This is a genomic window from Nocardia carnea, assembly GCF_029868325.1.
Taxonomy (GTDB): Bacteria; Actinomycetota; Actinomycetes; order Mycobacteriales; family Mycobacteriaceae; genus Nocardia; species Nocardia carnea_C.
Genome location: NZ_JARWNW010000096.1, coordinates 54,787 through 106,831, shown reverse-complemented (window position 1 = coordinate 106,831; position 52,045 = coordinate 54,787). Strand labels below are relative to the sequence as shown.

Genomic DNA, 52,045 nt, shown 5'->3' with positions numbered 1-52,045 from the left:
CCCCCCCGGGGGGGCTGGGGGGGGCCGCCCCCCGCGGGCGTGGTGATCTGCGCAACGCGGCTTCGCGGGGACAGTGGGGTGGAGGGGCGGAGCACGGGCCTGAGCACGGGTTCGCCGAGATGCACGGCGGATCGCGGTGCGGGTCGAGGTGTCGGCATGTTTATGCGCAGGGCCCGAACCGTCGCAGAGATACCGCTTAGTCTGGATGGCATGACCAACCCGAACGATCCCTGGGCAAGGCGGCCGGACGACGATCCGACCCAGCGCCTGGGTCAGCCGGGAGAATCGGCGACCGAGAAAATGCCCATGGCCGACGGCCCGGGCTTCGTGGAGCCGACCACGGCCTACCCGGGTACCGATCCCTACGGCGGTTGGGGTCAGGGGCCCAACCCGACCCGGGAAATGCCGACCTATGACAGCTACGCCTACGGCAACCCGCAATGGGGCGCTGGTGGCCCGGGCCCGCAGGATCCGTACGGGCAGCCCGGTGGCCCCCTACCCGGGCAGGAACCGCCGCGGCCGCCGTCGAACAAAACCGGTATCTGGCTGGGCGTCGGACTGGCCGCGATCGTGCTGATCGGCTTGGCCGGTGTCGGTGCCGGGATGCTGTTCAGCGGTGACGATTCACAATCCACCGCCGGCGGCGACACGACAACCAGCCGGACGCTCGGCAGGCAGGTTCCGCCGCTGCCCGAGGAATCGTTCCCCGAGCTACCGCCGCTGCCGGGCGACCCGGGTGTGCCCGATTCGGGGGATCCGAACGACCCGGACGCCGGCGGCACCACCATGGGCACGATCAGCTCCAACAGTGGTGGCACACTGACCCTGAGCACTCTCACCGGCACCGAGGTCACGGTGCATACGACCGAGGCCACCCAGGTGATATCGCTGGCGGGCGCCACGGTCGATGCGCTGCCCGCCGGGGATCTGGTGATCGTGCAGGGGCAGCAGAGCCCGGACGGATCCATTCAGGCCGAGGTGATCATCAGCACCGCCCTCGACGGGGGCGGCCGATGAGAAAACCGCGGCGCGCAGTGTGGGTGCCCGGCATTACGCCGGGCGGGTGGATAGGCTAGGCGACGATGACGGCAATGTGGTTCGGGCTGGCGGCAATCACCCTCGCGGGTGCGATCGTGCTGCTCTATTTCGACCGGCGCCAGCGGCAGCGGACCGGTCACGCGCGGCAGGTGTGGGCGAAAGCCCAGGGATACACCTATGTGTCGGTGGAACCGGCGCTCGCCTCGACCTGGCGGCGCGGTGCGCTGGCCAAGCTCGGGTACCTGACGGCGGTCGATGTGGTGACCGGTATCCGCAAGGGCGAGAAATTCGTGCTGCTGGATCTGGAGGACTCGGCGACACTGGTCGCGGTGCGCCGGCAGATCGGCTCGGATATCGACGTCGATATGCGGGTGAAGACGATGAATCCGCCCAAGGACGCCGATCTGGAACTGCTCGGTGCCATCGGTGACCGGGTGGTGTTCGCGACCAACCCGGAGATCGCCCGGCACGCGGTGGATCAGCGGATGGTCGCGTTCATCGAATCGCTGTCCGATACGGTGCAGATGCTGTGGAGCGAGGGCAATTGGACCCTCGGCATGCTCCCCGTCGGCACCTCCCCGAAGGACTGGGAGACCGGTATCGACGCCGTCCTGCGGCTGTCCGGTCTGCTGCACGTGCTACCGCCGGTCAACGAGAACCGCAACGACGAGCAGGATCCCCGCCCCGCACATCCCCGGGCCCGCATCCGTTCGGCGGAGTACGACGACGATGCTCCGGGCGGCCCGGACGACGAGTACGACGATTACGACGAGTACCCCGACGACGACTACGGTCACCCGGGGCCCAACGTCCGCTACCGCCGCGACACTCCGGAAGAAGCCGGCGACCAGGACGACCGGGGCATTCCCGGTGACGAGGTACCGCCGCGCCGGCCGAGCCTGGCCGTGGTGCCGGACGCCCGGCCCGCGAATCGCCCCCCGCGCCCCGAACCGGCCGGTGCGCGGTCCGGCGGAGCCGAGGAACCGGATCGGCCCGCCCCCGGCCGCCGTGATTCCGTCGCCGACGACGAGCACGCCCCCCGGTTGCCAGGCGGGCCCTTCCACCCTGGTTTCCGGCCGTACCAGGGTCCGGTGCCGCAGTAGCTCCGCGATGACTCGCGACCTGCGGTAACCGCCGTGGCGGCGCCCCCGTATCCTGCTCGGAAGGCGCCGAGCAGGCGCCGCGACCGTACTCGCCGCGACTCGCCTCCACGGGCGGAAGGACACCGATGATCGACCAGGCAACGACCGACCGGGATGTCTTGGCCGGGCTGGTGCGCGATTTAGCCGTCGTGCACGGCAAGGTGACATTGTCCTCCGGAAAAGAGGCCGACTACTACGTCGACCTGCGGCGGGCGACCCTGCACCACCGCGCCGGTCCGCTGATCGGCAAACTGCTGCGGGAACTGGTCGCGGACTGGGAATTCGACGCGATCGGCGGGCTCACCATGGGCGCCGATCCGGTCGCGCTCGCGGTGATGCACGCACCGGGCCGGCCCATCGACGCGTTCGTGGTGCGCAAGGCCGCGAAAACCCACGGGATGCAACGGCAGGTCGAGGGCCCGGATGTGGTCGGCAAACGGGTACTGGTCGTGGAGGACACCACGACCACCGGGAATTCCCCGCTGACCGCCGTGCGCGCGTTGCGCGAGGTGGGTGCGACGGTGGTCGGGGTGGCCACCGTGGTCGACCGAGAAACCGGCGCGGATCGCGTGATCGCCGACGAAGGGCTGCCCTATCGCTCCATACTCGGTCTGAAGGATCTGGCACTGGGCTGAACCGACGGGCTGTTCGACGTCGTATCCGGCTCCGTTAGCCTGGGAATCCGTCAGAACAGTGAGTGAAGGGTCGTGAGCGTCGTGGTGAGCATTGCGGGCAAAAAGGGGCACGACAACGTCGCGATGCTCGGAATCGGTGCCTACCGGCCGCAGCGCGTGGTCAGCAACGACGAGGTGTGCCAGGTACTGGACTCCTCGGATGAGTGGATTTTCGAGCGCAGCGGTATCCGCAACCGGCGCTGGATCAGCGGCGACGAATCGCTGCGGTCGATCTCGGTGGCCGCCGGTGGACGGGCGCTGCGCAACAGCGGAGTAGACCCCTCGCGGATCGGCGCGCTGATCCTGGCCACGTCCAGCTGGCCGATGCTGACCCCGCACGGCGCCCCGATCGTCGCCAGTGATCTGGGGATGAACGGTATTCCCGCCTTCGATCTCACCTCCGGCTGCGGTGGCTTCGGCTACGGGCTGGGTGTGGCCGCGGATATGATCCGCGCCGGTTCCGCCGAATACGTCCTGCTCATCGGCGCCGAGACGATGACCATCGGGATCGACCCCACCGACCGGGGGACGGCGTTCATCTTCGGCGACGGCGCGGGCGCGGTGGTGATCGGGCCGAGCGAGGAGAACGGGATCTCGCCGACGGTCTGGGGCAGCGACGGCGAGAACGCCGATGCCATCAAACAGGACGTCAACTTCATCGATTACATGCAGCGGGCGCAGGACCTGCAGGGCACCGATCCCGAAGTGGAGCCGGTCGGCCGGATGGCGTTGCGGATGGAGGGGCCCCGCGTTTTCCGCTGGGCGGCCGTTACCCTGCCGCGTGCGTTGTCCACGGCGCTGGATATGGCCGGGGTGTCGAAGGAAGATATCGAGGTCTTCATCCCGCATCAGGCCAATGCCCGGATCAACGAGCTGATGAAGAAGAATCTCGGCTTGGCCGACGATATTCCGATGGCGGGCGATATCGAGAACACCGGAAACACGTCCGCGGCCTCGATTCCGCTGGCCATGGAGGAGATGCTCGCGACCGGTAAAGCCAAGGGCGGGCAGCTCGCGCTGCTGCTCGGTTTCGGCGCGGGGCTCAGCTATGCGGGCCAGGTCGTCACCCTGCCGCCTGCGCCCGCCGAGGCGAGCCTGTAGTGATGCGGCCCTTCCGCGCGGGGTATCTGGTCGCGACAGCGGTCACCGTGGCGGGTGCGCTGACCGGGCGGCAATCGTTGCAGTGGGCGGCGAAACCGTTGATGATGCCGTTACTGGCGGCCGATATCGCCACCAGCACAGCGGATATCGCGCCGCCGGAACGCACCCTGCTGCTGGGGTCGCTCGGCGCCGCGACCGTCGGTGATGTGCTGCTCATCGAACCCGATGACGATCGCCGGTTGATCGCCGGTGCCTCGTCGTTCGCCGTGATGCAGAGTGGGTACGCGACGCTGTGGTGGCGCCGGGGCGCGCGTCCGCGGCCGAATACCGTCATTCCACGCGTACTGGCCTGGGCGGGGGCCGCGGGGATGTTGCGTGCCAAGGCTCCTGTGCTCGCCGCGCCGTTGAGCGCCTACGGTCTGACTCTGGGCAGCGCGGCGGTACTCGCTTCCGATGCGGCGCTGGCGCCGGGGTCGAAAAATATTGCCGGGCTCAATATTCCCGATGCCGATCCGCGCAGCCGGCTCGGCCTGGGCGCCCTGCTGTTCACGGTTTCCGACGGTCTCATCGTGGTGCGGCGGCTGTTCGCCCGCGGACAGCGATCGCGCCGGGTTATCGAGGGGATCATCCTGGCAACCTACGGCGGCGCCCAGTTCCTGCTCGCCGATCCCGAGGCGCACACTCGACGCTGATCCGGGGGCGCATGCTCGGTGCTGATCCGGGGGCGCACGGCTCGGTGGTGTTCTGGGGGCGCAGGTTCGATGGTGTTCCGGGGGCACACACTCCGTACTGAGCTGGAGGCGCACTCGCAGTAGTGGTCTCGAGGCGCGCTCGCGAGATGGAGGTCGAGGGGCAGCTGCGATACCGAGCCTCCGCCTGCGGTTTTCCGGTCGTGCGGTGTCGACCGGTGCGGTTACTATCCACGCATGAGTTACCCCACCCCGCCGCCCGGGTACGGATATCCCGGATACGGTCCGCCGCCGCCGGACCATCCGCAGACCACCACCGTGCTGGTCCTCGGGATCGTCAGTCTGTTCTGCGCGATCTGCGGTCCGTTCGCATGGGTGATGGGTAAGAAGGCGCTCAACGAGATCGACGCCTCCGGCGGCACCGTCGGTGGCCGCAGCAATGTGATGATCGGTTATGTCCTCGGCATCGTCACATCGGTGGTGCTGATCCTCTATCTGCTCGTGGTCGTCTTCTTCATCGTGCTGGCGATCATCGGGGCGGCTTCGGCCTGATATCCGCCGAGAGGTTCACCGAAGGCCGGGCCGGTGATCGTCACCAGGCGGTGGTGAGGTCGGCGTGCTGGCGGATCCAGGTGTGCATGGCGATACCCGCCGCAACACCCGCGTTGATACTGCGGGTGGACCCGAACTGGGCGATGGATACGGTGAGCACCGCGGCATCGCGGGCGCCGTCGCTCACCCCGGGGCCCTCCTGACCGAACAGCAGCATGCATCGCCGCGGCAGGCGCACGGTTTCCAGCGGCACCGAGCCCGGCACATTGTCCACGGCCACCACACTCAGGTCCTCGGAGGTGGTGAATTCCAGCAGCGCTTCGATATCGGGGTGGTGGACGATGTGCTGGTAGCGGTCGGTGACCATGGCGCCGCGCCGGTTCCAGCGGCGGCGGCCGACGATATGTACCGCGCCGGCGGCGAAGGCGTTGGCGGTGCGCACCACGGTGCCGATATTGGCGTCGTGCCCGAAATTCTCGATGGCGATATGGAAGGGGTGGCGGCGCCGGTCGATATCGGCGACGATCGCCTCCCGGGTCCAGTATCGGTACGCGTCGACCACATTGCGTCGATCGCCTTCCGCGAGCAGCACCGGATCGAGCCGGTCGTCCTCCGGCGGCGGGCCGGTGTGTTCCTCGGCCCACGGGCCGGCGCCGTGCGGGTGCTCGCCCCATTCCGTGGGGCCGGGTTCGTTTTCGAGGGGTCCGGCTGCCGTATCGTCGTCGCGCCGTGCGTCCGGATCCGGGGCCGGTGCGACCGCCGCGGTGGCCTCGGTCGGGCGATGGTCGGGGTCCGGGCCGGCCGCCGGCGCTGCTTTCGTCACGGCACGATCGTAGTTCGGTGCGCGGGGCGGGCCGCTGTTCGGCCTGGTCCGATCGAAATTGCCTGTGCGGACTCGGTTTACTGCCGGGCCGCGTTCCGCCCGCCGGGGCACGCGCGGAAGCCGGCGGCTTTGTTAACCGGTCTTGACATAGCGTGCGGACATTGCTCCATGCTCTGTCCGGCGGCAATTCACCGCGGATCCGACGCAAACGCCGGTGAATCGAACGGTTCCGCCTCGACTCGGTAACAATTGAGCGGCGAGAATTCCGTTTTTCCTGGCAATATGGGTGCATGACCTCGCCCAGCGACGATCTCGACGTTCCCCGGCGCGCGTCCGGGCAACAGCGCAGGCCGCAGGGCAACCCCGCATCACTCTGGTCCGACCGGGCCGATATGGCCGAGGCCGCCATCGTGTCGCGGCATATCGAACCGGTGTGGTTGCTGCCCGGTACCGCCCTCGGTGTGGTGGGCTGGCCCTCCACCCGGCGGGAACGTTTCTTCCTGACCTGGCACTACTGGTGGCAGGCCCATCTCATCGACTGCGCGGTCGACGCGGCCAACCGGGCGCCGACCATCGAACGGCGCAAACGGATCGGTGCTCTGGTCCGCTCGCACCGAATGCGCAATATCACCGGCTGGACCAATCGCTACTACGACGATATGGCCTGGCTCGCCATCGCCCTGGAACGCGCGGCCCGGGTGCAGGACAACGACGAAGCGCGCAGCGGCCTGGGGCCGCTGGAACAGAAATTGTTCGGTGCCTGGGACCCGGCGGTGGGCGGCGGTATCCCGTGGCGGGCCGGGGACGATTTCTTCAATACCCCCGCAAACGGCCCGGCCGGTATCGCGCTGTCCCGGCTGGGCCGCTACGAGCGGGCCGCCGAAATGGCCGACTGGATCGATAGCACGCTGCGCGATCCGGAGACCGGCCTGATCTTCGACGGTATCCATCTCCCGTCCGGCACGCTCGAGAAAACGATCTACACCTACTGTCAGGGCGTCGTGCTCGGGTTGGAGACCGAGCTCGCGGTACATACCGGTGATCCGGTCCACCTCGACCGCGTGCACCGGCTCCTCGACGCCGTCGAGGTCAACCTCACCACCGACGGGGTGATCCGGGGTGGTTCCGGCGGTGACGGCGGGTTGTTCAACGGCATCCTCGTGCGCTATCTCGCCCTGGTCGCGCTGATGCTGCCCGGTTCCGAACACGAACAACTCGCCGATCGGCGCATTGCCGCCCGGATCGTCGAGCAGTCCGCGGCGGCGGCCTGGGCGAACCGGCTCGATGTGGAGGGCGAACCGCTGTTCGGGCACGACTGGACCCGGTCGGCTCAGTTGCCGGGCGGTACCGCGGGCGCCGGCGGCGTCAACTCGAACGGCGCGGTGACTTCCTCGCGGGTCCCCGAGCGTGACCTATCGGTACAGCTCTCGGGTTGGATGCTCATGGAGGCTGCTCATCTGGTCACCGCGGCGGGGCTGTAGCTCCCACCGGTGGGCACCGGTGCCGTACGAGCGCGGCTTCGGGCTGCATTCCCCGCCGCCCAGGGTGGGCAGGGGCGTGGTGTCGGCGGTGGCCGAATCGACTTCGAAATCCTCGACGGGCTGCGCCATTTCGTGACGGTACTGCCGGATGCCGATTATCGTGCCCACGACCAGGAACACCAGCAGCGAACCGGTCACGATGGGCATGAGCCAGGAGAACTGCAGAATGAAATTGCCGGCGTAGTAACCCATCAACAGCAGGACGGGTGCCCAGATGATCGCGCCGATGGTACTGGCGATGGTGTAGCGGCGATGGTCCATACCCGCGGCGCCCGCCACCATCGGGCACAGCGTGCGCACCCACGGGATCCAGCGGGCGACGAGCACCGCGAAGAATCCGTGCCGGTGCAGCAGGTCCGTCACTCTGGTCAGGTTCTCGGTATTGATATAGCGCCCGTTCTTACGGGCGACGAGTTTGTGCCCGGTCCGGCGTCCGACGACATAACCGACCTGGTTACCGGCGATCGCGGCGAGCATCGCGCCCACCGAGAGCAGCCATACCTGGCTTTCCCCGCTCGCATGTGAGGCCATCACTATTCCGGCGGTCAGCAGCATCGAATCACCGGGCAGGAAGAGCCCGAGAATGAACGCGCATTCCAGGAAGACGAAGGTCAGCACTACCGTCCAGACCAGCGCCGGACCGGCGGAAAGCAAAGGATCGAAACTGCCCATCGCGTAGGGCTCGGCCGAGACGGACACCACTTACCGGACGGGGGTCTCGTTCGTGCCGGCCGTCGCGTGGTTCGGCACAACCGGCAGGGGCATGGTGCTGGTGACCGGGCTCGCCGGGGCCACGGCCGGAAGTTCGGCGGTGGAGACCAGGGCGTGGTCGGCGACCGTCGCGACCTCGGCCTTGCGGTTGCGCAGCTTCTTGGCCACCGCGCTGATACCCGGCAGGATCGATACGAACACGATGAGCAGGAAGATGCCCTCGACGTGATCGCGGATGAAGGCCACATTGCCGAGGAAATAACCGAGTACGGTCACTCCGCCGCCCCAGGCGACGGCGCCGACGATATCGAAGGCGACATAGCGCCGGTAGCTCATCTTCGACACCCCGGCGAGTACGGGCATGAAGGTCCGCACGATCGGGACGAATCGGGCGAGGATGATCGTTTTGGGGCCGTGTTTCTCGAAGAATTCGTGCGTTTCGGTCACATAGCTCTTCTTGAAGAAGCGGGTGTCCTCTTTGTTGAACAGCGCCGGGCCGATCGCGCGGCCGATCCAGTAACCACATTGATCGCCGGCGAAGGCGATGACCGTGACCGCGGGAAGCAGGACCCAGAGCGACACCGGAGGGTTCTCCTGCGCCGCCAGCAGACCGCCGGTGAACAGCAGCGAATCGCCGGGCAGCAGCGGGAACAGCAGGCCCGTTTCGATGAAGACGATTACCAGGATCGCCGGTAGCACCGCGTTCTTCAGCCAGGTTTCGGTCAACAGGTGCATCGGGTCGAGCAGTTCGGTCAGAGCCAGATTGCTCGTCACCGCGTCGGTAGCTGCCAGCGCAATCACCCGGCCCACAGTACCGGTTGGCGCCGGGCCCGCAGGGTGCAGCGGCGCAAACAATCCCCTTATACCGGATGGAATCCGTCTGGCTTAGGGTATGTGCAGAAACAGACAATCCCGTCTGCCGCACTACACGGAGGTCTTCACAGTGCCGATCGCGACTCCGGAGGTCTACGCCGAAATGCTCGGTCAGGCCAAGGCGAACTCGTTTGCCTTCCCGGCCATCAACTGCACATCGTCGGAGACGATCAACGCGGCGATCAAGGGTTTCGCCGAGGCGGGCAGTGACGGGATCATCCAATTCTCCACCGGTGGCGCGGAATTCGGTTCCGGCCAGGGGGTGAAGGATATGGTCACCGGTGCTGTCGCGCTGGCCGAGTTCGCGCATGTGGTCGCCGAGAAGTACGGCGTCACCATCGCGCTGCACACCGATCACTGCCCCAAGGACAAGCTGGACGGTTTCGTCCGCCCGCTGCTGGCCATCTCTCAGGAGCGGGTGAACGCGGGTAAGAATCCGCTGTTCCAGTCGCATATGTGGGACGGTTCGGCGGTGCCGATCGACGAGAATCTGTCGATTGCCCAGGAGCTGCTGTCCGCCGCGACCGCCGCCAAGATCATCCTCGAGGTCGAGATCGGCGTCGTCGGCGGTGAAGAGGACGGTGTCGAGGCCGAGATCAACGAGAAGCTCTACACCTCGCCCGCCGATTTCGAGAAGACCATCGACGCGCTCGGCGCCGGTGACAAGGGCAAATACCTGCTCGCCGCCACCTTCGGCAACGTGCACGGCGTCTACAAACCCGGCAACGTGGTGCTCAAGCCCGAGGTGCTGGCCGAGGGGCAGAAGGTCGCCGCCGCCAAACTGGGCCTGGGCGCTGACGCGCAGCCCTTCGATTTCGTCTTCCACGGCGGTTCCGGCTCGCTGAAATCGGAGATCGACGATTCGCTGCGCTACGGCGTGGTGAAGATGAACGTCGACACCGATACCCAGTACGCCTTCACCCGCCCCGTCGCCGCGCATATGTTCAGCAACTACGACGGTGTGCTGAAGATCGACGGCGAGGTCGGCAACAAGAAGACCTACGATCCGCGTAGCTACCTGAAGAAGGCCGAGCTCTCGATGGCGGCCCGAGTGGTGCAGGCCTGCGAGGATCTGCACTCCGCGGGACGCTCGATCAGTGCCTGATCGCGCCGTCGCGCTCACTGCGAGATGACGCTTGATCTCTGCGTGCTGGGGCCCGTCCGATTATCGGTCGGCGGTGAGCCGGTGGCCATCGGCGGGCCCAAACCGCGAGCGCTGCTGGCCGCGCTCGCGGTGAACCGGCGTCGAGCCGTGGCCTCGGCAACCCTGGCCGATATGGTCTGGAACGAGGCTCCGCCCGACGCCTACGCCGCGAGCCTGCAGGTATTCGTCTCCAATATCCGCAAGGCATTGCGGAATTCGGGGGTGGACCCGGCCGCGGTATTGCGTACGGAATCGGCCGGGTACCGGCTCGAGATCGCCGACGACGCCTGCGATCTCGGCCGGTTCGAGGCGGCCAGAGATGCGGGTACCCGCGCCGCGGGCGCCGGCGATCACGCGTCGGCGTCGCGGTTGTTCACCACTGCACTGCGGGAGTGGAACGGCCGCGCTCTCTCGGATCTGGCCGGCCTGGCCTTCGCGGACAGTTTCGCCACCGCGCTGGAAGAGGAACGGCTGCTGGCGGTGTCGGCGCGTTTCGACGCGGAGATCGCCTGCGGCCGCGCCGCCGCGGTGATCGGTGAACTGGTCGCGCTGACCAATGAGCATCCGCTGCGCGAACCGCTGTGGGGGCAGCTCATCACCGCGCTCTACCTCTCCGAACGGCATGCCGACGCGCTCGAGGCCTGCCGGCGGGTGCGTTCGGTTCTGGCCGAGGAACTCGGGATCGACCCCGGGCCCGCCCTGGTCGAACTGGAGCGCCGGGTGCTGCGGCAGGAGCCGCTGAACACCGTGGAGTTCAAAACCGCCGAGCGGATGGCCGCGGCGATGACCGATACCGTCACCGAGGTGCCGCGCTCGGTGCGCAGCGGGCAGCTGCGGTTGCCCGACGGACGGCTGGTGCTGGTCGCACACGGCGGTTTCAAGATCGGCCGGATGACCGATAACGATCTGATCCTCGATGATCCCAAGGCCAGCCGCTATCACGCCCAGATCAAACTGGGCCGGGCCGGGCTGCTGATCGAAGACCTGGATTCGGCGAACGGGGTCTACGTCAACGACGAACCGATAGATACCGCGCTGCTCGCCGACGGCGACGCGATCCGCATCGGAACAACCGTCCTCGCCTTCCAAGCCGCACGCTGACACCCCGGTCACCGAGTCCACCACCACCACCACCGAGTGAGCCCGTCCGGCGCGCCTTCCCCCCTGCGGCCGACAATCGCGACTACTCCCACCTCTCCGGACGGTTCACCTTGCCTGGGGTGCGGCCCGCCCGGTTCTGGAGCGACGGAGCGGGGGAGCGAAGCGGAGGAGCGGAGGAGTGAAGAACCGGGCCCGATAGGGCCCCACCCCTCGAGACGCGGAGCGTCTCCAAAATTACAGCCCGCCCCTCCACGGATGGTCGCGCCCGATAAGCCCACCTGGAATCCGGAACCCTGGCGGCCGCCGCTGGGCCACGACGAGACCGTCGGCGCCGCCCGCAACCTCGGCGGGCCCGAACGCTGAGTCAGTCCGAGCGCCGGCGCCTAACCCAGCACGTCGTGGCGGACGATGGTCTGCTCGCGACCCGGTCCCACGCCGATGCACGAGATGCGTGCCCCGGAGAGTTCCTCGAGCCGGTGCACGTAGGCCTGCGCGTTGGCGGGGAGTTCGTCGAAGGTGCGGGCCTGGGAGATGTCCTCCCACCAGCCCGGCATTTCCTCGTAGATCGGTTTGGCGTGGTGGAAACCGGTCTGGGTGGTCGGCATCTGCTCGACCCGCTCCCCGTCCACCTCGTAGGCCACACAGATCGGGACCGTTTCCAGGCTGGACAGCACGTCGAGCTTGGTGAGGAAGTAGTCGGTGATGCCGTTGACCCGGGTGGCGTAGCGGGCGATCACCGCGTCGAACCAGCCACAGCGCCGGGCCCGGCCGGTGGTCACGCCCACCTCGCCGCCGGTTTTGGCCAGGTAGGCGCCCGATTCGTCGAACAGTTCGGTCGGGAACGGGCCGGAACCCACCCGGGTGGTGTAGCACTTGAGGATGCCCAGCACCGTGCCGATCTGGTTGGGGCCGATTCCCGCGCCTACCGCGGCCCCGCCGGCGGTCGGGTTGGAGGAGGTGACGTAGGGGTAGGTGCCGTGGTCGACGTCGAGCAGCGTGCCCTGCGAGCCCTCCAGCAGCACCGTCTCGCCCCGTTCGAGCGCGAGGTTGAGTTCCAGGCGGGTATCGCTGATCCGGTGCGCGAATTTCTCCGACTGCGCCAGCACCTCGTCCACCACCTGCTGTGGTTCGAGCGCGCGGCGGTTGTAGATCTTCACCAGCACCTGGTTCTTGAACTCGAGTGCCGCCTCCACCTTCTGGGTGAGGATCTTCTCGTCGAGCACATCGGCCACGCGGACCCCGACTCGCGCGACCTTGTCCTGGTAGCAGGGGCCGATCCCGCGTCCGGTGGTGCCGATCTTGTTGTTGCCGAGGAACCTCTCGGTGACCTTATCGATGGCCACGTGGTACGGCATGATCAGATGCGCGTCGGCGGAGAGCAGCAGGCCGGAGGTGTCGACATCGCGCTCCTCCAACCCCGCGAGTTCGTCCAGCAGCACACCGGGGTCGACCACGACACCGTTGCCGATGACGTTGCGGACGCCGGGGGTGAGGATTCCGGAGGGGATGAGGTGCAGTGCGAAGTTGTCCCCGTTGGGCAGCACTACGGTATGGCCGGCGTTGTTGCCGCCCTGGTACCGCACTACCCACTGCACGCGGCCGCCGAGTAGATCGGTGGCTTTGCCCTTGCCCTCGTCGCCCCACTGGGCGCCGATGAGGACGATTGCCGGCATGGTCGTGTCTCCTACGGGTCGACGCGCAACACGCACCTCGTGCTGCAGCTACCTGCCGTAACGGGGAGGAAGCCGGGAGCACAGTCTACTCGAGGCGCCGGGGGACTCCGGGAACGGCCGCTGTACCAGGCCCGTTGTGCGAGTCGGTGCGGCGCACCCTCTACACTCGTGGGTGACCGGTCCGAGGAGGGTGTTGGGCGTTTGAGTACCCATGTTCTCCGCTGTGCCGATGCTCCGGTGCCCATTGCGCTCGCCGCCCAGCCCACCAGCCAAACCGCGGCTGTTCCCGATACCGCGCTGATCGACGAGCTGTTGCCGGTGCTGGCGGCGGATAGTTTGCCGCGGCTGATCGTGCTCGGTGACGATGCCGCACTGGCGGCGGTCCTGACCCATCTGATGCGGACCGAGCGTCTGCATGTGGAGGTGGGGTATGTGCCGCCGGACCACACCTACGCGGCACGGGCCTATCAACTCGGCACCGGGAGCGCCGCGGCGCGCCGCGCGCTGGAGGGGACGGCCGAAGAGGTGCCGCTGATCCGTGACGACACCGGCACGGTGCTGGTGGGCCGGGCCAAGATCACCGGTGTGAACGGAACGCCGCTGACCGGTGAGGCCTACGTCGACGAAACGCGGCTGTTCTCCGGCGAGGTGCGGGCGATGTTCGTGACCCCGACCCTCGAGCTGCCCGGAGTCCGGGCCAGTGTGCCGCGCCGTTTCCGGCGCCGGCGCTGGACCGCGGGGCGCGCCGCTCAGCTCGGTACGCCCGCCGCCGTGATCAACCGCGACGGTGTGCAGAGCGACCGGACGGTGCCGCGGTCGAGTTTCTACCGCCACCACGAGCCCTGGTTACTGGTCCGATGAACCGCCCGGAGACCGGCGTCCCGATCGCGGCGCCGATCGGGTGTCTTCTCCGCTGCAGGCCGGCAGCGGTTCCGGCCTCTACCGCGGTGCAGCCGTGAGTGGCAATGTCACGGCGCTGCGCCGGGGTGCGATCCGGCCCAGCCCGGTCTTCCTGCTCGTGGTGTTGCTGGCGGTGGCCGGCGGTGCGCTCGCCTGGAACGCGGAACTGGATTCGGCCTGGGCGAAGGCCGGCGTTTTCGTCCTGGTCGTCTTCGGCTGGGTGGTGAGCTTGTGCCTGCACGAATTCGCCCACGCCTATCTCGCCTGGCGCGCCGGGGACCGTGAGGTCGAGTTGCGCGGGTATCTGACGCTGAACCCGCTCAAATACAGTCATCCGCTGCTGTCGATCGTGCTGCCGATGGTGTTCATCGCGCTCGGCGGGATCGGACTGCCGGGCGGAGCCGTGTACATCCACGCTCATCAGGTGCCGCCGCGAACTCAGCGGCTGATCAGCGCCGCGGGGCCGGCGGTGAACGCGCTGTGTGCGGTGGTGCTGCTGGTGATCGTGCGGCTTTTCGGCAGCGCGCAGGATAATCCGGCGTTCTGGTTCGGGCTGAGCTTTCTGGCGTTTCTCCAGGTGACGGCGACCCTGCTGAATCTGCTGCCGATACCCGGGCTCGACGGATACGGGATCGTGGAACCCTCGCTGAGCTATCAGACCCGGCGCGGCCTGGACCAGTTCAAACCGTTCGGCATGCTCATCCTGTTCGCCCTGTTGTTCACCCCAGCGATCAACCAGGTGTTCTTCGACGCCGTCTACGCCCTGTACGACTTTTCCGGGGTTTCGGAGCAGTGGTCGCGGTACGGCGGATATCTGACCCGGTTCTGGGCGTAGCCCGGATGAGCTGGGCCCGCCCGGCGCGGCTCCGGCCGGACGGGCCCGGATACCCCGCCCGGAGCCGGTCCGGGTATCCGAAACGTGCGGCGCGCGGCAGCGCCGTCCGTCGGCAACGCGGCGTGCGGGTGGGGTCCCGACCGTACCGGCATAACCGATTCGGTCATGTTTCACATTAGTTCACGACCCCGCGCGTCGTAACGGGTAGTCCACTACGCGGAAAACCGCTGCCCCCGCGCGACCGATCCGCGTAGCGGCGGCCGCACCGCACTCAATTCTGTGGCGTGACATACGGGTTGGGCACGGTCGGCGGTAGCAGCGCCATCGCCGAAATCCGCTGCACCCCGCAGACCTGCATCAGATCCACCAGGGTCGATCGGATCTGCGCGAAAACCACATGCGACGACAGTCCGGCACCCGCAACCAGTTCCGGCCGAGCCTGTTTGGCCACCGACCGCAGGACGCGCGCCGCTTCGGCCCGGTCGGGCTGTTCGCCGCGATCGGCCAGCACCATCCGCCGCACCACATCGACCCCCTCCGCCAGCCGCTCCACCTCGTCGATCAGCCCCGGATTGAGGATTTCGTCGTCCCGCACCAGGGTCAGCGAACGTCGCAGCAGTACGCGGGTGTTGCGGACCGCGTTGTCGAGCGGATCGGCTGCCGCGCGTAATCGCTCCAGCCTGCCCCGGGAATTCCAGTAGAGCGGCGAGATGCGGATGACCTCACGCCCGCCTTCCAGCGATTTGCGCAGCGAATCCAATTGCTGCTGGGTGGCGCGGACTGCGGTGAGCGCATCCCGGATTTTGCCCGGATCCTGTTCCAGCAGCCCCTGCCCACAATCGGTGAGCGATTTGCCCACCACCCCGAGAATCGCCGCCGCCTGCTCCCGCGCCCGGCGCACCGGGTGAAGCGGTAGCGCGGCGACAACCACCACGCCCACCAGACCACCGATCAGGGCATCGACCATCCGCGACAGTCCCGCCCCGGATTCCGGCGGCATCAACGTCGCCACCAGTACGGCCGAACCGGACGCCTGGATACCGATGATCGGCCCACCGTCCAGGAAGATCGCCAGTGCCATGGCCGCAGCCACCACCAGCGCGATCTGCCACACCCCGGTACCGACCTGGGAAATGAAAAGGTCGCCGACCCCGATCCCGAGCGCGACCCCCACCACAAGTTCGAGCGAACGGCGCAACCGTGCCCCGAAAGCAGTACCGATCGAGACGATGGCGGCCGTGGGGGCGAAGAACGGCAGCGCATGGCCGACCACATCCTTGGCCAGGAACCAGGCCAGGGCCGCGGCCAGTGAGCACTGCAGAATCGGCAGCGCCGACAGCCGCAACCGGGTCCAGGAACGCCGCAGGCGCTCGGTGCCCCGGTCCCGGGCTCGGGACATTCGAGAGGTCGGGTCGCTCACGGGCGCGAAAACGTTCAGTCCAGACCGACTTCCCCGGCCGCCCGCGGATCACAATCCTCGAGCAGATCCAGGCAGCGGGCGTACTCGTCGGTTTCGCCGACGGCCCGCGCCGCTTTCGCCAAGGCCCCCACACTGCGCAGGAAACCGCGATTGGGTTCGTGCTCCCACGGCACCGGGCCGAAACCCTTCCAGCCGTTGCGACGCAGCAGATCCAGCCCACGGTGGTAGCCGGTACGGGCGAACGCGTAGGCGGCGACAACGTCGTGATTGATCGGTTCCGCGGCGTCCGCGGCGCGCTCCAGGGCGGCCTCGGCGAGCGCCGCCCAGGCGATCGAAGCGGCCGGATTCTCCGCGGCCACCTGCACCGGATCGGTGCCCGCGTCGAGCGCGTCTTCCGCATCGTGCAGTTCAGGAAGGAGTACAGGTTGCGGTCCGAGCAGATCACCGAACGAGGTCATGCGGTTCATTGTGCACGGCCACCGGGAATGCTCGATAGGCTGGCCTTCTACGTCACATTTTCTGTCTGCCAGCAACGAGGGGTACAGGTGCCGCACCCGACCGACGACGAGAAACCGACGCGCTCCGAATCCGGCCCCGGCTCGCCTACCGCGACGCCGGATGCCACGGACACCGGAACGCAGCTGTCGCAGGCAGCCGACGCGGTGACCTCCCGGATCCGCCGGTCACTCGGTCGAGACAGCGAGGCCGGTTCGGCTGACGAACCCGCCCCCGGGGAGAGCAACGCCCCCACCGAGGCCCTCCCGCGGGCGTCGGCAGCCGGCTCGGATGACACCGGGGCCGCGGGCGAGGCAGCGGAAGGTGAGGCCGAGACAGCGGCGATCCGGACCTCGTCCGCGGAGCAAGCGGGTGCCGCTGCCGGAGCCGGCAGTGAGTCTGCGGCGCCCGCGGCGGGCGATGAACCGGGGTCGGAACAGGGCGCCAGCGGATCGGAGGAAAAGACCGAGCGGGCAGATGTTTCCGCGGTAGATGCGAGTTCGGCCGAGGAGAGCGGTACCGGGCCGGCGGGCGGGAAGAAGGATTCGGGCAGCGGGCCGGCGGAGAATGACCACCCGCCCGCCGGCAAGACACCGACAGCGTCCGACCCCGTGAAATCTGCGAACGGCGCCGCGCCGGCGGCTTCCGGCGAATCGGCCGGCGCCGCGCAAGCGGGAGCAGGACGAGTTGCAGACGCACCGCCGGAACCCGCTGCGAAGGACGCCGACGGTAGCGCGGACTCGGGCCGGTCGGCCGGCACTCCGGACGATGACCCGGACTTCGACTCGGACTCGGATGCTGCGGAGCCGCGGCAGACTCCGGCACATGAGCCCACATCTACAGGCAAGGGCGCCGACGAGGCCGCTGGCGCTTCAGATGCCGAAGGCCGGGTCGATCCGGAATCGGCTGCTGAGAAGGAACACGACGATGCCGGCGCGGTCGAATCCGAGTCGGCAGCGCCGACCGAAGCCTTGAAGAAGGTGGCTGCCTCCGGCGGTGCCGCAGCCGCGGTTGGTGGCGCTGCCGTGGCGGCGAGCGCCGCGGGGATGTCTGCCGATACCGGTGAATCGGGAGCAGTTGCCGGAGTCGCGTCCGGTAGCGACGGCGATCCCGCGGAGCAGAGCGGTAACGGGGAGGATGCGCCCCGATCGGCGGAGGGGGAAGGTTCCGGCAAACCGGACGGCGCTGACGAGGCCGAGCTCAGCGGTGCCGGGAGTTCGCCGGAACAGGCCGACGGCAAACAAGGCGCGGGGCACGTAGGAGCTGCGGAGTCGGAGGCAGGTGCGGGGAGCCGCGAGGTCGGTGCGGAGGATTCTCCGGCGACGGTCGCCGGGGAAGACGATGCGGCGCGGCCGGCCGACGGGGGTGATCCGGGCAGTGCTGCCGAACAATCGGGTGACCGGCAGGCGGCGTCCGGCGGTGTAGTCGCGGACGGTTCGGAAACCGGTGCCGCAGCGGAAGGCGGCGAGGACGACCGGGCCGGCGCGGGTGACCCGGATGCGGAGGACCCAGCGGGTACGTCCGGCGAGTCCGAGCCGGGTCCGCACAACGGCGAGGCGCGGACGGTGGTGATTCCGCGGCAGCAGCGGCCGGACGAGGCGTGCACCGTCGCGATGCCGGAACAGAAACCGGACCCCGACGCCACCGCGCGGATCGATATGAACCAGGTGCGCAAGGCCGGCCGGCCGGGACAGCCACCGGGTGGCCCGCAGGGGCCCGCCCGGACCGATCGCGTCGGGCCGGGGGCGCCGGCGCTGTCGAAACCGCCCGCAACACCGCGGTCGCAGCCGGGTCCGAAACGACCCGGGCCGCAGGCGCCGGGCCGGCCCGAACAGCCCGCGCCGCAGCGTCCGGGTGGTCCGCCGCCGGGGCAGCGGCAGGGGGGCCGCCCGCAATCTCCGCCGCCGCGGCCGGGAACTGCGCCCTCACCGGCCGACCTGAAACCCACCGCGGCCGAACAGCGGGTCGCGCAGGCGCCGCCGCAGCGGGCCCAGCCGCAGCGGGTGGAACCGGCGCCGGCCCCCGCGCCGACACCGGGTGAGGGCAACAAGAAATGGCTGATCGCCGGTGGGGTCGCGGTGGCGCTTGTGGTCGCGTTGATCGCGATTCTGGTGGGCGCCGGGTCGGGTGACGATTCTCCGCAGGCCCGGATCAGCGCGGCCATCGGCGATTACACCGGTGCGCTGGAAAGCGGTGATCTGCCGGCGCTGCGTGATGCCACCTGCGGTGCGTTGCACGACTACTACCAGGGGTTGTCGGAGGAGCAGTTTGCCGGTGTCCATCGGCAGGCGGTGAGTGAGGGCAGTATTCCCGAGGTCACCGGTGTCGACGCGGTCAAGATCACCGATCGCACGGCCCTGGCGCAGGTCACGGTGCAGACCGAGGCCGATCCGGAGGAAACCACCCGCACCTTCGATCTTCAGGAAACCGATTCCGGTTGGAAGGTGTGCGACCCGCCCGCGGGCGCTCAGTAAGAGACGGCGCACGCGCGGCCGGGAACAAGGGTCTTTCACTTTTCCCGGCCGCGCGTGAGGATGGGAGTACCCCAGCATCAAGGACTCCCGTGATGAAGACACCCAGAACCCTCGCGCGCCTTGTCGTCGCCGGCTGCGCGCTGACCGCCCTGTCCGCGGCGCCGGCCGCCGCCGATACCCAGACCTCATCGAATCGGGTCGACGATTCGCATCCGCTGCCCGCGGATCGAGCGGACGAGGAGGCGGAGGACGACGAATATCCCTACTACATGAATTGCGTTCACGCCCGCAGCGAATCCCACACTCCGCTGTTCGCCGGGCAGCCCGGATACTCGTTTCGACTCGACGAAGACGGCGACGGTCTGGCCTGCGAAGTGGGCGAGAGCTGACCGGTTTTCAGGTCCGGTCCCGTAGCGACGGTGTCGCAGTCGACAGTTCGTCGCCGTTGCCCGGTAATGCGGCCTATACAGTAGAAAGATGGCTCGGAACTGGCCGATGATCGAACGGGCGAACGAGTTCGAAGCGATTCGCGCGACGCTCACCGGCTCCGATCACGTGGGCGCTGTACTCATCGGGGAACCCGGTGTCGGGAAGACCACCCTCGCGCGGCGAGCGGCCGAGGCAGGTGGCGGCAATATCCGCTGGGTGGCGGGAACCGAATCGGCGCGCAGTATTCCGCTCGGCGTGTTCGCGCATATGGTCGGTGTGTACACCGCGCACGATCCGGTGACCTTCATGGCCGCGGCCCGGGAAGCGTTGCTCGCCGACGGGCTCACCACCATCGGGGTCGACGACGCGCATCTGCTCGACCAGCTCTCGGCGACCCTGCTGCTGCAGTTGGCGATCGACAAGGCCGCGCGAATCGTCGCCACCGTGCGCGACGGTGTTCCGGTGCCGGACGCGGTGACCACGCTGTGGAAAGACGGCCATCTGCTGCGGATCCACCTGCCCCCGTTCACGCAGCAGCAGAGCGTGGACCTGGTGGAATCGATGCTGGGTGGGCAACTCGAGGGTTTCACCGCCAACCTGATGTGGGAGTCCTCGGGCGGTAACGCCCTGTTCCTGCGGCATCTGGTGGAGGGTGCGCTGGAGGCGGGTTCGTTGCGGCAGGTGAACGGGGTGTGGCAGTTGCGGGGGCGGGCCGCGGTCACCTCCGAATTGGCCGCGCTGCTGGAAGATCGGGTCGAGCAGCTGCCCGAATCCGTGCTGCGGGTACTGGAATTGCTCACCTTCTGCGAACCCGCCGATCTCGAGGTGATGGCGGAGCTGGCCGGTGAGGAGGCGGTGGAATCGGCCGAAAACGGCGGCGTGATCCGGGTGGTGGAGGACGGCCGCGATCTGGTGGTGCGGTACAACCATCCGCTGTTCGGTGAGGTGATCCGGCGCCGGCTGGGCATCGCGACCTCCCGGCGGTTACGCGGCAAGCTGTACTCCGCGCTCAAACAGCGCCGGATCAATTCCGCCGCCGATCGCATCCGGCTCGCCGAACTTGCCTTGGACAGCGATAAATCCGCTGACCTGGAACTGTTCGAATCCGCCGCCGAGGACGCGATCGGCTTGGCGAATCTACCGCTGGGCGAACGGTTCGCGCGGGCGGCGGTGGAACGCCGCGGCGGGGTGGAATCCGCGGACCTGCTGGCCCGGGCACTGCTGTGGCAGGGGCACCGCATCGAGGCCGAGCGGACGCTGGCCAGTTTCGACGCCGACGATCTCGACGAGGTACAGCTGGCCCGCTGGGGCAGTACCCGGGTGTCGAATCTGCTGTGGGCCATGGGCGATGCCGACAAAGCCGACGAGGTGCTGACGCTGGTGCGGTCGCGTATCACGCATCCGAAAATCGCCCTGATCACGACCGGCCTCGCCGCCGCCTGCGCGGTGAGCGAGAACCGGCTCGGCGATGCGCTGCGCGAATCCGAACAGGTGCTGCGGGCCGCGGACGGGCCGCCGTGGGCGGTGTGGTGGGCGGCCTTCGGTGGTGGGCTCGCGGCGGCGCTGCTCGGGCGCGCGGCCGAGGCAAGGGACTATGCGGAGCGGGGTCGCGCGGTGGAGCCGCATATCGACGGCCTGAACCGGTTCATGTCGACCCATGCCGAGGTGCTGGCGCTCGTCCTCACTGGCGACCTGACCGCCGCGGGTCACCGGGCCACCGAATACTTCGGGTATTCCGCGCCCGGCCAATACCTGGCGTGGGGGATGTCGAAGATCCTGCAGGGCACCGTCGATGTGGCGCACGGCCGGTTCGCCGCCGGTATCGACAATCTGGAGCAGGCACTGGCCGCGCTCACCGCGGAGGGTGCCGCCGCCTGGATGTTCCCCGCCCGGATCCGGCTCGCCGAGGCCTACGCGGCGCTCGGCCGCCCGGCCGAGGCCGCCGAATCGATCGCCGAAGCCGATGCCCGCGGCGGCCGGCACAGCGCCGTCTACGAACCGCAGCTCGAGATCGCCCGTGCCTGCCTGGCGGCGGCCGAGGGCACGGTCAGCACCGCCGTCGAGCGCGCGCTCCGTGCCGCGGACGCCGCCGCCCGCGCCGACCAGCACGCCGTGGAGGCACTGGCACTGCACACCGCCGCCCGGTTCGGTGCGGGGTCGGTGGCGCCACGGCTGGCCGATCTGGCGAACCGGGTGGACGGGCCACTGGTCCGGGCACAGGCGCGGCATGCGGTAGCACTGTCGCGGCGCGACGGCGCCGAGCTGGACGCGGCAGCAGCCGATTTCGAAAGCCTGGGCGCGCGGCTTTCGGCCGCCGATGCCGCAGCGCAGGCCGCCACCGTCCACGACCGGGCCGGCGATCGGCGACGACTACTGGAATCGGCCGCTCACGCCAACCGCCTGGCCGCCGCATGCGATGGTGCGTCGACCCCGGCGCTACGCGACGCCGCCCAGCCGCTCCCGCTCACCGCCCGGGAGCGGGAGATCGCGAATCTGGTGGCGGCGGGCCTGAGCAACCGGCAGATCGCCGACCGGCTCACCGTTTCGGTCCGGACGGTGGAAGGACACCTGTATCGGGCTTGCACCAAGCTCGATGTCACCGATCGGGAGTCGCTCGCCGCACTGCTGCGCGGCGAATCGGCCCTCTGAAGCCGACAGATCACCGGCGACCATCTTCTGGCCGATTGGGACTGCGGGGCCGACTGTCCTGGTTCTCCTCCCGCGTGATCACGCCGGTCTCGCGGAGGTCGGAAATAGTGCGGAGACACCGGTGCTCTGCTACTACGAACTGGTCATCGGCGGACGGGTTACGGGGATCGAGATGAATCTGAACGAAGCTGTGCCGGGCTTGTGCCTATTGATCGGGTTGCTACTGCTTCCCGTTGGATGCGGGGAACAAGCACCCGCAACGGAGTCGGCGCAACAGTCGATCCAGACATCCGCGGCCCCGACCACCGTGCCGATAGGTCCGGCGGTCGCGTGGGACCCTTGTACACTGCCGGATACCGCGCTTTCCGATACCGGCCTGGATCCGGACACCGCAAACGACGCCCTGGGCGACGACACGCTCATCGTCCAGGCGTGCTCATGGGAAGCGGACCCGCCGCGGTATTTCGTAGTCGTCTTATCCATTACCGAGTCGCCCTACGACAGGGCGTACTCGAAGAGCAGTGAGAACGGGCCAGTGACGACTATGCGCTTCGGCTCACGTCGCGCTTTCGCGGCTCCGGACACAGAAAGCGGTGGGTGTGACCTCGTTGTCGAGATGCCCTACGAGAGCCGGGCGGAGTTCATCGTCACGCCACGCTCGCCGATTGACCACAGCGAGGCGTGCTCGCTGATTCGCCGCCACGTAGAGGATCTGGAGCAATACCTTCCGACTGCGTAGACCAGCTCCGCCCTATACGTGCCGCGGGATCTCACCAGTCGGAGACCGTGGGCCAGACCCGGTGAAGAATTCATCGACGCCTGTTGGCTCGCGGTGTTCGGGTGTGGATCGTGTCGTCGAGCCCGCATCGCACCGGCGAATGACACGGAAGGGTGTCGTGCTGATTCCGTGAATGCGGCCAGGATCTCCGAAGGTGGCTGTGACGACGATCGGGCGTAGGTTCTGGCGGGGATCGGTTACGCTGACCGCTCGTCGAACACCCCGGGGGATGTGGAGGTGCGTATTCTATGGGCAGGAAATCCGCCGTCCGATTCGCCGCGACCGTATCGTTGTGCGCTGCGACTGCGCTGCTCTACGGGTGTGCGCAGGACGCCGGTAGCCACGCCACGGCCGCGGCTCCGGTGGCGGCGCAGGTGACGACCGAGACCCCGCAGGAGCGCAGTGTGCGTATCCGGGATGAGCTGGTGCGGCTGGGGTGCGATACCAATTCCTGTATCCAGACGTATTTCGCCTGTGAGGACGGTTTGCTGTCGGGTGAGTCGTGCGAGTTCTACCGTCAGCATCCCCTGAAGTAGCCGAAACCAGTCCAGTTGAAAAACTGGACTGGCAGGGTTCGGCGGGCTGTCGACAGTGTGTGCCGGATCGCGTCGCCGTCGGCCGCAGTCCGCCTCATGGGTCCGGCGGGCGGACTTGTCCGGGTACGGTTCGGGGGTCCCGGGCTCGGCCGGGGTTACCGGGTCAGGGGGCACGACCTCGGGTTTTCCGGGGTTCGGGTTCAGGTTGTCCGGGTGTGCAGCGCCGACGCTTCCCGGTGCGAGCGTGCGGCATTCAGGTCCCGGTATCCGCGCTCGGCGTCGTACCGCGTGAGCGATTCTTCGGTGACCGAACCGAGTGGCCGGTACCGCTCCAGTAATTCCGGTAGTCGCGATTCGGTGACCAGGTACTGGTGAGCGAAATAGACGAAGGTTCCCACTCCCACGAGCGCCACAAAGAGTGTCATGCTCCCACTATCACCCGAGTGGACTTGCCGATAAAGAGCCAATCGGTCGATACTGGACCTATGTCGACGAGAGTGCTCGGCGCCGCGGGTCTCGCCCGCGATCTGGGGCAGTGGCGCGGCCCGGACCCGGCATCCGCCGACGGGGGTGCCCGGCGTCCCGCCCGGCCTGCCTACCTCGCCTTGGCGGAGGGGATCCGGCTGCTCATCCACGACGGCCGGGCCCCGCTGGGAATCGCCCTGCCCAGTGAACGCGATCTCGCCGCCACCCTCGGGGTCAGTCGCACCACCGTCACCTCCACCTATTCGCTGCTGCGCGAACACGGTTACCTCATCACCCGGCAGGGCTCACGATCCACCGTCGCGCTGCCGCCGGCGATCGCGCACGACGGCAGCCGGGCCGGGCGCGGGATTCTGGCCACCATGGCGACGGGCGCGCAGCCCGCGGTCGACCTGACGTATGCCGCGATGACCGCGCCGCCGGAGATGGAAGACGCCTATTCTGTTGCGTTACAGGGCATTCCGTCGTACCTGAGCACGCACGGCATGGACCCGGTCGGTATCCTGCCGCTGCGCGAAGCGATCGCCCGCCGCTACACCGAACGCGGATTGCCGACCGGGGCCGACCAGATCCTGGTGACCCTCGGCGCCCAGCACGGACTGCGGTTGCTGCTGAACGTGCTGGCGCCGCCCTCGGCCCGGGTGCTCATCGACCACCCCACCTACCCGAATGCGATCGAGGCGATCCGGGATGTCGGTGCCCGTCCGGTGCCGGTGCCGTTACGTCTCGAGGATCCGGATTCGGCCTGGGATCTGGATGGTGTGCGCAGCGCCGCCCGGCAGACGGCGGCGAGCCTGGCCTATCTGGTGCCCGACCACAACAACCCGACCGGGTTCCTGATGGACGAGCCGGCCCGCGCCGAACTGGCGGCCATCGCCCGGGAGACCCGGATGACGCTGATCATCGACGAATCCATGGCGAACTTGTCGCTCGGCGACAGGGCCCCGGTCGCGCCGGTCGCCGCGTTCGCGAAGGGGCCCGAGGTGATCACCATCGGGTCGGCGTCCAAATCGTTCTGGGGCGGGCTGCGGGTCGGCTGGATCCGGACCTCGGAATCGCTGATCACCCGGTTACTCACCACCCGCGCGACCGTCGACCTCGGCACGCCGGTGATGGATCAACTCGCGGCGGTCCACCTGCTCGAACATGCCGAACCCATTCTCGCGCGGCGCCGCAAACTGCTGCGCGATCAGCGGGAGGCATTGCTGACGGCGATGGCCGAGGAGCTGCCGGACTGGTATGTGCTGCCCGGTGTGGGCGGAATGTCGGTGTGGGCGCAGCTACCCGCCCCCGTCTCGACCGCGCTGGCCGCCACCGCCCCCAATCACGGGGTGCTGCTGGCGGCGGGCCCGCGGTTCGGGGTGCAGGGCGCGTTCGAGCGCTTTCTACGCCTGCCCTATACGAACCCCGAACCCGAACTTCGCCGGGCCGTAACGGCTATTGCGGCCGCCTACGAAGGCCTGGGGCCACGAGCCGGTGACCAGTTGCAGCCGCTCACCTGCTATTGACCCTGAAAACGTAGCGCGACGACCATCCGGCCTGCACGGCCGATCCCCGGTACGGCACGATTCACAAATTCGCGGTAACCGAGACCGCGGCGCGCGCGATGGCCAGTTCCTCGTTCGTCGGGACCACCAGCACCTGCACCGGGCATTCCGGTGGGGAGATCCGGCGGGGTTCGCGAGATTTCGCGGTGTTGAGTCCGGGATCCACCACGATCCCGAACCGGTGCAGCCCGGCCAGGGCGTCCGCACGCACGTCGGGGTTGTTCTCGCCCACGCCCGCCGTGAACGTGATCGCGTCGACCCCGCCCAGGTCGATCAGGTAGGCGCCGAGATAGTGGCGCAGGCGGTGCACATAGACGTCGTAGGCCGCGCGTGCGGTGGTATCGCCGGCGTCGATCCGGCGGCGCAGTTCCCGGAAGTCGTTGACTCCGGCCATCCCGCGCAGCCCCGACCCGCGGTTGAGCAACCTGTCGATACCGTCGACGTCCAGATGCGCCGTCCGCATCAGGTGCAGGATTATCCCCGGGTCCAGATCGCCGGACCGGGTGCCCATGACCAGGCCCTCCAGCGGGGTCAGCCCCATACTGGTGTCGACCGGGCGTCCGCCGCGCAGAGCCGATGCCGAGGCGCCGTTACCCAGGTGGAAGACGATCTGGTTCAGCGTTTCCGGTGGGCGGCCGAGGAATTCGGCGGCACGACCGGAAACGTATTCGTGGGAGGTGCCGTGGAAGCCGTAGCGGCGGATCCCGTGCGTTTCGGCGACCTGGCTGTCGATCGCATAGGTTTTCGCTGCGGCCGGCAGACCGTGGAAGAACGCGGTATCGAACACCGCGACCTGCGGGGTATCGGGCAGCAGTTCGCGCACGGCCATGATCCCGCGGATATTGGCCGGATTGTGCAGCGGCGCGAGCGTGCTCAGCTCGCGCACCGTGTTCAGGACCGCATCGTCGATCAGGGTGGGCCGGTAGAAGATTTCGCCGCCGTGCACGACGCGATGGCCCACCGCGGTGATCCCGGCCGTGGTGAGATCGTCGCCGGCCTCGGCGAATTTGGCGAAGGCCAGGCGTAACCCGGCGGTGTGGTCGGGGATCTCCTGCTGCTCGGTGAGTGTCCGATCACCGGCGGTGTGCTCGATCGCGCCGCCTTCCTCACCGATCCGCTCGACGAGACCGGAGGCGATGATCGTGCCGGAATCCGGTTCCATCAGCTGGTATTTGATCGAGGACGAACCCGAGTTGACCACGAGTACGCGAATCGGTTCCACCGCCGTCTCCTGTCCGCTGGACCGCGTCACTGCTGCTGCGCCTGAATGGCGGTGATGGCCACCGTGTTCACGATATCGGTGACCAGCGCGCCCCGGGACAGGTCGTTCACCGGTTTACGTAGACCCTGCAGCACCGGCCCGATCGCGACCGCACCCGCGCTGCGCTGCACCGCCTTGTAGGTGTTGTTGCCGGTGTTCAGGTCGGGGAAGATGAAAACCGTGGCCCGCCCGGCCACTTCGGACCCGGGGAGTTTGGCGTCGGCGACCGTCGGTTCGATCGCGGCGTCGTATTGGATGGGCCCCTCCACCAGCAGTTCCGGCGCCCGTTCCCGGACCAGTGTGGTGGCGACCCGCACCTTGTCCACATCCGCGCCGCTACCGGATTCGCCGGTGGAATAGGACAGCATCGCCACTCGCGCATCGATACCGAAACGGGCCGCGGTGGCTGCCGAGGATATGGCGATATCGGCCAGCTGCTCGGAGGACGGGTCGGGGACGACGGCGCAGTCGCCGTAGGCGAGCACCCGGTCGGCCAGGCACATCAGGAACACACTCGAAACCGTCGAAACCCCCGGAACGGTTTTGATGATCTCGAAGGAAGGCCGGATGGTGTGGGCGGTGGTGTGCGCTGCACCGGACACCATGCCGTCGGCGAGCCCGCGATGCACCATCATCGTGCCGAAATAGGAGATATCACCGACTGTTTCGCGGGCCCGCTCGAACGTCATGCCCTTGTGTTTACGAAGTTCGGTGTATTCGCGGGCGAAATCCTCGAGGTGTTCGGAAGCCCGTGGGTCCAGCACCTGCGCGCCGGTGATATCCACCCCGAGTTCCGCGGCCCGGGCCCGGACGGCCGTCTCGTCACCCAGGATGATCAGATCGGCGACCTTGCGTTGCAGTACCCGCCCGGCCGCGCGCAGCACCCGGTCGTCGTCGCCCTCGGGCAGCACAATGGTTTTGCGATCCGCGCGGGCGCGTTCGATCAGCTGGTATTCGAACATCTGCGGTGTCACCACGCTGGTCAACGGCACCTCGAGCCGGCGCAGGAACTGTGCGGCATCCACATGGGTTTCCATCAGCGCGAGCGCGGTATCCACCTTGCGCGGATTGTCGGCGGACATCCGGCCGCGGGTGCGATGCGCGACTCCGGCGGTGTCGTAGGTGCCCGAAGCGGTGGTCAGGATGGGTAATCGGGGTTTGAGTCCGGTGATCAGCCGCGCGATCGCGGGATGGGGGAGCAGGCCGCCGTTCATGACGATCCCGGCCATCGATGGGAAACTCTCCGCCTCGTGCGCGTTCACCACACTCAGCAGCACATCGGACCGGTCGCCCGGCGCGATCACCACGGCGCCGTCGAAAAGCCGTTCCAGAATGTGTTCGGCGGTCATTCCGCCCACCATCACACCCAGCGCCTCGCGATGCAGGAGTTCGGGGTCGCCGCTGTACATCTCGCCGTCCAGCGCATCCCGCAGCTCGGCCATGGTGGGCGCGATCAGCAACGGCACCTCCGGCAGGCTCCAGCGCGGGACACCGAATCCGGCGAGCCGCTCCCGCACCGGTTCGAGATCGTCCGGCGCGCAACGGTTCGCGATGATCGCCAGCAGCTGCGCGTGCTCGCTCGCCAGTTCCGCCGCGCACAGCTCCGCCAACTGTTCGACCTCGTCCGGCGACCGCTGCGCCCCCCGCACCACCAGCAACACCGGCGCGCCCAGGTTCACGGCGATCCGCGCATTGAACCGCAGCTCACTGGGGCTGGCCACATCCGTGTAGTCGCTGCCGACGATCACCACGGCATCACAGGCCGCTGCCACCTCGTGGTATCGCATGACGATTTCGGAGATCGCGGCGTCGGGGTCGGCGTGGACCTGCTCATAGCTCACCCCCACCGCCTGCTGATAGTCGATATCGACGGTGCTGTGCTCGAGCAGCAGTTCGAGAATGTAATCGGGTTCGGACACCGACCGGGTGATCGGCCGGAAAACCCCCACGCGCGCGGTGGTCGCGCACAACATCTGCAGCACCCCGAGCGCCACGGTCGATTTCCCGGTATCACCCTCGGGCGATGCGATGTACACACTGGACGCAGCAACCTCGGCCATGGGCCGAGTCTATGGGCGCACCCCTGGTGTGCGCGGAACGAGCCCCTCCGGGTGAGCGGAACGACCCCCCTGGGTGACCTGACGTGACCCGCATATTGTCCCGAGTTCGCCGGACATCGACCACCCGGACCAGCCGCAACCGCTGCGCGGTGCCTGCTCGCCCACCCTGCGCGCCCCCGCTGCGCCATATCGCAGAACCCCGTTCTACGCTCCGCGGTCACCTGCTGAGTGTCCCGCACGGGTGCAGCGGCGGCGCATCGGCGCGCAGAACATCCCGGCCCGGCTCACCACCGGACCGGGTGTACCGCCGGTCGGCGCAGGTCAGCCGAGTTTGCGCAGGCGCGGTGCCAGGTCACGCTGGAACAGGTCCAGGAACCGGCGCTGGTCGTGTCCGGGGGCGTGGAAGACCAGGTGGTTCAGGCCCGCGTCCAGATACGGCTTGATCAGCTCGACCGCCTGGTCCGGATCGCTGGCGACGATCCAGCGTTTGGCGATCTGCTCGATCGGCAGCGCGTCGGCCGCCTCCTCCATTTCGATCGGGTCGGTGATGCTGTGCTTCTGTTCCGCGGTCAGCGACAGCGGCGCCCAGAAACGGGTGTTCTCCAGTGCGAGGTCGGGGTCGGTGTCGTAGGAGATCTTGATTTCGATCATCCGGTCGATCGTGCTCACCTCCCGGTCCACCTTCGCCGCGCCCTCGGCCACCGCCGGCATCAATTTCTCGGTGTACAGGTCCATGCCCTTGCCGGAAGTGCAGATGAATCCGTCGCCGGCCCGGCCCGCGTACCGGGCCACCACCGGGCCACCGGCCGCGATGTAGACCGGGATCCCGCCTTCGGGCACGTCGTAGATCGAGGCGCCGACCGTCCGGTAGTAGGTGCCGTCGAAATCGGTGCGCGCGCCCGTCCACAGCGCCCGCATCAGATCCACCGATTCGCGCAGCCGGGCGAACCGTTCTTTGAACTCCGGCCATTCCCCGGCGTACCCGGTGGCGATCTCGTTCAGTGCCTCGCCGGTGCCCACGCCCAGCATCACCCGGCCGGGGTACAGGCAGCCCATCGTCGCGAAGGCCTGCGCGATCACCGCGGGGTTGTACCGGAAGGTCGGGGTGAGCACCGAGGTGCCCAGCATGATCCGCTCGGTGCGCTCACCCGCGGCCGCCATCCAGGCCAGCGAGAACGGCGCATGCCCGCCCTTGTGCCGCCACGGCTGGAAATGGTCGCTCACCGTCGCGCTGTCGAGGCCGTGTTCCTCGGCCAGCACCGCCAGCTCCACCAGTTCCCGTGGTCCGAATTGTTCCGCCGACGCCTTGTATCCGAGCTTCAGCTCACCCATATGCGCCACTCCTGTCGCGTTGTGTTCGCCACCGTTTCCGGCCCGGATTCGACCATAGCCAGCGCCGCGGAGGACTGCGCCCGGTGGTCCGGCTCAGCGGGCCCGCACGGCGGGTTCCGGGCGCGGCATACCCATCGGCGGCGCTGCGAAGCGCAGAATTGACGGGTGAGTACCGACGAACCGATTCTGTCCTACCTCACCGATATGGACGGGGTACTGGTGCGCGAGGAGCACTTGGTGCCCGGCGCCGACGAATTCCTCGCCGAATTGCGGGCCGAGCAGATCCCGTTCCTGGTGCTGACCAATAATTCGATCCGCACCCCTCGCGATCTGCAGGCGCGCCTACGCCAGAACGGGCTCGATATCCCGGAGCAGTCGATCTGGACCTCCGCGCTGGCCACCGCCAGTTTCCTGAACGAGCAGCGGCCGGGTGGCACCGCCTACGTGGTGGGCGAATCGGGCCTGACCACCGCGCTGCACGAAATCGGCTATGTGCTCACCGACGTCGATCCGGACTATGTGGTGCTCGGCGAGACCCGCACGTACTCGTTCGAGGCGATCACCACCGCCATCCGGCTGGTGGAGCGCGGTGCCCGTTTCATCGCCACCAACCCCGACGCCACCGGCCCTTCGCGCGACGGCGTACTGCCTGCCACCGGCTCGGTGGCCGCGTTGATCACCCGCGCCACCGGCCGCGACCCGTACTACATCGGCAAACCGAACCCGCTGATGATGCGGTCCGCGTTACGCCGTATCGACGCACATTCGCAAAGCAGCGTGATGATCGGCGACCGGATGGACACCGACGTCATCTCCGGGATGGAGGCCGGTATGCGCACCATCCTGGTCACCACCGGTATCTCCACCCGGCACTCGATCGAGCACTACCCCTACCGCCCCACCATGGTCCTGGATTCGGTAGCCGACCTGGTCGGACGAGTAAGAACCCCCTTTACCGAACCCGCCCCGAAACAGATCTGATTCCGTACGCCCTGCTCGCCCGGCCCCGATACCGCCGTATACCCCGATCAGCGCAGCGCGTGGTCCAGATCGCCCAGCAGGTCCTCGATATCTTCGAGCCCCACCGAAAGCCGCACAACCCCGTCCGACAGTCCGATACCCGCCCGTCCCTCCGGCCCCATCGCCCGGTGGGTGGTGGTCGCCGGATGGGTGATCAGCGATTTCGCGTCGCCGAGATTGTTGGAGATATCGATGATCCGCAACCCGTTGAGCACTTCGAAGGCGCGTTTCTTGGCGGCGTCCGCGGCGGCTTTCAGTTCGAAGGTCACCACGGTGCCGCCGCCGCTCATCTGGTCGGTGGCCAGTTTGTACTGCGGATGCGTTTCCAGGAACGGGTAGCGCACCCAGCTCACCGCGGGATGTTCGTCGAGGTAGCGCGCGATCCGCAGCGCCGATTCGGTCGACTGCCGGACTCGCAGCGGCATGGTTTCCAGGCCCTTGAGCAGCGTCCACGCGTTGAACGGGCTGAGTGCCGGACCGGTGTGCCGCATAAGCGTTTTGACGGGGCCTTCGATGTAGTCCTGCGATCCGAGGATCACACCGCCCAGCACGCGGCCTTGGCCGTCGATATGTTTGGTGCCCGAGTAAACGATCACATCGGCGCCGAGTTCGAATCCGCGCTGCAGCAGCGGGGTGGCGAAAACGTTGTCCAGCACCACCTTCGCACCGGCCGCATGGGCGAGATCGCAGACTTTGCGCACGTCGACCAGCGTCTGCATCGGGTTGGCCGGGGTTTCGAAGAACACCGCGGCGGTGGGTTCGGACAGTGCCGCCTCCCACTGGTCGAGGTCCTCACCGTCGACGAAAACCGTTTCGATACCCCAGCGCGGCAGGATCTCGTTGCACACGACGAAACAGGATCCGAACAGGCTGCGCGCGGCCACCAGCCGGTCGCCGGCGCGCAGCAGGGCACCGAGCGCGACGAATACCGCCGCCATACCGCTGGCGGTGGCGAAACACGCTTCGGCGCCGTCGAGCAGCCGCATCCGTTCCTGGAAGGTGGCCACGGTGGGGTTGCCGTAGCGGGAGTACACGTAATGCGGGGAATCACCGGTGAACGCGGCCTCGGCGGCCTCGGCGCTGGCGTAGACGAACCCCGAGTTCAGGTACAGGGCCTCGGAGGTCTCCTCGAAACCTGATCGGTTCAGGCCGCCGCGTACGCCGAGCGTGGCCGGGCCGACACCGTCGGGTAGGACGCGTTCGAACGCGCCGCCGCTGATCACGACTGCCGCCAGGGCAGGCCCAGGGCCCGCCAGCCGGCGCCGCCGCGATGCCCGAATTCGTCCAGCGGGCCTTCGAAGCCGTCGGATATGTTGTAGGACGGTGCGATACCGGCAGCGGTCGCGATATCGGCGGCATGCGCCGAGCGCTGCCCCGAGCGACACAGGAACAGCACCGGGGCGTCGGCGGGGCGGTCGCCCAGTGCCGTACGCAGCTGGTCCAGGAACCCGGTGTTGCGGGCGCCGCTGGAATCGACCCATTCCACCAGCAGCGTCGGTTTGGCGACGGAACTGGTGTCGGGGACACCGACGAATTTCCATTCGGCTTCGGTGCGCACGTCCACCAGGACGGCGTCCGGGTTCTCGGCCAGCAGTTCCCAGGCCTGCTGCGGACCGATATCGCCTGCGTAACTCAACGTGGTACCTCCTGCGAATCCGCACTTGCCGCATCCGTTCGATGCGCGCCAGGTCGTCACCCGGAGCACCCCACCGCGGAGGAGGGTTGCCGACCAGCGAGCCGGGGCTTGGCGCTGGTACTCATGACCTAGTCAATGAGATTGCCCGGCACGGCCCGGCCGTGTCAAACCCCGGTTGACGTCCGGGCCGAAGTCATTCGACCGGCTGGTTGCACACTTTCCAGTCGCCGTCGGTCCGGAACAACCACCAGGTGGATGTCGCTTCCTGATCTTCGACGCGGCTCGTCACCTCGATGGTCGCGTTCTCGCCGTTGATCTCTATCGGCCCGAACTTCGTGATCTCGATATCTTTTCCGGTCTCACCGGGTTGCAGCCGTCCCGCCATCGGGGAGCGCGCCGGGACGAAGCCGGGACATACCGCTTCCTCCGGTGGCTCCGGCCCGTAGCGGCTGCTCACTTGGGCGAACTCGCGGACCGCCCCGGCGATCCGGTCGGAATCTGTGACATTTTTCTCAACCGGCGCCAGCCAGCCGGTGAGCACGATGCCGCCCAGGATCACGGCCGCGATCGCCGCGGCCACGACGAACGGCGTGATCGCGCGCTGTGGTGGGGTGTCCTCCGGGTCGGTGGGCGCCGGTTCGTCGGTGGGTCCGGAATCGCTCATACCGATGATCATCCCTGGTCCCGGGATCGGTGGTGTGCCCGCACCCCGATAGAATCGCGAGTGACCGCGGGTGGACGGCACAGCAGTCGCCGCGGGGACGTGGGAAGACCTAGTGCCGGCCGACCGGTACGGCGCGATGACGGCGCATACAAGCCACGCGTCAACTTAGCCTAAGCTAAGTACAACGCCAGTGATTCTTTCGACCGATAAGGGTGCGCGAAACAGATGACCGAGCAGAAGGAAGCGAATCGCCCGCTTCGGATCGCGATCGTGGGGGCTGGTCCGGCGGGTATCTACGCCGCTGATGCGTTGATGAAGTCGGATGCCGAGGTTTCGATCGACCTGTTCGAGCGGATGCCCGCCCCGTTCGGGCTGATCCGCTACGGTGTCGCGCCCGATCATCCGCGAATCAAGGGCATCGTCACCGCGCTGCACAAGGTGCTGGACAAGGAGCAGGTGCGCCTGCTCGGCAATATCGATTACGGCACCGATATCACGCTGTCGGATCTGCGGCGTTTCTACGATGCGGTGATCTTCTCCACCGGCGCCAACGCCGACCGGGCGTTGCCCATCCCGGGCATCGATCTGGACGGCTCTTACGGTGCGGCCGATTTCGTGTCCTGGTACGACGGGCACCCGGATGTGCCGCGCGTATGGCCGCTGGACGCGGAGAAGGTCGCGGTGCTCGGGGTGGGCAATGTGGCACTGGATGTGGCGCGGGTGCTGGCCAAAACCGGTGACGAACTGCTGCCGACCGAGATCCCGCCGAATGTCTACGCCGGGCTGAAGGAGAACAAGGCCGTCGAGGTGCACGTCTTCGGGCGCCGCGGTCCCGCGCAGGCCAAGTTCACCCCGCTCGAGCTGCGAGAGCTGGATCATTCGCCGACGATCGAGGTCATCGTCGATCCGGAGGACATCGACTACGACGAGGGCTCCGAGGCCGCGCGGCGGCATTCCAAGCAGGTCGATATGGTCGCCAACACCCTCGAACAGTGGGCTATCCGGGATCAGGGCAACCGCCCGCACAAGCTGTTCCTGCATTTCTTCGAATCGCCCTCGGAGATCGTGGGGGAGGACGGCAAGGTCGTGGGGCTGCGCACCGAACGCACCCAGCTCGACGGCACCGGCAACGTGAAGGGCACCGGGAACTTCCGCGATTGGGATGTCCAGGCGGTCTACCGGGCCGTCGGATACCTGTCGCAGAACATCTCGGAGTTGCCGTTCGACGATCAGGCCGGGGTCATCCCGAACGAGGCCGGTCGCGTGCTGGTCGACGAGGACGCCGACGGTTCCGCGCGGTACATGCCGGGTACGTATGTGACCGGCTGGATCAAGCGTGGCCCGGTCGGGCTGATCGGTCACACGAAGGGCGATGCCAACGAGACGGTGGCCTGCCTGCTGGACGACAGCAAGAACTTCGCCGCGGCCGAGAGCCCGGAGCTCGATGCGGTGACCGATTTCCTGGAGAGCCGCGGGATCCCGTTCACGACGTGGGCGGGCTGGTACCGGCTGGACGCGCACGAACGTTCGCTGGGCGAGCCCGAAGGCCGGGAACGGGTCAAGGTCGTCGAACGTGAAGATATGCTGCGCGCCAGCGAACCCCACAAGGTGTAATTCTCTCGAGCCCGCTCCGGGCAGTACTTCCCGGAGCGGGCACCACCACGACATATCAGGCATTCTGTATCCGTGTTCGATGCCCATGTGCACATCATCGATCCGCGATTTCCGCTGATCGAGAACGAGGGCTACCTACCGGAGCCGTACACCATTGCCGACTACCGGCGCCGGATGTCGCGGTTCGAGGTCGCCGGTGGCGCGGTGGTCAGCGCCTCCTTCCAGGCCAACGACCAGAGCTACCTGCGGGCCGCGCTGGCCGAACTCGGGCCGGGCTGGGTCGGGGTCACCCGGCTCGACCTGGACGCCTCCGATTCGGAAATCCTCGACCTGCACGAGGCCGGCGTGCGGGCGGTGCGGTTCAACCTCAAACGCGCCGCCACCGATATCGCCGGAATGACCCGGCAAGCCCTGCGTGCGCACGAACTCGTGGGCTGGCATGTGGAGATCTACGTCGACGGCCAGATGCTGGCTTCCCTGCAGCCGGTGATCCTGAAACTACCGAAGGTATCCGTCGATCACCTCGGAATGTCCGAGGAAGGACTGTCCTACCTGCTCGACCTGGTCGACCGGGGCGCCCGAGTGAAGGCGACCGGTTTCGGGCGGGTCGATATGGATGTAGCGACCGCCCTGCGCCGGATTCACGCGGTGAACCCCGAAGCGCTCATGTTCGGCAGCGACCTGCCCGGCACCCGCGCCGGCCGTCCCTTCCGGGAAGCCGATGTGGAGCTGATCAGCGATGTGGTCGGCACCGATATGCACGCCGTCATCGAAGACAACGCCCGCGCGTTCTACGGTCTGCCGCCCATCGACCGCACCCCCGAGGACCCCACCCCCACGCTGCCCCTGTCCATCCCACCCCAGCGGGATATCGACCGCCGCCCCGCCACCGACGGCACCACCCGCCCCCTCCCCATTCTCGGTCCGCGACCGGGAAGATTCTCGGGTCCGCACTGACCGGCGAAGGCCGTTGTCCGGGTGTTCCGGCGTAGACGGCCCCCCGGCCCGCATCCCTGGCCCACATCCGCGGTTCGGGCCCGTCTCGTTCTGGAGCGGAGGAGTGAAGAACGAGACCTATGGGGCCCCGAACCCCGCGCCGCCGGAGGCGGCGCCTATATTACAGCCCCGATCACCCAGACCCCGGTCGCGAGCAGGGCGCCCAGCAACTCCACCAGAATCGACAGCCCCACCCCCTTGATCGCATGCTTGCTCGACGCCCACGCCTGCCGGTTGTCGGGCATCCGGGCCATTTCCGAGAGGTACACCCCCACAACGAAACCCACGAACAGGCCGACCACCGGGATTACGAAGAACCCCACGATCCCGGCGAGCCCACCAAGCAGCAGGGTCCGGTTGGGGATCCCCGCCTCCTTCAGATTCTTGCCGGGCCACGTGTATTTCACCACCCCCGAGATCACCAGCAGCAGGGTGCTGATCCCCAGCACCACCCATGCCACGGTCCCACCGGTGAGGAATGCCCACACCGCGACCGCCGCGAAGATCAGGATCACCCCCGGCAGAATCGGTACCACGATACCGACCAGGCCGACCAGAATCACCAGGCCGACGATGATTTCACCCCATACGCTCACGTCACCAACGTAGCCCGAGTCCGGACAGCGTGCCGGGCCGCGGAAAGCGTGCACGCCGCGGGACCGGTGCGGGTGGGTCGATACACTCACAGCTGCGTGACGATCGAGCCCGGGCAGCGGGTAACCGAGTAGAGGAGGTCGACAGCTGGTGCAGGTCACAACTCTGCGCAGGTACCCGGTGAAATCCATGCTCGGCGAGGACGTACCGGAACTCGTGGTCGACGAACGCGGCGCACTCGGTGACCGGGCGCTGGCTGTGATCGATACGGCCACCGGCCGGGTCGCCACCGCCAAACAGCCACGGTTGTGGCGGCAGCTGCTGCAATGCTCCGCCACCGGAGCCCCGGGCCGGGTGCGTATCACCTTGCCGGACGGGCGCACGACCGGGATCGATTCGGGCGACGCCGCCCGATGGTTGAGCGAACTCTTGGACCGCGAAGTCCACCTCGCCGACCGGCGTCTCGACGGCGCCGAAATGGAAAGAGCCGACCCCGAAGAGGTGCTGGCCCAGGGGGTCGATGCGGCGTCGAACTACGTAACCGGGCCCGTGGCCGGCGCCACTCCGGGAACTTCCTTCGTCGACTACGCTCCGCTGCACGTGATCACCACCGCCACCCTCGACCGGCTCGATATCGAGGCCGTGCGATACCGCCCGAACCTGATCGTCACGACACCACCGGAATTCCCGCCGTTCGGTGAAAACGGCTGGGTAGGCAAGGAATTGTCCATCGGCGAGGTGCGGTTGTCGGCCATCACGGCTACCCCCCGTTGCGCGGTGCCGACCTTGGAGCACGGTGACCTTCCCCGCTCACCCGAGGCGGTCCGCCGCCCGATGGCCGAGAACCGGGTCGATGTCGCCATCCCGGGGCGCGGTGCGCTGCCCTGCGCCGGGGTGTATCTGACAGTGCTGCAGGGCGGCACCATCAGCACTGGAGACCGGCTGGTGATCGGCTAGATCCGTCGCGTTCGCCGGCCTGGATGCAGGCGAGTGCGTCGAGCAGCCATCGCGCCTTGCCGCTGGTGTACCAGGCGTGGGGGCCGGTGCTGCCACACGGAATACGCGGCGCACCCGCTGCGCTGCTTACCGGTGTGCTCGAAGAGCGGTACGTCGGGGACATCGACCGGTTGCCCGCGGTTCAGCGGGGGACGGTGAGTTTGTCTATATCGGCGAGTACGCGTTCGTGCCAGTCTATTTCGGACTGGATCCGCAAGCGGGCGTGTTCGACGATCAGGTCGTCGGCGATGTTCTGGTCCGGCCAGCGGCGGTCGAGTTGGTGTTCGATGCGGGAGCCGCGGGCGCGCAGGGCGGCGATCCGGTCTTCGAGGTAGCCGCGCAGCAGTTCGCGGTCGAGGTCGGTGCTGACGGCGAGGGCCAGATCGACGGGGTCCGGGCGCAGGTCGACTTCGGTGAAGGCTTCGTCGCGCAGTGCGCGCAGTTCGCGGTGGCCTTCGTCGGTGATCTCGTAGACGGTGCGTGCGGGCAGGGCGCCCTGCTGTTCGGTGCGCAGGGGGCGGATGAGTCCTTCGTCGGCCATGCGATGCAGGGCGCCGTAGAGCGAGCCGGGTTTGACGTGCGACCACAGGTCGGCGCGGTCCAGGCGGGCGTCCCGCCGGATCTGGTGGCCGTGCATCGGCCCCCGGCGGGAGAGTGCGGCCAGGACGAACAACCGGGTTTCGTTCACCAGGCCAGTCTGACACGACTACTCGTATTTGAGTACTCTTCGGTGGTATGACTGTCCGACCGATTCTGATCGCCGGTGACCCGCGCCTGGTCACCCCGGCAACCCCGGTAACCGTGTTCGACGACGAGCTGGCTGCCTTCGTCGAGGACCTTTTCGAAACCAATACCGCCGCCAACGGTGCGGGTCTGGCTGCGAACCAGGTCGGCGACCCCCGCGCGGTTTTCGTTTACGACCTCGTGGACGCCGACGGCCGGCACCGCGGTCATGTGGTGAATCCGGTTCTGGAAACGTCCGAGGTCCCGGAAACCATGCCCGATCCGGACGATCTGGAAGGTTGCCTCTCGGTGCCGGGGGAGTGGTTTCCGACCGGGCGTGCCCACCGGGCTCAGGTCACCGGCGTCGATATCGAAGGCAAGCCCGTGTCCGTCGAAGGTACGGGTTACCTGGCGCGCTGCCTACAGCACGAAACCGATCATCTCGCCGGTCGCCTCTATCTGGACCGTTTGCTCGGCCGCAACCGCCGCGAGGCCCGCCGCATGATCAAACAGCGGCGGTGGACCGAACCGGGCCGCAGTTGGCTTCCGGGAGTCGACCCCGGAATGGACGAGGGCTGAGGAGTTCCGAAGCGCTCTTTCCGTGCCGAACAGGTGGTGGAGTATTGCCGTGCCAATATGTAGTACGTATGCTACATATTGTCGAAGTTCGGCAATTGGGAGGTCTCATGGCTTCGGGTGACGGTGTAGTACTCGATGTCCGCGCGCTGCGAATGCGCTACGACACCACCGACGTACTGCGTGATGTGACATTCCAGGCGCGGCGCGGGGAGGTCCTGGTGATGCTCGGACCCAACGGGGCGGGTAAGACCACCACGCTCGAGATCCTGGAGGGATTCCGCGCACGTTCGGCGGGGGAGGTGCGTGTCCTGGGTGTCGACCCGGCACACGGCGACGAAGCCTGGCGGGCGCGAGTCGGAGTGGTGTTGCAATCCTGGCGCGACCATGCCAAATGGCGGGTGCGGGAACTACTCGCGCATCTCGGCACCTACTACCGGCCCTACTCGGACAGCCGAACCCGGAAGCCGTGGGATACCGGTGAACTCATCGAATTGGTGGGGCTCACCGAACATGCGGGTGCCAAGATCGCCACCCTGTCCGGTGGGCAGCGGCGGCGGCTGGATGTGGCGATCGGGATCGTCGGCCGGCCGGAATTGCTGTTCATGGACGAACCGACGGCCGGTTTCGATCCCGCGGCCCGGCGCGATTTCCACGATCTCGTACACCGTCTCGCCGATCTCGAGGACACCACGGTGCTGCTCACCACCCACGACCTCGACGAAGCGGAAAAGCTCGCCGACCGGATCCTGATCCTGGCCGGTGGGCGGATCATCGCCGACGGTTCGGCAGAAGAACTGTCGCGCAGTATCGCCGGCGAAGCCGAGGTGCGCTGGACCGTGGGCGATCAGCGCTTCGTGCACACCACCACCGAATCCACGAAATATGTGCACGAACTGTTCAAACAGCACGGCGACCGGATCGGTGATCTGGAGGTCCGCCGGGCGTCGCTGGAAGACACCTATATGACGCTGGTCCGCCGCCACGAATCCGGGGAGCCGGGGGCAGCGGTGCACACTCTCGCGGAGGTCACCCGATGAACCCCACCGCCACCGCCGTACGCGGCGGTTTCGCGCGCGCCTGGATCGAACTGCGGCAGATGTACCTCAACGCACCCGAACTGGCCGGGCAGTTCCTGACCCCCGCCCTGGCCCTGTGTGCGCTCTACCTGCTGCGCAACCGGGAGTACGCGGACAGCGCAATGTCGATCGCCGAACTCGCGCTACCCGGCCTGATCGGGAGCATCATCGCCTTCAACGGCCTGTTCGCGATCACCAATGTGCTGGTGCTCGACCGCGAGGACGGCACACTTCTGCGTGCCAAGGCGATCCCGAACGGCATGGTCGGATACTTCGTCGGCAAGATCACCACCGCGGCGGGATCGGTTCTCGTGCAGGTGCTCGTGGTGCTCGTGGCCGGCATGCTGATCATCGGCGGATCGTCCCTGGACGGCCCCGGGGCTTGGCTGACGTTCGTTTGGATCGTACTGCTCGGCCTGCTCGCCACCCTGCCGGCCGGTGCGATCCTCGGCGGCGTCCTCGAAGGGCCACGCGCGACCTTCTTGCTGACCATGCCGCTGATGGGTCTCATCGCGATCTCCGGCATCTTCTACCCGATCACGGCGCTGCCCGGCTGGTTGCAGGCCGTGGCCCAGGCCTTCCCGATGTATTGGGCGGGTCTCGGTATGCGGTCGGCACTTCTGCCGCCCGAAACGGTATCCATCGAGATCGACCGGTCCTGGCGGCATCTCGAAACCGCCGCGGTACTGGGGGCATGGGCCGTCGTGGGTCTGCTCATCGCGCCGGTAGTGTTGCGACGCATGGCGCGTCACGAATCAGGGTCGAGTATGGCCGCTCGCCGCGAGAAGGCGATGCAGCGTGCCTTCTGAGGTCATCTACAACCGGATCGCGATGCTGCGCGCCGAGCGCGGTATCTCGCGGCGGCAGCTGGCCGAGGCGCTGGGTGTCCACTATCAGACCGTCGGCTATCTGGAACGCGGCGAATACAGTCCCAGCCTGCACCTGGCGTTGCGGATCGCGGCGTATTTCGAGGTGGCGGTGGAGGTCGTGTTCTCCACCGAACCGTTTCCGCGGCTCGGTTCGGGCAGCGAGACCGCCTGAGCTGCTTCCCCGGCCGGGCGGCCGCACCGACCCTGGCGGTCGCGTCTGCTGCCGATCAGTCCGATGTGGGACTCGACGGCGCCTCGATGCTCGAGCGGAGTCCGAGAATTTCCGCCTTCTGGGCCTGAAGGCGCGCGATTCCGGCGTCCAGCTGTGCTGTCCGTTCGTCGAGTTGCGCCAATGCGGCCGCCCGGTCGGCGTCGGAGGCGCCGGCGGGGTCGATACAAGCGACCTGCAGTATCGCGGAGGCCTCCGACAGCGACAGACCGGACGCGAGCAGGCAGCGTATGTGGTCCACGGTCTGGACATCCTCGGGGCGGTAGTTCCGGTACCCGTTGGTATCGCGTTCGGGCGAGAGGATCCCGGCACCCTCGTAGTGCCGGAGCATCCGCGGGCTCGCCCCGGTGGCAACGCTCAAATCGCGTATCCGCATCCGGCTGCCCTCTCCTTGACATTGACGTTAGTGTCATAGCTTAATTTCGCCGGTATGACGAACGAAAACAGTCGGCCGAAGGTGATGCTCGTAGTCGCGCACCCGGACCACGACTCGGCTACCTGGGCCGTCGCGCGGGCCATCGAACAGGGCATCCGGTCCGCGGGAAGTGCCACCGCCACAACCCACGACCTGGTGGCATCCGGGTTCGATCCGGTCTACGGAAAGGCAGATCTGGCGCACCACCGAGGGCTTTCGGGACTACCTGCCGACGTCAGGCGTGAGCAGGAATTCCTCGAGTCGGCGGAGGTTACCGTCGTCCTCTTTCCCGTCTACTGGTGGTCCATGCCCGCGCTCGCCAAAGGCTGGTTCGACCGGGTTTTCGGGGCCTACGACGATGTTTCGCACGGTAGCCCGAGCGCGGTGCGGAAGCTTCATCTGGTCGCACTGGCCGGTCTGGGCGAAGGTACGTTCGACCGGCACGGATACAAGGCGGCTTTGACCACCCAGACGATGCACGGCATCGCCGACTATTCCCAGATCGGCGATTCATCTATCGAATTCCTCTACGACACCGAATCCAAGGACCCGGCAATCCACGAGCAACTGATCGCTCGTGGATACGAGATCGGCGCCGAGATGGCTCAGCGCGCGCAGCCGGCATACGACCGGGTGGCAGTCTGAGTGGAGCGGTTATCACCGTGTGTTCCGATCCGGAACTGGAACCGGTGGTCGACGACCGGCTCGCCGACGTGGTTCACGGTGAATGGACCGCGACCGGAACGTCATGAACCGGCGCACCATTCATCGGCCACTGGCGGGGGCGTCAGTAGAGGAAGTCCGCGAGGATACGGGCAACTTCGGCGGGCACTGTGGAGGGTGCGAAATGCATCTGCCCCGGCAGGGTTTCGAGGCGGGCGCCCGGCATCACCACCGCGAGCCGTTCGATGGTTTCCGGCATCGGCTGCCAGGTGTCCGAGCCGCGCATGAGCAGCGTCGGCGTCGTCACCGAGGCCCAGCGGTCCAGGTAGCTGGTGTCGCCGACCATCGATTCCAGGTCGCGGCTCCAGCCGTCGGAGTCGTCGGGGGTGTCCGCGGCGGCCTCCATCGCCTCCGACAGGTCGAGCATCGCGGCCGGAACCCGGGCCACTTTCTCGGCCAGTAACCGCTGGGCTCGGGCGTGGTCCCCGTTCGCCGTGAGCAGCTCGAATCGCGACAGGACGGGTGCGAGCTCGGCGCCCGCCGCGTACAGCGGCGGCTCCCACAGAGCCAGCGAGCGGACCGCCAGCCCGGATGCCGCCGCGTGCAGGGCCACGGTCGCACCGTACGACATGCCCACGAGGTGGGCCGGCCGGCCGATCATGTCGATGATCGTTCCCAGATCGCGCACCTCGTCCGCGAAATGTTTCGGCGCGTGCCCAGGCCCGCTCGGTGCATAGCCGCGCCGGGCCGGCAGCCACAGCTCGAACCGGTCCGGCAGGTGCTCGGCCACCGGCTGCCAGGAATGCAGCCCGCCGCCGGAACCGTGGATCATGATCACCGGCGACCCGTCACCGGCACGGTGGTAGCGGATCATGGTCCCGTCGAACGATCGGAAGCTCGCGGGCGGCAGGTCGGTGAACAACGGCATGCGCATACTCTCGCAAAAGTCGTCCCCACCCCTCCAGCGCATTAGCGTCTCGATTGTCGCGGGCCGTATTCGTAGCTGCGCGCGGTGAAGCCGTATCGGCCACCGAGGGTGCCGATCCCGATCGGTCCTGCGACCATGGCCCCCGGACCTCTGGGCGGAATGCTCGATCGACCTCATCGGATTCCGTTTCCGCGAGTGCGGGTGAGCTGTTCGCGCCGGATTGTCCGTCGGCGTGTTCAGAAGAGGGTCGGCTCGCCGAAGCCCGCGGTGCGTTCGATGGTGAGTAGGCGCTGTTTGGTGTCGATACCGCCGGGGGCGGAGAAACCGTGCAGGGCGTGGTCGGCGGCCAGGACGCGGTGGCAGGGGATTATCAGCGGGATCGGGTTGCGGCCGAGGGCTTGGCCGACGGCCTGGGCGGCGCCGCGCGCGCCGATACGCTCGGCGACCTCGCCGTAGCTGAGGGTGCGGCCCGGGTCGATGGCGCGGGTGACGGTGTAGACCGCGCGGTGGAATTCCGGCAGGCCGGTGAGGTCGAGCGGGATCCAGCGGAGATCGTCGAGGTCGCCGTCGAGGTGGGCGCGGATTCGGGTGAGCATTGCGGCGCGGGGCCCGGTTTCGGGGATGGCGACCCGGCGGGTGTCGTCCGGGAGCCGGGTGGTCAGCGGGTCGTGGCCGGGCAGCCGGAACCGGACCACCGCGTCACCGCGCCAGGTGACGGCGCAGCGGCCGATTGCGGTATCGAAATCCGTCGCGTCGAATGGAGCGGTGCCGGGCATGCCCATAGTCTGCCCGCGCCCACCGACAGCTGCGGAAACCGGATCGATCGCGGGCGACACCGTGACGTGACGCACCTGTTGTCATACTGTCAATATGTCCGCGGGCGGCCGCGGGCAGACACTGGATCGACGACGAACCGAGGTAAGGCGTGAGCACACCATCCACCGCCACCAAGCAGGGCCCGCTCGCGGGCATTCGCGTGATCGAACTCGCCGGGATCGGGCCGGGGCCGCATGCCGCATTGCTGCTCGCCGACCTCGGCGCCGATGTGGTGCGGATCCAGCGGGCCGGCCAGCTCCCGGGCGGTGCCGATCGCCCGACGCTGCGCGGCCGCACCGTCGTGGAGGCGAACCTGAAGGATCCGGCGGATATCGAGAAGGTGCTCGGTCTGGTGGAGAAGGCCGATGTGCTGCTCGAGGGGTTCCGCCCCGGCGTCACCGAACGGATGGGACTGGGGCCCGACGCCGCCCTGGAACGTAACCCGCGCCTGGTCTACGGGCGGATGACGGGCTGGGGCCAGTTCGGTCCGCTGGCCGACCGCGCCGGTCACGACATCAACTACATCAGCCTCACCGGTGTTCTGCACGCCATCGGCCGTAAGGGCGAACGGCCCGTGCCGCCGCTGAACATGGTCGGCGATTTCGGTGGCGGTTCGATGTTCCTGGTGTTCGGTGTTCTCGCCGCCCTGGTGGAACGCCAGAACTCCGGGAAGGGACAGGTCATCGATGCCGCCATGATCGACGGCACGCTGGCCCTGTCGCAGATGATCTGGGCCTTCCGCGGTATGGGCGCGTGGAGTTCGGAACGCGGCACCAACCTGCTCGACACCGGTATGTCGTTCTACGACACCTACGAAACCTCCGACGGCAAGTACATGGCGGTCGGCGCGATCGAACCGCAGTTCTACGCGCAGCTGCTGGCCGGCCTGGAAATCGATCCCGAGGGCCTGCCGTTCCAGATGGACCCGGCCGGCCAGGACGAGCTGAAGAAACTCTTCACGGACAAGTTCCGCAGCAAGACCCGCGACGAATGGGCGGAGATCTTCGCCGGCACCGATGCCTGCGTCACCCCGGTTCTCACCTTCGAAGAGGCCACCGAGAACGAGCACATCGCCGCCCGCGGTTCGCTGCTCGAACTGGAGAACGTCACCCAGCACGCCCCCGCGCCGCGCTTCTCCCGCACCCCCAGCGGAGTTCCGACCCCGCCGCCTACCGAATCGACCCCGATCGATTCGGTCTGGAGCTGATGAGTCTGTAACGGTCGGCTCGCGCCGATCGTTACGGGTTGCCGCCGCCCGACAGTGGCCGCCGTCCGGCGAAGCGCGGCTCCCGGGGGCACGCACGGTTTTCGTACGTGCCCCCGCGGGCCGTGGTTTACGGAATGCCTCGGACCGGGATCAGTGGGCGAGGCGCCGGAACTCCAGGATGGTGGCGATCGCGTAGCCGATACCGCCGGCGACGGCGAGGACCCAGAAGGGGCCGGATGCGCCGAAGCAGAGGGCGACGCCCGCTACGAGGGCGAGCCACGCACCCAAGCTGTAGTGCAGGACATTGCGGCGGGCGGCGCCTTCGGCGAGATAGATGAGGCCGACGATCAGGCTGGAGCCGGCGGGCCACAGCACGGACTGCAGACCGGGCGAATCCAGCGTGGCGGTGAGACCGGTGATGGTGACGGCGAGTGCGGCGAAACCCACCACCCAGGACAGGCCCAGGAGTTTGCCGCTCAGCGCTTCGGTTTCGGGCATGGCCCGCTGGGCACGCAGGGCCGCGACGGTCGCGCACACCGTGCCTGTTACGAGGCCGATTGCGAGTAGGGATATGGGTAGCCATGTGGGCAGGGCAACCAGTGGCGCGGTGCCGGTGGAAATCGCCGCGGCCCCATGGCCGATGAGATAGGCGAGTCCGAAACCGATGTAGGCGGCGCGGTTGTCGACCTCACCCGGACGGGTGGGCGAGACAGCGATGGGGGCGGTGGCGGTGGTCATGCTGGGTCTCCAGGGGTGTGGTGCGAACGGACTCTCGTCGCGTTGTTCAATCGGAGTGCGTGTCCGGTACGAGAACGACCTTCCCGGCCACAGTGCGGGACTCGGCAAGGGCCAGCGCGGAGGCGGCCTGGGAGAGCGGGAATTCCGCGGCGATCTGCGGAGCGATCACGCCGTCCGCGACGAGCCGGAGAACCTGTGTGAGGTCTTCGCGCAACCGGCTCCGGAAAGTGTCGAGGCGGCGTTTGCCGGCCCAGAAGTTGTAGAAGTGCGCGCTTTTCCGGTTGGGCAGGTAGTTCCACAGCGTCAATCGCGCGAACAGTTTCAGTACCGGCAGTTGTGAGTTTCCTTCGATGTCCTTGGTCGCCGCGGTGCCGTAGGACACCAGTGTTCCGCCGCGGCGCAGCAGCCGCCACGATTCGACCACGCCGGTGCCGCCGACATGATCGAATACCGCGTCCACACCGTCGGGCGCTATTTCCCTGATCCGGCGGTACATTTGCGGGTCGCGGTAGTCGACCGGAATCGCGCCCAGTTCGCGAACCGCGGGATGGTGACGTGGCGAAGCCGTGCCGATCACTGTGACGCCGTGGTGGCGGGCCAGTTGTACGAGCGTCGAGCCCACACCGCCGTTGGCGCCCAGTACGACGATCGTCGCGCCGGTGCGGACTGCGGCGGTACGGTGCAGCATCTGCCAGGCTGTGATGCCGTTGACCAGCACAGTTTCCGCGGCGGTGGCCGTCACGCCGTCCGGTACCGCCACCAGGTCGGCGGCATCCAGCAACAGGGCACTGGCCCAGCCGCCGACTTTGGTGACCGCGGCGAAACGGCCGCCGACGAGATCGGGGTCCACTCCCGGGCCGGTGGCCGTCACCGTGCCGACCACGTCGTATCCGGGGACGAAGGGGAAGGGGGGCTGATCGAAGTATTTCCCGCGGCGCATCTGCTGCTCGGCGAACGAGATGCCCGTGGCGGCAAGAGTCAGGACGACCTGCCCGGGGGCGGGCGGGGGGAGTTCGCGGGTGGTGATCTGGAGGCCGTTCGGTTCGACTTTGCCCGGCAGGACTATTTCGGTGGCGTACGTGGTGACGGTGCTGTTGCTCATGATGAGTATCCGTTCGCTTGAGTTAACGAGTGTAAGGTTACGCGCGTAATCTGAATTTGCGCAAGAGCTAACACCTGTAAGTTTTGTTGTGTAAGGTGAGGGCATGCAGGAGGAGACAGCGACCCGCACCCGAGTTCGCAACCGTCGCGGCGAAGGGGGCCGGCTGCGGGACGAGATCGTGACGGCGGCGGTGGAACTGCTCGACGAGAGCGGCGAGGAAAGCGCCGTCACCCTGCGCTCCGTCGCCCGCCGCGCGGGGATCGCGGCCCCCTCGATCTACCGGCATTTCCCGGACCAGCCCGCCATCATGCTCGCCGTAGTACGCAATGCATTCACCGAGCTGGACGAACAGCTACGTGCCGCCCGGGACTCCGCCGCGGACACACCCCGGGCACGACTGCTGGCCTTATGTCAGGGCTACCTGGAATTCGCCCGCACTCGACCCGGTCGCTACCGGGCGATGTTCGCCGGGGTCTGGATACCCGACCTGACCCGGGCGTCCATAACCGAGCAGGATATGGCCGCGCTCGGCCAGGACACGCTGGCACTGCTCACCGGCGCCGTCACGGATTGTGTCACCGCCGGCTGCGCCACCAGCACAGACGCCCGGGCCGACACCGTCGCGCTGTGGCTCGGCCTGCACGGGCTCGCCCACCAGCGAATGGTTTCTCCGTCGTTCCCATGGCCACCGGATATCGCCGAACGTGTCATCACCGGCCTCGCACACCTCACCGAAAGCTGACGGGCGGCCGCGGCCGAAACACCGAACAGAGCCGGCGAGTAACGGCTACGGTCACCGGGATCCTTCAGAACCAGGTGGTGGGGCGGATGTAGTTGGCCAGGTCCACCAGGGCGTAGCGGTGGCGGCGGCCGGGTGCCTGCCGTGCCAGGGTGCGGAGGCCTTTCTCGGTGGCGTCGCGTAGGGCGTTCTCGGTGAAGGCGATACCGATCAGCGGTGGGTTCGGGGCGGTCGGGGTGTTGCCGGCCTGCAACCAAGCGAGTGCGCTGCCCAGGACGATAACCCGTAATTGCAGCGCGCGGCGTTCACCGGGCGGGAGTGCCTCCACTCGCTGCGCCGCCCGCCGGACGGTGTGTTCCGGGAGATCGGCTACGGGAGCGCTGGTGAGCAGCAGCAGTACCGCCGTCATCCGGGCGGTGGTGAAAAAGCGTGAGGACCCGGGGACTTCGTCCAGGGCGGTCACCGCCTCGGCATAGCGGCCCGTGGCCGACAGGAGGCGGGCCAGGCCGAATGCGGCGCTCACCAAGCCGTGATCGGTGCGCCATGCGGTGGCGTAGAAGTTCTCGGCGTAGGCGCGCCAAGCCTTGGTCTCATCCGGGTGCCAATGCTGGAGTACTAGTTCGGCGGTCCCGGCGAGTGCCAGCTTCGGCGCCAGCTCGCCCGGCAGCACACGCAGTACGGCATCGAAGGCGGAATAGGCCTTCTCGTAGTCGTTTTCGCGTAACCCGGCAAGTCCCGTATACCAGTCGATCCGCCAATCGCGGCGGCCCGCGCGCGGGACCGCGTCCAGCAGTTCGCCCGCATCACCGACCCGCTCCGAATCGAGCAGGATGCGGGCTTCGGCCAGTCGCAACTCCAGTTCCAGATTCTCGGGGGCGGCCGCCGGGTCGCGTGCCAGGTCCTCACGCGCTTCGTGCAGGGCAGCCAGCGCCTGATCGGGTTCGGCCTGCAGGATATCCACCAGCCGGCGGGCGGCCGGGTCGGTCGGCGACGGTAGCGGGACCGGGAGCGCGGCGGCGATATCCGTGGCGGAGAGGGCGGTGTCGTGGTCGGCGCCGTCGGCGTACGCATCGGTCAGGCCGATCAGCTGCTCGGTGCCGAAGGCGGTGCGCTGTTTACCGAAAACCACCGACCGATGCGGATGTTCGGCGCCGGTATCGAGGGCGAGGATTTCGCGCAGCACCCCGGCCAGCTGGTCGGCCATCGCACCGGCCGACCCGAACCTGCGATCCGGTTCGGGATCGGTGGCGCACAGCAGCAGGCGATGGAACGATTCGTATTCGGCCAGGACCGGCTCGTCGTCGGGGGCGGGCAGGCCGTCGCGGTAGGCGCCGTGCTCGGTGGGGATGTTCAGGGTCAGCACGGCCAGCGTGCGCCCGACCGTATAGATATCGGAGGCGACGGTCGGCCCGGTGCGGGCGATCTCCGGAGCCTGGAAACCTCTGGTGCCGTAGAGATTCCCGTAGGCCTCGATCGGCGCCACCGCACCCAGGTCGAGCAGTTTGACCTGATCCTCGGTGACCATGATGTTGTCGGGTTTCAGATCGTTGTAGGTGAGCCCGGTGGCATGCAGGTAGTCGAGGGCGGGCAGCACCTCGAGCACATAGGCGATCGCCTGCGCCACCGGAATCCGTTCGGGGCGGCGGTGGTCGTCGAGCATACTGCGCAGCGAACGGCCCCCCACGTACTCCATGACGATGAACCCGATCGGCTCACCCGCCGGGGTGCGATGTTCGACGAAATTGTGGATCTTCACGATCCCCGGATGGGCGACCTCGGCGAGGAATTCGCGCTCGGCCACCGCCACGGCCTGCGCTTCGATATCGTCGGCGTGCAGCAGGCCCTTGAGCACCACCCAGCGGTCGCTGACATTGCGGTCGATCGCCAGATAGATCCAGCCCAGCCCACCGTGCGCGAGGCAACCTTGGATTTCGTACTGCCCGGCGACCATATCGCCGGGGCGCAAACTCGGCCGGAAGTCGAAATGGGCGCCGCAGTTCGCGCAATCCCCGCGGGTGGTCGCCGGTCCGCTCGCACTCGCCCGGCCCACCGGGTTCCCGCATCGCCAGCAGAACCGTTTCCCTTCCGCGACCACCGGATCGGTCAGGACCGCTGCAGCCGGGTCGGCGGGTTCGACGCGCGGGACCTCGACCAGCCCGGCCACCAGCGTGCGCACGGTGGGCCGGGAACGTACGGTCCGGGTACTCCGCCCGGTCCGCACCTGACCGCCGCTGCCCCGGCCCGACCCGAGGCTGGTCCCGGCGTGCAGTTCGCCGGACCCCACGGCAGCGGTGCCGGGTACCGCCGCTGTGCCCGGCACTGCTGCCGTATCGGGTACCGCGGTCGTCGTGTCGGAGACCGCCGCCGTACCGGGTGTCGATGCCGTATCGGAGCCACCGGCCCCACCGGTGCCAGTGACCTCACCGGACCCGCCGGCGCTACTGGCCGCGGGTGCCGCGGTTGTACCGAAAGCCGTGTTGTGACGAGGAAAAGCGGTGGTGCCCGGCAGTGTGGTGACAACGGAGTCGCCTTGCTCGGATGTCCTGGTTTCGAACGCGGTGGCAGAGGGCTCCGCCTCCCCGGCATCGCCGGATATCGCTGAGTGTTCCTCGGTGTCGCGGGGACGGGCTGTCTCGCCGCTCGGTTTCTCAACAGGACCGGTGTCAGGCGGCTCGGGGGTTCCAGATGTCCGGTCGCGATACCGGGTGGGTTCGACGGCGCGGGTTTCCGGCGGCTCCGGGTCGTCACCGGAGCCGGGGCGGTTGCCGGACTCGTCCGTCGCCACCGGCGATCAGTCCCGGTAGGTCGCCGGCGGGGGCGCCGGAGTGGGGCCGAGGGCGGAGAGCCACTGACTGTAGAGCCGGCTCCAGGTACCGTCGGCGCGGATGCGGTCGAGGGTTCCGTTGACGAAGCGCACCAGATCTTCGTCGCCCTTCGGGATTCCGATTCCGTACGGTTCCTGGCTGATACTCGGGCCCACCAGTTCGGTATGCGGGTCCTGGGCCGCGAGGCCGGCCAGGATCGAATCGTCGGTGCTCACCGCGTCCACCTGCCGCTGTTGCAGCACCACCAGGCAGTCGGCCCAGGTGGGGACGGTGAGAATGGACGCTTTGGGCTGGATTCGCCGGATATGTTCCAGCGAGGTGGTACTGCGGATCGTGCAGACCCGTTTACCCGCCAGGTCTTTCAGGCTCTCGATACCGGAGCCCTGGACCGCCAGCACGCGCTGATGCGCCTGCAGGTACACCGTGGAGAACGCCACCCGCTGCAACCGCGCGCAGGTGACGGTCATCGTTTTCACCACCATATCGACGCGGCGGTCGATGAGCGCGTCTTCCCGTTCTTCCGAACCGAGGCTGCGGTATTCGATCCGATCGGGGTCGCCGAACAGGTCACGGGCCACCTCGCGGGCGATATCGGCGTCGAATCCGACGATGACACCGCTGTTGGGGTCGCGGAAGCTGAACAGGTTACTGCCGGTGTCCAGCCCGACCACGAGGCGGCCGCGGGCACGGATCCGGTTCAGGGCGGGCCCGGTGGCGGCGGGGCCGGTGGGGCGCAGGCTTGCGGTGGGGTCGCCGCAGTCCGGGTCGTCGGGTACCTGTACCGGGACGTCGCTGGGTATCGCGGTCGCCTGGGCAGGGAGCGGCGGTTCGGCGTAGTCGCCGTGCGGTGTTTCACTGTGCGGGCCGGGACCGGTGGCGCAGCCGGCCAGCAGCAGTGCGGTGCAGACGATGGCACTGCGCAGCGGCCAGGACCGCACGCCGGAGCGTGGCAGGGCGCGGCCGGTTCGCCGGGGCCGCGCCGCCGGGCGGGGCGGGTTGGGCGCAGGTCTCATCGATACTCCCGCAGTCTCGGCCAGATTCCGAAGGCGATATACGCCGCGGCGGCGATTCCGAGAATCACCGCACCGGGCGCCAGGTAGTCGAGTACCCGGGCGCTGTGGAAAATATTGCTGCGCAGCGTGTCCCGGGTTTCGGTGATACCGGTGGCCAGGGCCTTGTCCAGGGCTTCGACATGCACCGTGGCATTTTCGGCACCGGGCGCGGTGGCGATCGTCGCGGCGCGGGCGAATTCGCCGCGATTCAGTGTTTCGTTCATCCGCTGATGCGCTGCCAGCCAATGCAGCAGCGCGGCACGGGCGTCGGTGGTCGCGCGGTCGGTGTGCCCGGCGAGTAGC

General features: G+C 67.8%; 50 protein-coding genes, 1 pseudogene and 1 riboswitch (1 of these 52 cut by a window edge). Of the genes and pseudogenes, 28 read left to right on the top strand and 23 right to left on the bottom strand.

What is annotated here, in order from left to right:
- The first annotated feature begins 210 nt into the window (after window positions 1-210).
- From QH196_RS06585 to QH196_RS06560, 6 genes are all read left to right on the top strand, one after another.
- A complete protein-coding gene (locus QH196_RS06585; RefSeq protein ID WP_280414848.1) occupies window positions 211-1,017 on the top strand; it encodes a DUF5666 domain-containing protein in 807 nt (268 codons plus the stop codon).
- A gap of 65 nt (window positions 1,018-1,082) precedes the next feature.
- Window positions 1,083-2,141: a hypothetical protein gene (locus tag QH196_RS06580; protein WP_348538052.1), complete on the top strand. Its 1,059-nt coding sequence runs from the start codon at window positions 1,083-1,085 to the stop codon at window positions 2,139-2,141.
- Window positions 2,142-2,266: 125 nt separating this feature from the next.
- Window positions 2,267-2,815 (top strand): orotate phosphoribosyltransferase, encoded by a 549-nt coding sequence (pyrE, locus tag QH196_RS06575; RefSeq protein WP_280414847.1) that lies wholly within the window; start codon window positions 2,267-2,269, stop codon window positions 2,813-2,815.
- A gap of 81 nt (window positions 2,816-2,896) precedes the next feature.
- Window positions 2,897-3,955, top strand: a complete 1,059-nt coding sequence (locus tag QH196_RS06570; RefSeq protein ID WP_280414856.1) for a beta-ketoacyl-ACP synthase 3 — start codon at window positions 2,897-2,899, stop codon at window positions 3,953-3,955.
- A 2-nt stretch (window positions 3,956-3,957) separates the two neighbouring features.
- The gene (locus tag QH196_RS06565; protein WP_280414846.1) at window positions 3,958-4,647 is read left to right on the top strand and encodes a lysoplasmalogenase; all 690 of its coding nucleotides are present in this window, start codon (window positions 3,958-3,960) and stop codon (window positions 4,645-4,647) included.
- 234 nt (window positions 4,648-4,881) lie between these two features.
- Window positions 4,882-5,196: a DUF4190 domain-containing protein gene (locus QH196_RS06560; RefSeq protein ID WP_280414845.1), complete on the top strand. Its 315-nt coding sequence runs from the start codon at window positions 4,882-4,884 to the stop codon at window positions 5,194-5,196.
- A 40-nt stretch (window positions 5,197-5,236) separates the two neighbouring features.
- Here QH196_RS06560 and QH196_RS06555 read toward each other — a convergent pair whose 3' ends face one another.
- A complete protein-coding gene (locus QH196_RS06555) occupies window positions 5,237-6,019 on the bottom strand; it encodes a TrmH family RNA methyltransferase (RefSeq protein ID WP_280414844.1) in 783 nt (260 codons plus the stop codon).
- Window positions 6,020-6,411: 392 nt separating this feature from the next.
- On the opposite strand from QH196_RS06555, the gene QH196_RS06550 reads away from it, so the two are divergent.
- A complete protein-coding gene (locus QH196_RS06550; protein WP_280414855.1) occupies window positions 6,412-7,500 on the top strand; it encodes a glycoside hydrolase family 76 protein in 1,089 nt (362 codons plus the stop codon).
- 93 nt (window positions 7,501-7,593) lie between these two features.
- Here QH196_RS06550 and QH196_RS06545 read toward each other — a convergent pair.
- Window positions 7,594-8,232 (bottom strand): annotated as a pseudogene (locus QH196_RS06545) (DedA family protein); the annotation flags it as partial.
- Window positions 8,233-8,262: 30 nt separating this feature from the next.
- A complete protein-coding gene (locus QH196_RS06540) occupies window positions 8,263-9,006 on the bottom strand; it encodes a DedA family protein (protein ID WP_280414854.1) in 744 nt (247 codons plus the stop codon).
- Window positions 9,007-9,214: 208 nt separating this feature from the next.
- On the opposite strand from QH196_RS06540, the gene fbaA reads away from it, so the two are divergent.
- On the top strand, window positions 9,215-10,249 hold the full coding sequence (gene fbaA, locus QH196_RS06535; protein WP_280414843.1) for a class II fructose-bisphosphate aldolase: 1,035 nt from the start codon (window positions 9,215-9,217) through the stop codon (window positions 10,247-10,249).
- A gap of 24 nt (window positions 10,250-10,273) precedes the next feature.
- Complete coding sequence (locus QH196_RS06530) at window positions 10,274-11,389, top strand: BTAD domain-containing putative transcriptional regulator (protein WP_280414842.1); 1,116 nt, start codon at window positions 10,274-10,276, stop codon at window positions 11,387-11,389.
- A gap of 383 nt (window positions 11,390-11,772) precedes the next feature.
- Here QH196_RS06530 and QH196_RS06525 read toward each other — a convergent pair whose 3' ends face one another.
- Complete coding sequence (locus tag QH196_RS06525; RefSeq protein WP_280414841.1) at window positions 11,773-13,062, bottom strand: adenylosuccinate synthase; 1,290 nt, start codon at window positions 13,060-13,062, stop codon at window positions 11,773-11,775.
- 201 nt (window positions 13,063-13,263) lie between these two features.
- Between QH196_RS06525 and QH196_RS06520 the strand changes: the two genes are divergently transcribed.
- Complete coding sequence (locus tag QH196_RS06520) at window positions 13,264-13,923, top strand: hypothetical protein (RefSeq protein WP_280414840.1); 660 nt, start codon at window positions 13,264-13,266, stop codon at window positions 13,921-13,923.
- 94 nt (window positions 13,924-14,017) lie between these two features.
- Complete coding sequence (locus QH196_RS06515) at window positions 14,018-14,797, top strand: site-2 protease family protein (protein WP_280414839.1); 780 nt, start codon at window positions 14,018-14,020, stop codon at window positions 14,795-14,797.
- 271 nt (window positions 14,798-15,068) lie between these two features.
- Here QH196_RS06515 and QH196_RS06510 read toward each other — a convergent pair whose 3' ends face one another.
- Entirely contained in the window at window positions 15,069-16,196 is a 1,128-nt protein-coding gene (locus QH196_RS06510) for an FUSC family protein (RefSeq protein WP_280414838.1), read from the bottom strand.
- 35 nt (window positions 16,197-16,231) lie between these two features.
- The gene (locus tag QH196_RS06505) at window positions 16,232-16,675 is read right to left on the bottom strand and encodes a DUF3151 domain-containing protein (RefSeq protein WP_280414837.1); all 444 of its coding nucleotides are present in this window, start codon (window positions 16,673-16,675) and stop codon (window positions 16,232-16,234) included.
- Between the two features lie 87 nt (window positions 16,676-16,762).
- Here QH196_RS06505 and QH196_RS06500 point away from each other — a divergent pair, with 87 nt between their 5' ends.
- From QH196_RS06500 to QH196_RS06480, 5 genes are all read left to right on the top strand, one after another.
- Window positions 16,763-19,186 carry an Rv0361 family membrane protein gene (locus tag QH196_RS06500; protein ID WP_280414836.1) on the top strand — a complete coding sequence of 808 codons (2,424 nt, stop codon included), beginning with the start codon at window positions 16,763-16,765 and terminating at the stop codon, window positions 19,184-19,186.
- Window positions 19,187-19,278: 92 nt separating this feature from the next.
- Window positions 19,279-19,575 (top strand): excalibur calcium-binding domain-containing protein, encoded by a 297-nt coding sequence (locus QH196_RS06495; RefSeq protein ID WP_280414835.1) that lies wholly within the window; start codon window positions 19,279-19,281, stop codon window positions 19,573-19,575.
- An 88-nt stretch (window positions 19,576-19,663) separates the two neighbouring features.
- Window positions 19,664-22,264 (top strand): helix-turn-helix transcriptional regulator, encoded by a 2,601-nt coding sequence (locus QH196_RS06490; protein ID WP_280414834.1) that lies wholly within the window; start codon window positions 19,664-19,666, stop codon window positions 22,262-22,264.
- 121 nt (window positions 22,265-22,385) lie between these two features.
- A complete protein-coding gene (locus QH196_RS06485) occupies window positions 22,386-23,003 on the top strand; it encodes a DUF3558 family protein (RefSeq protein ID WP_280414833.1) in 618 nt (205 codons plus the stop codon).
- 287 nt (window positions 23,004-23,290) lie between these two features.
- Window positions 23,291-23,578, top strand: a complete 288-nt coding sequence (locus tag QH196_RS06480) for a hypothetical protein (RefSeq protein ID WP_280414832.1) — start codon at window positions 23,291-23,293, stop codon at window positions 23,576-23,578.
- A 200-nt stretch (window positions 23,579-23,778) separates the two neighbouring features.
- On the opposite strand, the gene QH196_RS06475 is transcribed toward QH196_RS06480, so the two are convergent.
- Window positions 23,779-24,003: a hypothetical protein gene (locus QH196_RS06475; protein ID WP_280414831.1), complete on the bottom strand. Its 225-nt coding sequence runs from the start codon at window positions 24,001-24,003 to the stop codon at window positions 23,779-23,781.
- A gap of 60 nt (window positions 24,004-24,063) precedes the next feature.
- Between QH196_RS06475 and QH196_RS06470 the strand changes: the two genes are divergently transcribed.
- Window positions 24,064-25,569: a PLP-dependent aminotransferase family protein gene (locus tag QH196_RS06470; RefSeq protein WP_280414830.1), complete on the top strand. Its 1,506-nt coding sequence runs from the start codon at window positions 24,064-24,066 to the stop codon at window positions 25,567-25,569.
- A 61-nt stretch (window positions 25,570-25,630) separates the two neighbouring features.
- Here the strand turns inward: QH196_RS06470 and QH196_RS06465 are convergent, their stop codons facing one another.
- The 3 genes from QH196_RS06465 to fgd form a co-directional block, all read right to left on the bottom strand.
- Window positions 25,631-26,830, bottom strand: coding sequence for an acetate kinase (locus QH196_RS06465; RefSeq protein WP_280414829.1), 1,200 nt, complete (start codon window positions 26,828-26,830; stop codon window positions 25,631-25,633).
- A 26-nt stretch (window positions 26,831-26,856) separates the two neighbouring features.
- Entirely contained in the window at window positions 26,857-28,929 is a 2,073-nt protein-coding gene (gene pta, locus QH196_RS06460; RefSeq protein WP_280414828.1) for a phosphate acetyltransferase, read from the bottom strand.
- A 321-nt stretch (window positions 28,930-29,250) separates the two neighbouring features.
- Entirely contained in the window at window positions 29,251-30,261 is a 1,011-nt protein-coding gene (gene fgd / locus QH196_RS06455) for a glucose-6-phosphate dehydrogenase (coenzyme-F420) (RefSeq protein WP_280414827.1), read from the bottom strand.
- A gap of 204 nt (window positions 30,262-30,465) precedes the next feature.
- Here fgd and QH196_RS06450 point away from each other — a divergent pair, with 204 nt between their 5' ends.
- Window positions 30,466-31,242 carry an HAD-IIA family hydrolase gene (locus QH196_RS06450; RefSeq protein ID WP_280414853.1) on the top strand — a complete coding sequence of 259 codons (777 nt, stop codon included), beginning with the start codon at window positions 30,466-30,468 and terminating at the stop codon, window positions 31,240-31,242.
- 47 nt (window positions 31,243-31,289) lie between these two features.
- On the opposite strand, the gene QH196_RS06445 is transcribed toward QH196_RS06450, so the two are convergent.
- The 3 genes from QH196_RS06445 to QH196_RS06435 all read right to left on the bottom strand — a co-directional run bounded on the left by QH196_RS06445 (window position 31,290) and on the right by QH196_RS06435 (window position 33,581).
- Window positions 31,290-32,504, bottom strand: coding sequence for an O-succinylhomoserine sulfhydrylase (locus QH196_RS06445; RefSeq protein WP_280414826.1), 1,215 nt, complete (start codon window positions 32,502-32,504; stop codon window positions 31,290-31,292).
- Window positions 32,501-32,917: a rhodanese-like domain-containing protein gene (locus QH196_RS06440; protein ID WP_280414825.1), complete on the bottom strand. Its 417-nt coding sequence runs from the start codon at window positions 32,915-32,917 to the stop codon at window positions 32,501-32,503. The genes QH196_RS06445 and QH196_RS06440 overlap by 4 nt, the downstream gene beginning before the upstream one ends.
- Before the next feature lie 16 nt (window positions 32,918-32,933).
- Window positions 32,934-33,046: riboswitch (SAM riboswitch) on the bottom strand.
- Between the two features lie 64 nt (window positions 33,047-33,110).
- Window positions 33,111-33,581: an Rv0361 family membrane protein gene (locus QH196_RS06435; RefSeq protein ID WP_280414824.1), complete on the bottom strand. Its 471-nt coding sequence runs from the start codon at window positions 33,579-33,581 to the stop codon at window positions 33,111-33,113.
- 225 nt (window positions 33,582-33,806) lie between these two features.
- On the opposite strand from QH196_RS06435, the gene QH196_RS06430 reads away from it, so the two are divergent.
- The gene (locus QH196_RS06430) at window positions 33,807-35,195 is read left to right on the top strand and encodes an FAD-dependent oxidoreductase (RefSeq protein WP_280414823.1); all 1,389 of its coding nucleotides are present in this window, start codon (window positions 33,807-33,809) and stop codon (window positions 35,193-35,195) included.
- 72 nt (window positions 35,196-35,267) lie between these two features.
- Entirely contained in the window at window positions 35,268-36,152 is an 885-nt protein-coding gene (locus QH196_RS06425; protein WP_280414822.1) for an amidohydrolase family protein, read from the top strand.
- A gap of 155 nt (window positions 36,153-36,307) precedes the next feature.
- On the opposite strand, the gene QH196_RS06420 is transcribed toward QH196_RS06425, so the two are convergent.
- The gene (locus QH196_RS06420; protein ID WP_280414821.1) at window positions 36,308-36,787 is read right to left on the bottom strand and encodes a DUF456 domain-containing protein; all 480 of its coding nucleotides are present in this window, start codon (window positions 36,785-36,787) and stop codon (window positions 36,308-36,310) included.
- 148 nt (window positions 36,788-36,935) lie between these two features.
- Here QH196_RS06420 and QH196_RS06415 point away from each other — a divergent pair, with 148 nt between their 5' ends.
- Window positions 36,936-37,742: an MOSC domain-containing protein gene (locus QH196_RS06415; protein ID WP_280414820.1), complete on the top strand. Its 807-nt coding sequence runs from the start codon at window positions 36,936-36,938 to the stop codon at window positions 37,740-37,742.
- A gap of 181 nt (window positions 37,743-37,923) precedes the next feature.
- On the opposite strand, the gene QH196_RS06410 is transcribed toward QH196_RS06415, so the two are convergent.
- Window positions 37,924-38,469 (bottom strand): PadR family transcriptional regulator, encoded by a 546-nt coding sequence (locus QH196_RS06410; RefSeq protein ID WP_280414819.1) that lies wholly within the window; start codon window positions 38,467-38,469, stop codon window positions 37,924-37,926.
- Between the two features lie 47 nt (window positions 38,470-38,516).
- Between QH196_RS06410 and QH196_RS06405 the strand changes: the two genes are divergently transcribed.
- The 4 genes from QH196_RS06405 to QH196_RS06390 all read left to right on the top strand — a co-directional run bounded on the left by QH196_RS06405 (window position 38,517) and on the right by QH196_RS06390 (window position 41,200).
- Window positions 38,517-39,083, top strand: coding sequence for a peptide deformylase (locus tag QH196_RS06405; protein WP_280414818.1), 567 nt, complete (start codon window positions 38,517-38,519; stop codon window positions 39,081-39,083).
- A 107-nt stretch (window positions 39,084-39,190) separates the two neighbouring features.
- On the top strand, window positions 39,191-40,120 hold the full coding sequence (locus QH196_RS06400; RefSeq protein ID WP_280414817.1) for an ABC transporter ATP-binding protein: 930 nt from the start codon (window positions 39,191-39,193) through the stop codon (window positions 40,118-40,120).
- The gene (locus QH196_RS06395) at window positions 40,117-40,968 is read left to right on the top strand and encodes an ABC transporter permease (protein ID WP_280414816.1); all 852 of its coding nucleotides are present in this window, start codon (window positions 40,117-40,119) and stop codon (window positions 40,966-40,968) included. Before QH196_RS06400 ends, QH196_RS06395 begins: the two co-directional genes overlap by 4 nt.
- On the top strand, window positions 40,958-41,200 hold the full coding sequence (locus QH196_RS06390) for a helix-turn-helix transcriptional regulator (RefSeq protein ID WP_280414815.1): 243 nt from the start codon (window positions 40,958-40,960) through the stop codon (window positions 41,198-41,200). The genes QH196_RS06395 and QH196_RS06390 overlap by 11 nt, the downstream gene beginning before the upstream one ends.
- 55 nt (window positions 41,201-41,255) lie before the next feature.
- Here the strand turns inward: QH196_RS06390 and QH196_RS06385 are convergent, their stop codons facing one another.
- Entirely contained in the window at window positions 41,256-41,633 is a 378-nt protein-coding gene (locus tag QH196_RS06385) for a MerR family transcriptional regulator (protein WP_280414814.1), read from the bottom strand.
- 54 nt (window positions 41,634-41,687) lie between these two features.
- Between QH196_RS06385 and QH196_RS06380 the strand changes: the two genes are divergently transcribed.
- Complete coding sequence (locus QH196_RS06380) at window positions 41,688-42,317, top strand: NAD(P)H-dependent oxidoreductase (RefSeq protein WP_280414813.1); 630 nt, start codon at window positions 41,688-41,690, stop codon at window positions 42,315-42,317.
- Window positions 42,318-42,459: 142 nt separating this feature from the next.
- On the opposite strand, the gene QH196_RS06375 is transcribed toward QH196_RS06380, so the two are convergent.
- Both QH196_RS06375 and QH196_RS06370 read right to left on the bottom strand, forming a co-directional pair.
- A complete protein-coding gene (locus QH196_RS06375) occupies window positions 42,460-43,263 on the bottom strand; it encodes an alpha/beta fold hydrolase (RefSeq protein WP_280414812.1) in 804 nt (267 codons plus the stop codon).
- A 236-nt stretch (window positions 43,264-43,499) separates the two neighbouring features.
- The gene (locus tag QH196_RS06370; protein WP_432279446.1) at window positions 43,500-44,045 is read right to left on the bottom strand and encodes a methylated-DNA--[protein]-cysteine S-methyltransferase; all 546 of its coding nucleotides are present in this window, start codon (window positions 44,043-44,045) and stop codon (window positions 43,500-43,502) included.
- A gap of 143 nt (window positions 44,046-44,188) precedes the next feature.
- Here QH196_RS06370 and QH196_RS06365 point away from each other — a divergent pair, with 143 nt between their 5' ends.
- Window positions 44,189-45,286, top strand: a complete 1,098-nt coding sequence (locus tag QH196_RS06365; protein WP_280414810.1) for a CaiB/BaiF CoA transferase family protein — start codon at window positions 44,189-44,191, stop codon at window positions 45,284-45,286.
- Between the two features lie 150 nt (window positions 45,287-45,436).
- Here the strand turns inward: QH196_RS06365 and QH196_RS06360 are convergent, their stop codons facing one another.
- A complete protein-coding gene (locus QH196_RS06360) occupies window positions 45,437-46,024 on the bottom strand; it encodes an ABC transporter permease (RefSeq protein ID WP_280414809.1) in 588 nt (195 codons plus the stop codon).
- Window positions 46,025-46,070: 46 nt separating this feature from the next.
- On the bottom strand, window positions 46,071-47,126 hold the full coding sequence (locus QH196_RS06355) for a medium chain dehydrogenase/reductase family protein (RefSeq protein WP_280414808.1): 1,056 nt from the start codon (window positions 47,124-47,126) through the stop codon (window positions 46,071-46,073).
- Window positions 47,127-47,229: 103 nt separating this feature from the next.
- On the opposite strand from QH196_RS06355, the gene QH196_RS06350 reads away from it, so the two are divergent.
- On the top strand, window positions 47,230-47,868 hold the full coding sequence (locus tag QH196_RS06350) for a TetR/AcrR family transcriptional regulator (protein WP_280414807.1): 639 nt from the start codon (window positions 47,230-47,232) through the stop codon (window positions 47,866-47,868).
- A gap of 64 nt (window positions 47,869-47,932) precedes the next feature.
- Here QH196_RS06350 and QH196_RS06345 read toward each other — a convergent pair whose 3' ends face one another.
- From QH196_RS06345 to QH196_RS06335, 3 genes are all read right to left on the bottom strand, one after another.
- A complete protein-coding gene (locus QH196_RS06345; RefSeq protein ID WP_432279445.1) occupies window positions 47,933-50,185 on the bottom strand; it encodes a tetratricopeptide repeat protein in 2,253 nt (750 codons plus the stop codon).
- A 471-nt stretch (window positions 50,186-50,656) separates the two neighbouring features.
- Window positions 50,657-51,703 (bottom strand): glutamate ABC transporter substrate-binding protein, encoded by a 1,047-nt coding sequence (locus QH196_RS06340; RefSeq protein ID WP_280414806.1) that lies wholly within the window; start codon window positions 51,701-51,703, stop codon window positions 50,657-50,659.
- Window positions 51,700-52,045, bottom strand: partial view of a hypothetical protein gene (locus tag QH196_RS06335; RefSeq protein WP_280414851.1) — the final stretch only. 1,028 nt of this gene lie beyond the right edge of the window; the window shows 346 of its 1,374 coding nt (coding positions 1,029-1,374); its start codon lies beyond the right edge, outside the window; its stop codon occupies window positions 51,700-51,702. The genes QH196_RS06340 and QH196_RS06335 overlap by 4 nt, the downstream gene beginning before the upstream one ends.

Bases quoted from the DNA above. Each gene is read 5' to 3' on its own strand.
- QH196_RS06585 (WP_280414848.1), top strand. From the start codon at position 211: ATGACCAACCCGAACGATCCCTGGGCAAGGCGGCCGGACGACGATCCG.
- QH196_RS06580 (WP_348538052.1), top strand. From the start codon at position 1,083: ATGACGGCAATGTGGTTCGGGCTGGCGGCAATCACCCTCGCGGGTGCG.
- pyrE (WP_280414847.1), top strand. From the start codon at position 2,267: ATGATCGACCAGGCAACGACCGACCGGGATGTCTTGGCCGGGCTGGTG.
- QH196_RS06565 (WP_280414846.1), top strand. From the start codon at position 3,958: ATGCGGCCCTTCCGCGCGGGGTATCTGGTCGCGACAGCGGTCACCGTG.
- QH196_RS06560 (WP_280414845.1), top strand. From the start codon at position 4,882: ATGAGTTACCCCACCCCGCCGCCCGGGTACGGATATCCCGGATACGGT.
- QH196_RS06550 (WP_280414855.1), top strand. From the start codon at position 6,412: ATGGCCGAGGCCGCCATCGTGTCGCGGCATATCGAACCGGTGTGGTTG.
- QH196_RS06540 (WP_280414854.1), bottom strand. From the start codon at position 9,006: ATGCACCTGTTGACCGAAACCTGGCTGAAGAACGCGGTGCTACCGGCG.
- QH196_RS06530 (WP_280414842.1), top strand. From the start codon at position 10,274: ATGACGCTTGATCTCTGCGTGCTGGGGCCCGTCCGATTATCGGTCGGC.
- QH196_RS06525 (WP_280414841.1), bottom strand. From the start codon at position 13,062: ATGCCGGCAATCGTCCTCATCGGCGCCCAGTGGGGCGACGAGGGCAAG.
- QH196_RS06510 (WP_280414838.1), bottom strand. From the start codon at position 16,196: ATGTCCCGAGCCCGGGACCGGGGCACCGAGCGCCTGCGGCGTTCCTGG.
- QH196_RS06505 (WP_280414837.1), bottom strand. From the start codon at position 16,675: ATGACCTCGTTCGGTGATCTGCTCGGACCGCAACCTGTACTCCTTCCT.
- QH196_RS06495 (WP_280414835.1), top strand. From the start codon at position 19,279: ATGAAGACACCCAGAACCCTCGCGCGCCTTGTCGTCGCCGGCTGCGCG.
- QH196_RS06490 (WP_280414834.1), top strand. From the start codon at position 19,664: ATGGCTCGGAACTGGCCGATGATCGAACGGGCGAACGAGTTCGAAGCG.
- QH196_RS06480 (WP_280414832.1), top strand. From the start codon at position 23,291: ATGGGCAGGAAATCCGCCGTCCGATTCGCCGCGACCGTATCGTTGTGC.
- QH196_RS06475 (WP_280414831.1), bottom strand. From the start codon at position 24,003: ATGACACTCTTTGTGGCGCTCGTGGGAGTGGGAACCTTCGTCTATTTC.
- QH196_RS06470 (WP_280414830.1), top strand. From the start codon at position 24,064: ATGTCGACGAGAGTGCTCGGCGCCGCGGGTCTCGCCCGCGATCTGGGG.
- pta (WP_280414828.1), bottom strand. From the start codon at position 28,929: ATGGCCGAGGTTGCTGCGTCCAGTGTGTACATCGCATCGCCCGAGGGT.
- fgd (WP_280414827.1), bottom strand. From the start codon at position 30,261: ATGGGTGAGCTGAAGCTCGGATACAAGGCGTCGGCGGAACAATTCGGA.
- QH196_RS06450 (WP_280414853.1), top strand. From the start codon at position 30,466: ATGGACGGGGTACTGGTGCGCGAGGAGCACTTGGTGCCCGGCGCCGAC.
- QH196_RS06435 (WP_280414824.1), bottom strand. From the start codon at position 33,581: ATGAGCGATTCCGGACCCACCGACGAACCGGCGCCCACCGACCCGGAG.
- QH196_RS06430 (WP_280414823.1), top strand. From the start codon at position 33,807: ATGACCGAGCAGAAGGAAGCGAATCGCCCGCTTCGGATCGCGATCGTG.
- QH196_RS06405 (WP_280414818.1), top strand. From the start codon at position 38,517: ATGACTGTCCGACCGATTCTGATCGCCGGTGACCCGCGCCTGGTCACC.
- QH196_RS06400 (WP_280414817.1), top strand. From the start codon at position 39,191: ATGGCTTCGGGTGACGGTGTAGTACTCGATGTCCGCGCGCTGCGAATG.
- QH196_RS06395 (WP_280414816.1), top strand. From the start codon at position 40,117: ATGAACCCCACCGCCACCGCCGTACGCGGCGGTTTCGCGCGCGCCTGG.
- QH196_RS06385 (WP_280414814.1), bottom strand. From the start codon at position 41,633: ATGCGGATACGCGATTTGAGCGTTGCCACCGGGGCGAGCCCGCGGATG.
- QH196_RS06380 (WP_280414813.1), top strand. From the start codon at position 41,688: ATGACGAACGAAAACAGTCGGCCGAAGGTGATGCTCGTAGTCGCGCAC.
- QH196_RS06375 (WP_280414812.1), bottom strand. From the start codon at position 43,263: ATGCCGTTGTTCACCGACCTGCCGCCCGCGAGCTTCCGATCGTTCGAC.
- QH196_RS06370 (WP_432279446.1), bottom strand. From the start codon at position 44,045: ATGGGCATGCCCGGCACCGCTCCATTCGACGCGACGGATTTCGATACC.
- QH196_RS06360 (WP_280414809.1), bottom strand. From the start codon at position 46,024: ATGACCACCGCCACCGCCCCCATCGCTGTCTCGCCCACCCGTCCGGGT.
- QH196_RS06355 (WP_280414808.1), bottom strand. From the start codon at position 47,126: ATGAGCAACAGCACCGTCACCACGTACGCCACCGAAATAGTCCTGCCG.
- QH196_RS06350 (WP_280414807.1), top strand. From the start codon at position 47,230: ATGCAGGAGGAGACAGCGACCCGCACCCGAGTTCGCAACCGTCGCGGC.
- QH196_RS06340 (WP_280414806.1), bottom strand. From the start codon at position 51,703: ATGAGACCTGCGCCCAACCCGCCCCGCCCGGCGGCGCGGCCCCGGCGA.